49 protein-coding genes, 1 tRNA gene and 1 riboswitch (2 of these 51 cut by a window edge) are annotated in these 56,884 nt (G+C 59.0%); of the genes, 24 read left to right on the top strand and 26 right to left on the bottom strand.

The features are described from left to right. From flgK to mgtE, 3 genes are all read left to right on the top strand, one after another. On the top strand, positions 1-404 hold the 3' portion of the coding sequence (gene flgK / locus ACTG2S_RS09155) for a flagellar hook-associated protein FlgK (RefSeq protein ID WP_274161373.1). Its footprint begins 1,600 nt before the window's first position; 404 of the gene's 2,004 nt are visible here — the last part of the coding sequence; its start codon lies beyond the left edge, outside the window; the stop codon is at positions 402-404. 4 nt (positions 405-408) lie between these two features. Beyond that, entirely contained in the window at positions 409-1,617 is a 1,209-nt protein-coding gene (flgL, locus tag ACTG2S_RS09160) for a flagellar hook-associated protein FlgL (protein WP_274161374.1), read from the top strand. A 182-nt stretch (positions 1,618-1,799) separates the two neighbouring features. Beyond that, positions 1,800-1,969: riboswitch (M-box (ykoK) riboswitch) on the top strand. A 122-nt stretch (positions 1,970-2,091) separates the two neighbouring features. Further along, positions 2,092-3,435 carry a magnesium transporter gene (mgtE, locus tag ACTG2S_RS09165; protein WP_021231054.1) on the top strand — a complete coding sequence of 448 codons (1,344 nt, stop codon included), beginning with the start codon at positions 2,092-2,094 and terminating at the stop codon, positions 3,433-3,435. Positions 3,436-3,495: 60 nt separating this feature from the next. On the opposite strand, the gene ppx is transcribed toward mgtE, so the two are convergent. The 3 genes from ppx to ACTG2S_RS09180 form a co-directional block, all read right to left on the bottom strand. Then, positions 3,496-4,986 (bottom strand): exopolyphosphatase, encoded by a 1,491-nt coding sequence (gene ppx, locus ACTG2S_RS09170; protein ID WP_021231053.1) that lies wholly within the window; start codon positions 4,984-4,986, stop codon positions 3,496-3,498. Continuing rightward, complete coding sequence (ppk1, locus tag ACTG2S_RS09175) at positions 4,976-7,045, bottom strand: polyphosphate kinase 1 (protein WP_101529450.1); 2,070 nt, start codon at positions 7,043-7,045, stop codon at positions 4,976-4,978. Before ppk1 ends, ppx begins: the two co-directional genes overlap by 11 nt. 74 nt (positions 7,046-7,119) lie before the next feature. Then, a complete protein-coding gene (locus tag ACTG2S_RS09180; protein WP_274160368.1) occupies positions 7,120-7,635 on the bottom strand; it encodes a glycine cleavage system protein R in 516 nt (171 codons plus the stop codon). Between the two features lie 196 nt (positions 7,636-7,831). Here ACTG2S_RS09180 and ACTG2S_RS09185 point away from each other — a divergent pair, with 196 nt between their 5' ends. The 5 genes from ACTG2S_RS09185 (at position 7,832) to ACTG2S_RS09205 (ending at position 13,784) form a co-directional block, all read left to right on the top strand. Continuing rightward, on the top strand, positions 7,832-8,710 hold the full coding sequence (locus ACTG2S_RS09185; protein ID WP_064338287.1) for a DUF2726 domain-containing protein: 879 nt from the start codon (positions 7,832-7,834) through the stop codon (positions 8,708-8,710). Between the two features lie 268 nt (positions 8,711-8,978). Continuing rightward, the gene (locus ACTG2S_RS09190; protein WP_031227792.1) at positions 8,979-10,400 is read left to right on the top strand and encodes a sigma-54 dependent transcriptional regulator; all 1,422 of its coding nucleotides are present in this window, start codon (positions 8,979-8,981) and stop codon (positions 10,398-10,400) included. A 106-nt stretch (positions 10,401-10,506) separates the two neighbouring features. Further along, the gene (locus tag ACTG2S_RS09195; protein ID WP_005334126.1) at positions 10,507-11,541 is read left to right on the top strand and encodes a sensor histidine kinase; all 1,035 of its coding nucleotides are present in this window, start codon (positions 10,507-10,509) and stop codon (positions 11,539-11,541) included. Continuing rightward, positions 11,538-12,881, top strand: a complete 1,344-nt coding sequence (locus tag ACTG2S_RS09200; protein ID WP_110302912.1) for a sigma-54-dependent transcriptional regulator — start codon at positions 11,538-11,540, stop codon at positions 12,879-12,881. Before ACTG2S_RS09195 ends, ACTG2S_RS09200 begins: the two co-directional genes overlap by 4 nt. Positions 12,882-13,022: 141 nt before the next feature. Then, positions 13,023-13,784 (top strand): Nif3-like dinuclear metal center hexameric protein, encoded by a 762-nt coding sequence (locus tag ACTG2S_RS09205; RefSeq protein WP_368157549.1) that lies wholly within the window; start codon positions 13,023-13,025, stop codon positions 13,782-13,784. A gap of 222 nt (positions 13,785-14,006) precedes the next feature. On the opposite strand, the gene ACTG2S_RS09210 is transcribed toward ACTG2S_RS09205, so the two are convergent. The 3 genes from ACTG2S_RS09210 to purM form a co-directional block, all read right to left on the bottom strand. Next, positions 14,007-15,332 (bottom strand): IS4 family transposase, encoded by a 1,326-nt coding sequence (locus ACTG2S_RS09210; RefSeq protein WP_274160369.1) that lies wholly within the window; start codon positions 15,330-15,332, stop codon positions 14,007-14,009. 124 nt (positions 15,333-15,456) lie between these two features. Then, positions 15,457-16,095 carry a phosphoribosylglycinamide formyltransferase gene (gene purN / locus ACTG2S_RS09215; RefSeq protein WP_247822476.1) on the bottom strand — a complete coding sequence of 213 codons (639 nt, stop codon included), beginning with the start codon at positions 16,093-16,095 and terminating at the stop codon, positions 15,457-15,459. Further along, positions 16,092-17,129, bottom strand: coding sequence for a phosphoribosylformylglycinamidine cyclo-ligase (gene purM, locus ACTG2S_RS09220; RefSeq protein WP_216951164.1), 1,038 nt, complete (start codon positions 17,127-17,129; stop codon positions 16,092-16,094). The genes purN and purM overlap by 4 nt, the downstream gene beginning before the upstream one ends. Positions 17,130-17,305: 176 nt before the next feature. Here purM and upp point away from each other — a divergent pair, with 176 nt between their 5' ends. The 3 genes from upp to hda all read left to right on the top strand — a co-directional run bounded on the left by upp (position 17,306) and on the right by hda (position 19,906). Continuing rightward, on the top strand, positions 17,306-17,932 hold the full coding sequence (gene upp, locus ACTG2S_RS09225) for a uracil phosphoribosyltransferase (protein ID WP_005334115.1): 627 nt from the start codon (positions 17,306-17,308) through the stop codon (positions 17,930-17,932). A 150-nt stretch (positions 17,933-18,082) separates the two neighbouring features. Then, the gene (locus ACTG2S_RS09230; protein ID WP_274160370.1) at positions 18,083-19,102 is read left to right on the top strand and encodes a DUF2066 domain-containing protein; all 1,020 of its coding nucleotides are present in this window, start codon (positions 18,083-18,085) and stop codon (positions 19,100-19,102) included. A gap of 102 nt (positions 19,103-19,204) precedes the next feature. Next, positions 19,205-19,906 carry a DnaA inactivator Hda gene (hda, locus tag ACTG2S_RS09235; protein ID WP_021231044.1) on the top strand — a complete coding sequence of 234 codons (702 nt, stop codon included), beginning with the start codon at positions 19,205-19,207 and terminating at the stop codon, positions 19,904-19,906. Between the two features lie 105 nt (positions 19,907-20,011). On the opposite strand, the gene aceA is transcribed toward hda, so the two are convergent. The 4 genes from aceA to ACTG2S_RS09255 all read right to left on the bottom strand — a co-directional run bounded on the left by aceA (position 20,012) and on the right by ACTG2S_RS09255 (position 24,135). Next, a complete protein-coding gene (aceA, locus tag ACTG2S_RS09240) occupies positions 20,012-21,325 on the bottom strand; it encodes an isocitrate lyase (protein WP_088869417.1) in 1,314 nt (437 codons plus the stop codon). 73 nt (positions 21,326-21,398) lie between these two features. Continuing rightward, on the bottom strand, positions 21,399-23,006 hold the full coding sequence (aceB, locus tag ACTG2S_RS09245) for a malate synthase A (protein ID WP_274160371.1): 1,608 nt from the start codon (positions 23,004-23,006) through the stop codon (positions 21,399-21,401). 688 nt (positions 23,007-23,694) lie between these two features. After that, on the bottom strand, positions 23,695-23,835 hold the full coding sequence (locus ACTG2S_RS09250; protein WP_005334106.1) for a hypothetical protein: 141 nt from the start codon (positions 23,833-23,835) through the stop codon (positions 23,695-23,697). Between the two features lie 223 nt (positions 23,836-24,058). Continuing rightward, positions 24,059-24,135 (bottom strand) — tRNA-Pro (locus tag ACTG2S_RS09255). 249 nt (positions 24,136-24,384) lie between these two features. Here ACTG2S_RS09255 and tadA point away from each other — a divergent pair. The 9 genes from tadA to ACTG2S_RS09300 all read left to right on the top strand — a co-directional run bounded on the left by tadA (position 24,385) and on the right by ACTG2S_RS09300 (position 35,495). Continuing rightward, positions 24,385-24,930 carry a tRNA adenosine(34) deaminase TadA gene (gene tadA / locus ACTG2S_RS09260; RefSeq protein WP_050498476.1) on the top strand — a complete coding sequence of 182 codons (546 nt, stop codon included), beginning with the start codon at positions 24,385-24,387 and terminating at the stop codon, positions 24,928-24,930. Positions 24,931-25,134: 204 nt separating this feature from the next. After that, positions 25,135-27,372 (top strand): ABC transporter permease subunit, encoded by a 2,238-nt coding sequence (locus ACTG2S_RS09265; RefSeq protein ID WP_439982367.1) that lies wholly within the window; start codon positions 25,135-25,137, stop codon positions 27,370-27,372. Positions 27,373-27,404: 32 nt separating this feature from the next. Then, complete coding sequence (pstA, locus tag ACTG2S_RS09270; protein ID WP_005359546.1) at positions 27,405-29,054, top strand: phosphate ABC transporter permease PstA; 1,650 nt, start codon at positions 27,405-27,407, stop codon at positions 29,052-29,054. A gap of 133 nt (positions 29,055-29,187) precedes the next feature. Next, positions 29,188-30,006: a phosphate ABC transporter ATP-binding protein PstB gene (gene pstB, locus ACTG2S_RS09275; RefSeq protein ID WP_005334102.1), complete on the top strand. Its 819-nt coding sequence runs from the start codon at positions 29,188-29,190 to the stop codon at positions 30,004-30,006. An 85-nt stretch (positions 30,007-30,091) separates the two neighbouring features. Next, positions 30,092-30,802 carry a phosphate signaling complex protein PhoU gene (gene phoU / locus ACTG2S_RS09280; protein ID WP_005334097.1) on the top strand — a complete coding sequence of 237 codons (711 nt, stop codon included), beginning with the start codon at positions 30,092-30,094 and terminating at the stop codon, positions 30,800-30,802. A 190-nt stretch (positions 30,803-30,992) separates the two neighbouring features. Next, positions 30,993-32,312 carry a hemolysin family protein gene (locus tag ACTG2S_RS09285; RefSeq protein WP_005334094.1) on the top strand — a complete coding sequence of 440 codons (1,320 nt, stop codon included), beginning with the start codon at positions 30,993-30,995 and terminating at the stop codon, positions 32,310-32,312. 19 nt (positions 32,313-32,331) lie between these two features. Next, positions 32,332-32,874 carry a hypothetical protein gene (locus tag ACTG2S_RS09290; protein ID WP_439982368.1) on the top strand — a complete coding sequence of 181 codons (543 nt, stop codon included), beginning with the start codon at positions 32,332-32,334 and terminating at the stop codon, positions 32,872-32,874. 293 nt (positions 32,875-33,167) lie between these two features. Further along, positions 33,168-34,070, top strand: a complete 903-nt coding sequence (locus ACTG2S_RS09295) for a homocysteine S-methyltransferase family protein (protein WP_439982371.1) — start codon at positions 33,168-33,170, stop codon at positions 34,068-34,070. A gap of 9 nt (positions 34,071-34,079) precedes the next feature. Next, positions 34,080-35,495, top strand: a complete 1,416-nt coding sequence (locus tag ACTG2S_RS09300; protein ID WP_439982373.1) for a basic amino acid/polyamine antiporter — start codon at positions 34,080-34,082, stop codon at positions 35,493-35,495. 111 nt (positions 35,496-35,606) lie between these two features. Here the strand turns inward: ACTG2S_RS09300 and ACTG2S_RS09305 are convergent, their stop codons facing one another. Further along, a complete protein-coding gene (locus ACTG2S_RS09305; RefSeq protein WP_194496712.1) occupies positions 35,607-36,446 on the bottom strand; it encodes a sterol desaturase family protein in 840 nt (279 codons plus the stop codon). A gap of 168 nt (positions 36,447-36,614) precedes the next feature. Between ACTG2S_RS09305 and ACTG2S_RS09310 the strand changes: the two genes are divergently transcribed. After that, the gene (locus tag ACTG2S_RS09310) at positions 36,615-37,406 is read left to right on the top strand and encodes a substrate-binding periplasmic protein (RefSeq protein ID WP_274160374.1); all 792 of its coding nucleotides are present in this window, start codon (positions 36,615-36,617) and stop codon (positions 37,404-37,406) included. Between the two features lie 107 nt (positions 37,407-37,513). Here the strand turns inward: ACTG2S_RS09310 and ACTG2S_RS09315 are convergent, their stop codons facing one another. The 4 genes from ACTG2S_RS09315 to ACTG2S_RS09330 all read right to left on the bottom strand — a co-directional run bounded on the left by ACTG2S_RS09315 (position 37,514) and on the right by ACTG2S_RS09330 (position 40,206). Beyond that, positions 37,514-38,257, bottom strand: coding sequence for an amino acid ABC transporter ATP-binding protein (locus tag ACTG2S_RS09315; RefSeq protein WP_005350722.1), 744 nt, complete (start codon positions 38,255-38,257; stop codon positions 37,514-37,516). Beyond that, a complete protein-coding gene (locus ACTG2S_RS09320; RefSeq protein WP_265345369.1) occupies positions 38,241-38,363 on the bottom strand; it encodes a hypothetical protein in 123 nt (40 codons plus the stop codon). Before ACTG2S_RS09320 ends, ACTG2S_RS09315 begins: the two co-directional genes overlap by 17 nt. Continuing rightward, a complete protein-coding gene (locus tag ACTG2S_RS09325) occupies positions 38,347-39,306 on the bottom strand; it encodes an amino acid ABC transporter permease (RefSeq protein ID WP_274160375.1) in 960 nt (319 codons plus the stop codon). Before ACTG2S_RS09325 ends, ACTG2S_RS09320 begins: the two co-directional genes overlap by 17 nt. 99 nt (positions 39,307-39,405) lie before the next feature. Beyond that, complete coding sequence (locus tag ACTG2S_RS09330) at positions 39,406-40,206, bottom strand: transporter substrate-binding domain-containing protein (RefSeq protein WP_439982374.1); 801 nt, start codon at positions 40,204-40,206, stop codon at positions 39,406-39,408. A 520-nt stretch (positions 40,207-40,726) separates the two neighbouring features. Here ACTG2S_RS09330 and ACTG2S_RS09335 point away from each other — a divergent pair. Then, positions 40,727-41,860: a GGDEF domain-containing protein gene (locus tag ACTG2S_RS09335; RefSeq protein ID WP_439982375.1), complete on the top strand. Its 1,134-nt coding sequence runs from the start codon at positions 40,727-40,729 to the stop codon at positions 41,858-41,860. 92 nt (positions 41,861-41,952) lie between these two features. Here the strand turns inward: ACTG2S_RS09335 and ACTG2S_RS09340 are convergent, their stop codons facing one another. The 8 genes from ACTG2S_RS09340 to ACTG2S_RS09375 form a co-directional block, all read right to left on the bottom strand. Beyond that, the gene (locus tag ACTG2S_RS09340) at positions 41,953-43,287 is read right to left on the bottom strand and encodes an MFS transporter (RefSeq protein ID WP_439982376.1); all 1,335 of its coding nucleotides are present in this window, start codon (positions 43,285-43,287) and stop codon (positions 41,953-41,955) included. Positions 43,288-43,308: 21 nt separating this feature from the next. Then, on the bottom strand, positions 43,309-44,829 hold the full coding sequence (gene uhpB / locus ACTG2S_RS09345) for a signal transduction histidine-protein kinase/phosphatase UhpB (RefSeq protein WP_019445271.1): 1,521 nt from the start codon (positions 44,827-44,829) through the stop codon (positions 43,309-43,311). After that, complete coding sequence (gene uhpA, locus ACTG2S_RS09350) at positions 44,826-45,416, bottom strand: transcriptional regulator UhpA (RefSeq protein WP_005334071.1); 591 nt, start codon at positions 45,414-45,416, stop codon at positions 44,826-44,828. The genes uhpB and uhpA overlap by 4 nt, the downstream gene beginning before the upstream one ends. A 193-nt stretch (positions 45,417-45,609) precedes the next feature. Then, positions 45,610-46,005 (bottom strand): nucleoside diphosphate kinase regulator, encoded by a 396-nt coding sequence (rnk, locus tag ACTG2S_RS09355; protein WP_005334070.1) that lies wholly within the window; start codon positions 46,003-46,005, stop codon positions 45,610-45,612. A gap of 245 nt (positions 46,006-46,250) precedes the next feature. After that, positions 46,251-46,988, bottom strand: a complete 738-nt coding sequence (locus ACTG2S_RS09360) for a substrate-binding periplasmic protein (RefSeq protein WP_439983241.1) — start codon at positions 46,986-46,988, stop codon at positions 46,251-46,253. 82 nt (positions 46,989-47,070) lie between these two features. Continuing rightward, the gene (locus tag ACTG2S_RS09365) at positions 47,071-47,757 is read right to left on the bottom strand and encodes a hypothetical protein (protein WP_439983243.1); all 687 of its coding nucleotides are present in this window, start codon (positions 47,755-47,757) and stop codon (positions 47,071-47,073) included. Between the two features lie 78 nt (positions 47,758-47,835). Beyond that, a complete protein-coding gene (locus tag ACTG2S_RS09370; RefSeq protein WP_088869710.1) occupies positions 47,836-49,227 on the bottom strand; it encodes an alkaline phosphatase in 1,392 nt (463 codons plus the stop codon). 11 nt (positions 49,228-49,238) lie between these two features. Next, positions 49,239-50,636 (bottom strand): alkaline phosphatase, encoded by a 1,398-nt coding sequence (locus tag ACTG2S_RS09375; RefSeq protein ID WP_307895134.1) that lies wholly within the window; start codon positions 50,634-50,636, stop codon positions 49,239-49,241. 323 nt (positions 50,637-50,959) lie between these two features. Here ACTG2S_RS09375 and ylqF point away from each other — a divergent pair, with 323 nt between their 5' ends. Beyond that, positions 50,960-51,910 carry a ribosome biogenesis GTPase YlqF gene (gene ylqF / locus ACTG2S_RS09380; protein WP_274160377.1) on the top strand — a complete coding sequence of 317 codons (951 nt, stop codon included), beginning with the start codon at positions 50,960-50,962 and terminating at the stop codon, positions 51,908-51,910. 158 nt (positions 51,911-52,068) lie between these two features. Here ylqF and ACTG2S_RS09385 read toward each other — a convergent pair whose 3' ends face one another. The 3 genes from ACTG2S_RS09385 to dinG form a co-directional block, all read right to left on the bottom strand. Continuing rightward, on the bottom strand, positions 52,069-52,965 hold the full coding sequence (locus tag ACTG2S_RS09385) for a histone deacetylase family protein (protein ID WP_307895133.1): 897 nt from the start codon (positions 52,963-52,965) through the stop codon (positions 52,069-52,071). Between the two features lie 181 nt (positions 52,966-53,146). Beyond that, entirely contained in the window at positions 53,147-53,806 is a 660-nt protein-coding gene (locus ACTG2S_RS09390; RefSeq protein ID WP_279498082.1) for a YccT family protein, read from the bottom strand. A 142-nt stretch (positions 53,807-53,948) separates the two neighbouring features. Next, a complete protein-coding gene (dinG, locus tag ACTG2S_RS09395) occupies positions 53,949-56,021 on the bottom strand; it encodes an ATP-dependent DNA helicase DinG (RefSeq protein WP_307895132.1) in 2,073 nt (690 codons plus the stop codon). A 397-nt stretch (positions 56,022-56,418) separates the two neighbouring features. Here dinG and ACTG2S_RS09400 point away from each other — a divergent pair, with 397 nt between their 5' ends. After that, positions 56,419-56,884 carry the start of a porin gene (locus ACTG2S_RS09400; protein ID WP_201909033.1) on the top strand. It continues 680 nt past the right edge of the window, so 466 of the gene's 1,146 nt are visible here — the first part of the coding sequence; it begins with the start codon at positions 56,419-56,421; the stop codon falls past the right edge of the window.

A 56,884-nucleotide genomic window follows, 5' to 3' on the forward strand; every position in this document is an offset into this window, starting at 1 on the left:
GTATCACCGGCACGGTGGATGCTGCTGACAGCTTCAAGCTCAGTTACAACAGCAATGGCTTTGCCGATAACAGCAATGGCCTGGTTCTGGCCGAGCTGCAAAACAAGGATCTGGTGCGCAAGAGCACCAATGGTGGGACGACCAATGACAAGATGACCTTCAATCAGGCCTATTCCGGGTTGGTGATGGAAGTGGGTAACAATACCAGTCAGGCAAAAACGTTGCTCAAGGCCAATGAGTCCAAGCTTATCCAGAGCACCGGCATCTTTGAAAGTGTGTCAGGGGTCAATCTGGAGGAGGAGGCGGCCAATCTGATCCGCTTCCAGCAATCCTATGCGGCATCGGCGCAAATCGTCAGCACGGCCAAAACCATTTTCGATACACTGCTCTCTTCCGTGAGGTAACGTCATGCGCATCACCACCAACATGATCTACGACCGGAATATCTATTCCCTCAACAGTGCCAACGAGCGGTTGAATACTGCCTACCAACAGCTGCAAACCGGTAATAAATTTCAGACTGCCGGCGAAGATCCCGCGGGGATGAGCCAGAAGATGGCACTGACCAAGGAGATTGACCTGTTCAAGCAGTACAGTGTCAATGGCAGCTTGCTGGAAAACAGCCTGGGACATGAGGAGACGGTATTAACGTCGATTAATAATGCGATGCTTAGTGCCCAGACCCTGATCCAGAAGTCAAATAATGGCGCTATCAGCATGGATGATCGCAAGGCCATAGCCAGCGAGCTGGAAGGGTTGCAGCAACAAATGTTTGATCTGATGAATAGCAAAAACTCTTCGGGTGAATTTATATTTGGCGGCAATCAGAGCAAGACCCAGCCATATATCAAAGACGCCAACGGAAAGTATATCTATCAGGGGGACCCTGGTCAGCGAAATATTCAGGTCTCACCCACAGTACAAATTGCTGCCAATGATTCCGGGCAGGATCTGTTTGAAATTGTGGCGACCAGAAGAACTGCCAGTGCAACCACCGCAAATATCAAGGTCGGAGTCGGTGATCAGGGCAACTTTGATAATTTCTATAAGTCCAATTATAACTTTGCACTGCCCAGCAACACTTATACTGTATCAACCACCATAGGTCCGCCTGATACCTATGATATCAAGGATGCCGGTGGTACAACCCTGCAAACGGGTAACTACACTGCTGGCACCAAGATCCCCTTCAATGGTCTGGAGTTGACCCTTGATTTGCCTGCAGGTGGTGCGGCTCAGCAGTTTGACCTTAACCCACCGAAGAATGACAACGTGCTGAACGGGATGTCGGATTTTATTACCGCCTTGCGTGATCCCGCTATTACCGCTGACAACTTTGCGCTGGAAGTGGCAGATGCCACCGTTCATATGAAAAATGCCCGCCTGAATATCGATCATGGATTGGGGGAGTTGGGGGGCAGGATGAACAGTCTCGAGGCAGTCATGGATTCTAACGAGGGGTTGAGTACCCTCAACGCCGAGGCGAGAGCCAAGGTGTCGGAAGCGGATCTCTATGAAGTGATCTCCGCGCTGTCAAAAGAGGATGCGGCATTGAGTGCCTCGCAACTCTCTTTCAGCAAAATAAGCCGTCTGACGCTATTTGACTATATTCGCTAATTAAAGAAGGGCCCCTTTGGGGCCTTTTTTTTGTCCAGACTATGAAAATTGGTTCCGTGTCATCTCCTGCCAATTGTAACAAGCTGTTGCCGTTGCCCATTTAATGGTGGTTGCGGGGTTGACCTCTCTGCGGGATTGGATAATCATGCCGCCCGCACAACAGAGGGTTGTGCGTATTATTTGCAGCATCTCGTTAGGCGAGGCTCCTGTATAAACACAGGCCACTGATCTCACGACGTCCAGAGACGCCCAAGATCAGGACAGTTTTCATCGGATTAAGGTGTAAACCCAAGTGGCTTCCGGCATGCCGGATACGTTATACAGTGCTAAAGCTGGTACGTGGGGATGATGACACGCCGAACGGCGTCATTTCCTGCCTATTACTCGTCAATCAAATTGCTGTTTTCTTGTCGTTGCATCCGGCTATTTCCGGAGGCATTCAGGTTCGCCTGAAATCACATGAGGATATCTGTGATGAAGAAAACACATACCATTCTTAACCGTCACCAACTGCTCGATCTGGCCGCCCTGCAGGGTTGGCTGGAACATAATCTGGATCCGGTTCAGCGCGCCGATCAACTGCTGACCCTGCGTCCGGAAGAGCTCAACTGTATCTTTGATACCCTGCCAATTCCGCAAGGTGCCGAACTGCTTGGTTCACTCTCGGCCGAGAGTGCCGGGCGCCTGTTGCAGCGGCTCCATGGCAGCATCGTCAGCGTGTTGCAGGAGGCCATTCCCCGCCGCGAGATGGTCGCCATCCTGCGCAAACTGAGTCGTCAGGATCGCACCATGTTGCTGGCTCGCTTCCCGACCCAGGCGCAGGCCATGTATTACTCCCTGCTGGATTGGCCCACCGAGTCGGTGGGGGCCAACATGCGCCACGAATATCTGGCTGTGCGGGAGGAGGACACGGTCGGTCACGCCAAACAGCTGATCCACGATGCCTGGGATAATGCCCAGCTGTTTCGCCATATCTATGTGGTCAACGGGGATGGTCGTCTGCAAGGGAGCCTCTCCCTCAAGACCTTGCTGATCGCCGACCCGCTGGCCAACGTCGCGACACTGATGGATCGGGAGACGGTGCGGATCAACGCCCGTGCGGATCAGGAGTTGGCAGCGCGCCTGCTGATCGACCGCGACCTGTCGGTATTGCCTGTCGAGGATCAGGGGCGACTGGTCGGTATTTTCCACGTCGATGATGCGGCGGATATTCTGGAGCTCGAATCCACCGAGGATGCCGAGATGCAAGGGGGCTCATCACCGCTCGATACCCCTTACTTGCAGGCGACGCCCTGGCAGCTGTGGCGCAAACGGGTGGGCTGGCTGCTTATCCTGTTTGTGGCGGAAGCCTACACCGGCACCGTGCTGCGGGCATTTGAGGAGCAGCTGGAAGCGGCCATCGCGCTGGCCTTCTTTATCCCCTTGCTGATCGGTACTGGTGGTAACAGCGGCACCCAGATCACCACCACCATAGTACGAGCCATGGCGGTCGGGGAGGTGAGTCTGCGCAATCTCGGCACAGTGCTGAAAAAGGAGCTCTCCACCGGTTTGCTCATCTCGGGTGCCATTGCCATGGCGGCCTGGGTACGGGCATGGAGTCTCGGCGTCGGTCCCCAGATTGGCATGGTGGTGACCTTTACCATCATCGCCATCGTGCTCTGGAGTGCCACGGTCGCATCCATTATTCCCATGGTGCTGCGTCGTTTCCGCATCGATCCGGCGGTGGTCTCTGCGCCATTCATCGCGACGCTGGTGGATGGTACCGGCCTTATCATCTACTTCGAGATGGCCAAGTGGTTGTTGCCCGAGTTGCAGTAACCGGGAGATTGAGATGCAAAAGGCAGCCAGTGGGCTGCCTTTTTCATTTATCTTTCCGGTTTAGCCGAGCTGGAACAGCAGTGGCCAGCCCTGCTCCTGACAGTAGCGGTGCTCCTTCTCCAGATTCTGCATCAGGAGACGGTTCTCCTCGCACCAGTCGATCGGCAGGGTCACGACCAGCTGATCCCCTTGCACTGCGACTTTCCACTCGGGCAGCAGGTTGTCCTGGCGCTTGTGGTGAGCGGCGACTGCGAGGCGCAGGATGCGGATGCAGCGCAGCACCGTCTGCATGTCGTGGTTGGGCAGTGGCGGCAGTTCGGAGAGCTTGAGCCCCTTGCGCTGAAAGCGTACCAGCGCCGCTAGCAGAGCCTGATCGTCCTGGTTGAAGCCGGGCAGGTCGGTGTGTTGCAGGATATAGGCGGAGTGGCGATGAATGCCGCTGTAGTTGATGGCAAGGCCAATTTCGTGCAGCCGCGCCGCCCAGCCGAGGATGGCTCGATAGGGCTCTATCTCCATCTGCCAGGGCTCTTGCAAGGCATCAAACAGCGTCAGCACGCTCTGCTCCACCCGGGCTGCTTGTTTGCGGTCCATCCGGTAGTGGGTGCCTAGCGCTTGTGCGGTGCGCTCGCGAATATCGTGGTGCTGCAAGCGCTCCTCGAACTCATACAGCAATCCTTCGCGCAGAGCTCCATCGGAGTAGTCGAGCCGCTCGATGGGCAGCGAGGTAAACAGCCCGAGCAGGATGGCCACTGCGGCGGCAAACACCTCCTGACGCTCCTCGGTAAGCCCTGTCAGCTTGAGGTTATCGACTCGCTTGCGCTCAATCATCAGCGCCTTGAGCCGCTCCAGCCCCTCCAGCGTAATGCTGCCGTCAGTCAGCCCTTCGCCTTGCAGTACATCCCGTACCGTACGAATGGAGCCTGAGCTGCCAAGGCAGCTCTGCCAGCCCAGCTTGCGGTACTGGTTGACGATGGGGGCGAGCTGGTGCTGCGCCTCCAGCACGGCATTGGTGAAGTGCTTGTCGTTCAGCTTGCCGCTGGCAAAGAAGCTCTGGGTAAAGCTGACGCAGCCCATCTTGCGACTGGTAAGGGCCTTGTGTTCAAACCCTTCACCGATGATGAGCTCGGTGCTGCCGCCGCCGATATCGATCACCAGTACCTGGCCCTCGATATGCTGGGTATGGGCAACCCCCTGATAGATGAGCCGTGCTTCTTCCTGCCCGCTTATGATCTCAATGGGGTGGTTGAGCACCTTGGCTGCTTCACTCACAAATTCGCGGGCGTTGCTGGCGCGGCGCAGGGTATAGGTACCTGCGATGCGGATCTGATCCGGCTTGATGTTGGTGAGGCGCTCGGCAAACAGCGACAGGCAGGCGAGGCCGCGTTCCATCGCCTCCGGGCTCATCCGCTTCTGCTCATCCATCCCTTCCGCCAGCCGCACCCGCTCCTTGATGCGATCGACGATGCGAAAACGCCCTTCGCTCAGATGGGCGATCACCATGTGAAAACTGTTGGAGCCGAGATCCACGGCGGCATAGAGACTATTGTCCATTGTTTGACTCGATACGTTTGAGATAGTCGTAAATCGCCACCTGAGAGCGGATCTTGCGGCGGTTGCCCCGCTTCACATATTCGTTCTGCTGGTCGGCATCAATGACCCGCGCCTTGCAGGTATCACTCAGTTGTAGCTCGAGAATGTCCATGATGCGCTGCTTGAGGCGCTCATCATAAATGGGGGTGCCCACCTCAATACGGCCGTCGATATTGCGGCTCATCCAGTCGGCGCTGGAGATATAGAGCTGGGGGTTTCCCTTGTTGTGGAACACCATCACCCGCGGGTGCTCGAGGAAGCGGTCTATGATGCTGATCACCTTGATGTTGTCACTGAGGCCCGGTACGCCCGGGCGCAGGGCGCACATGCCACGGATGATCATCTGGATCGGTACTCCCGCCTGCCCGGCGGCATAGAGACGGTTGATGAGATCCTTGTCCACCAGATTGTTGATCTTGAGGATGATGCCGCTCGGCTGGCCCGCCTTGGCGTTGGAGAGCTCGTTGTCGATGAGACGATAGAGCTGACGGCGGCTGTTGATGGGGGAGACCAGCAGGTGGTTGAATTTGTAACGCTTATAGGGGTACTCGATGTATTCAAACACCCCTTCCACTTCGGCGGTGATATCCGGATTGCGGGTCAGCAGCGAGAAGTCGGTGTAGATCTTGGCGGTCTTCTCGTTGAAGTTCCCGGTGCCGATATGGGCGTAGCGCACCGGCTCGCCATTTTCGTGGCGGGTGATGAGGCAGAGCTTGGAGTGGATCTTGAGGCTCGGCACCCCGAACACCACCTTGACCCCGGCATCGGTAAGGATGTTGGCCCAGTCGATGTTGGCCGCCTCGTCGAAACGGGCGCGCAGCTCGACCACCACGGTCACCTTCTTGCCGTTGTTGGCGGCATCGATGAGGGAGTGGATGATCCGCGACTTCTTGGCCACCCGATAAATGTTGATGCGAATGGCGCTCACCGCTGGGTCGAACGCCGCCTGGCGCACCAGCTCGGTGAAGTGGTGGAACTTGTGATACGGGTAGTAGAGCAGGATATCCTGCTTGGTAATCGCATCGAAGGCGTTGACGAAGCCGTCAAAATCGCGGCAATCGAGGGCTGGCAGCTTGGGGTTTTCCAGATAGTCACGACCCACGTTGGGGAAGCCGATGAAATCCTTGAAGTTATGGTAACGCCCACCCGGCATGATGGCGTCGTAGGAGCTGATCTGCAGCTTGAGTTTCAGGAAGCTTATCATGGCAGCGGGCATCTCCCGCTCGTAGACGAAGCGCACCGGCATGGCGGTGAGGCGCTGCTTCAAGCCGTCACTCATCTTGTCCACCAGGCTCAAGTCCAGCTGGTCGGAGAGATCATATTCGGCATCCCGGGTCAGCTTCACCGCATAGGCGGCAATCTCGTCGTAGTCGAAGAAGCCTTTGAAGATCTCGTCGAGGCAGAAGCGGATGACGTTATCCAGAATGATGATCTGCTTCTTGCGGCGGGTCCCTTCAGGCGGCAGCTGGAAGAAGCGGGGCAGGTCGTCGGTCGGCACTTCCACCAGGGCGTACTGGATCACCTGACCGTTCTTCTTCATCTCGATGGCCAGATAGGTGTACTCATCCTTGAGGAATTTGACCGGATTGACCTCCTTGTTGAGCAGGATCGGGATGATGTGACGCAGCACCTTCTCCTTGAAGAAGACCCGCAGCCACTTCTGAATGGCATCGGAGAGCTGGTTCTCGTTGACCAGGAAGATGTTGTGGCGAGCGAGCGCAATCAACAGTTCCTTATAGGTGTTGTCGAACGCTTCACCGAGCGCCATCACCTTCTGCTGGATGGCGCGCAGCAGCACTTTCGCTTCATCGTCGCCACCATGTACTTCATTGATGAGGATGCGGCGCTTGACGTCCGATACCCGTACCTTGAAGAACTCATCCTGGTTGGAGGAGAAGATCCCCAGAAAACGAACCCGCTCGATGAGGGGCACCGTCTTGTCCATTGCCTCTTGCAACACCCGTTCATTGAATGAGAGCCAGCTCAGCTCTTTCTCTTCATACTGCTTGTCGGTGCTCATCTTGTGCCTCTGTTTCAGGTCGCGTCTGCGCGGCAGTTATGGCGTTAATATATGACAAATAAATGACAGTATTGTTACTGCTCGCTGAACGCTTCGTCGATGTCGACCACCAGATCGTCGGAGAGGGATTCCAGCGCGGTGATAAGCGTATCCATCGCGAGCTCGTCGGGCAGGGCTACCAGCGCATGGGCATAGAAGAGTGGGGCGCCGGAGTGGGGAGCCGGTTCACAGCCGGTGGTGAGATCGGCCACGTTGATCTCGAGCTGGCGCAGGATGCTGGCTACTTCATGGACGATGCCGGGGCGGTCGTTGCCGGTCACCGTCATCATGACTTGATGGGCTGGCTCGGCGGTCGGTGTCCCTTCGGCAAAGCTGATGGTCAGATCCGGTAGCAGGGCCAGTGCTTCGCACAGGCTGCGATAGTGCTCATCGGGGACAGAGACATGGAGGATACCGGCAAACTGGCCCGCCAGTTCGCTCATGGCGCTGCCCAGCCAGTTACCCTGCTCGCGGCTGATGACTGCAGCCAGACTCTCGACGATCCCGGGTTTGTCTGCACCGATCACGGTGACCACCAATTGTTTTTGCATCCTGCTCTCCTTGAAATGGGATTTCTTGCTCTATCCCTATTGTGCCTGCTGGGGCTGGTCATATGAACCCCCGCCTGCTGACAAATAGATAAAAAGACGGGACTTTTCACTTTCTATACACGGGTCTGCTGCCTTGCTCCGTGGCGGCTGTGGTAAAGTGATTCCCCTTTCGTGTCGTGAACTGGATCGTGCTCTCATGAATACCCTTGTCCTATCGGGATTGTTGTTGCTGGCGCTGCTTGTGCTGGCGATCTTCTGGAGCAGAGGCAGACAGCAAAAGCGCCTGCCCTATGATGTGCAGGAGACCCTGTTCAGTCCCGCTGAGCGCTCCTTCCTCGGGGTGCTGGATTTGGCGGTGGGTGACAAGGCCCGGGTCTTTGCCAAGGTGCGGGTGGCCGATGTGCTGACGCCGCAGGCCGGGATCGGTAAAAGCAAATGGCAGCAGCACTTCAACAAGATCAGTGCCAAGCATTTTGACTATCTGCTTTGCCACCCCGCGGATCTCTCCTTTATCTGCGCCATCGAACTCGATGACAGCTCCCATCGTCACCAGAAGCGCAAGGCGCGGGATCTCTTTCTGAAAACCGCCTGCGACAGCGCCGGTCTGCCGTTGCTGCAGATCCCGGCAAGTGCCAGCTATCTGGTGGAAGAGCTGCGCGAACAGATCCTGCCGCTGCTGGTCAAAACCAGCGAACCATTGATCGACGATTTGCCGCACGGGGCGCGCCGCGAGCCGACGTTCAACCCTCTGTTGCTGGACGGCGTGGATGTCGGTGCCGGGATGCGTGGCCGCACTCCCCATGCCGAGGCCATCTCGCCTGCGTCGCTCCGCGAGCCCACCATCCAGGCCAACGGGGCGGTGGAGGCGCCGCAGAGTGAGGGTGAACTGGTCGATGGTTTGTTCGCCGATGTAGAGGATGATGAAGAGCACGAGGTACACCACTGCCCTCGTTGTGATGCGCCGCTGGTGGAGCGGGAGGCGAAAAAAGGCCCCCACGCCGGTCGACTCTTTCTTGCTTGCAGCCGTTTTCCCGAGTGTCGTTACGCGGCGCCGCACCATCATAATCGCCACTGAATGCGCTTCACCGTGTCCCATGCTGCCCTCTGACGAGGGCAGTTTTCTTTCCGCTATTGGCGGCGTTTGTTAACGGCGCCAATGCAGAAAATTCCTCGGCAAAATTTATCTAATCTCCCGTTTCTGTCGATACACTTAGCCTGAATACGACAATTTTTGACAATGTGTCGGAATTTTGGCACTTTGTGTGCCTGCAAAAAGACAGTCAGTAGCTGTTTTATCATTAAATAAAACAATAAGTTAGTTCAGGACATCGCGAGGAATGGATATGGTGGAGATGGGCGTGTTGATTGTTGATGCCGATGCGCAGCGGCGCCAACAGTTGGGAACCGTGCTCTCGTTTATGGGGATCCCGTGGCAGGAGGTGGCACAAAGCGATCTGGATGTGGCCATCGAATCCTCCGGTCCGCTGCAAGGGGTGCTGGTGGGTGAGCTGACCGACCGTCCCTTGTCAGAGCTGCTGGCCGCCTTCCCCCGTACCCCCTTCCTCTCGCTGGTTGAGGCCGATCTGCCCAACAGCAACTTTATCGGGGTCGCGCTCTCGCCCTTTACCTATGAATCCCTTACCCGTCATTTGCACTTCTGTCAGGCGTTCGTCTCCTTGCATCCCCGTCAGCAGACCCATGACAAGGGGCAGGCCCTGCTGCGCTTGCTGGTGGGTAAAGGGAAGGGGATCCAGGAGGTACGCCGCCTCATCAGCCAAGTGGCCGAGACCGATGCCAACGTGCTGATCCTCGGGGAGTCTGGCACTGGTAAAGAGGTGGTGGCGCGCGCCATCCACGAACTCTCTTCCCGCAGCAGCGGCCCCTTCGTGCCCATCAACTGCGGCGCCATTCCGGCCGAATTGCTGGAGAGCGAACTGTTTGGCCACGAGAAGGGGGCGTTTACCGGCGCCATCGCGGCCCGTCGCGGTCGCTTCGAGCTGGCGCAGGGGGGCACCCTGTTTCTCGACGAGATCGGCGACATGCCGATGCCGATGCAGGTCAAACTGCTGCGGGTATTGCAGGAGCGGTTGTTCGACCGGGTCGGTGGCGGCAAGCCCATTCAGGCCGATGTGCGCATCATAGCGGCGACCCACCGGGATCTGGAGGCGATGATCCGCACTCAGGGTTTCCGCGAAGATCTCTACTACCGCCTCAACGTCTTCCCCATTGAGACGCCGCCGCTGCGGGATCGCATCGACGATATCCCGCTGCTGCTGCAGGAGCTGCTCAACCGTCATGCCGAGCAGCACCACGGCTTTATCCGGTTGACCCAGCGGGCGCTGGAGTCGCTGATGCAGTACCCCTGGCCTGGCAACGTGCGCGAGCTCTCCAACCTGCTGGAGCGATTGCTGATCCTCTACCCGCACCAGATCGTCGATGTGGCCGATCTGCCGAGCCGTTATCGCCTGCTGCCGAGCGAGCCGCGGGATGAGCGGCTGACCGAGATGGATGAACGGGATGCGCTGGCGGCGGTGTTCCAGGATCCACCCGAGCTGGATCACGCCCTCGCCTCGGCCCGTACCATGCAGCTGCCGGAGGAGGGGGTCAACCTCAAAGAGATGCTGGCCGACCTCGAAGTGGAGCTGATCCGTCAGGCGCTGGAGTCTCAGGACGGGGTGGTGGCCCGCGCCGCCGATCTGCTCGGCATGCGCCGTACCACCCTGGTGGAGAAGATGAAAAAGTACGGGATGAGCAAGGACGTCTGAGGGTCAAAGCCTTGACGCTAATGCGCAATTCATTGTTTTAATCCATATAATTTAGTGGCATGGAAATTGAATGACCTGACCCAATAGCCAGTTTGAGGTCAGGTTTATGACAATCCAGCAGCAGGACATGCCACTCCAGTCCCACGAAGTGAGCCAGCTCTATGCCATCTTCAAGGCGCTCCCCACCGGGGTGTTGCTACTTGACGGGGCAGGGGTGGTCACCCGCGCGAATCCGGCGGCCATCTCCCTGCTGGGGGAGCCACTGGAAGGGGAGCTCTGGCGCCACATCATTGCCCGCTGCTTCGAGCCGCGCGAGGATGATGGCCACGAGATCTCCCTGCGCGACGGGCGCCGGGTGCAGCTCTCGACCCAACCGCTGCCGGATCAGCCCGGCCAGCTGGTCTTTATCAATGACCTGACCGAAACCCGTAAACTGCAAGACCGCATCAACCACATGAAGCGGCTGTCGGCGCTGGGCAATATGGCGGCTTCGCTCGCCCACCAGATCCGCACACCGCTCTCCGCTGCCATGCTTTATGCCGCCAATCTGGCCAACCGCACCCTCAAGCCGGAATCTCGCACTCAGTTTCAGCAAAAGTTGATGGCCCGTTTGCAGGATCTGGAGAAGCAGATCAACGACATCTTGCTGTTTGCCCGCAACGGTGACAATCAGGTGGTCACCCCCATCTCGGTACAAGGGCTGCTGGCCGAAGTGCAGGCCGGTGCCGAGGCCTTCTGTCAGCAACAGGGCTGCGAGCTGCACATGGAGGCGCCAGAGCCCGATCTCTGTCTGCTGGCCAACAGCAGCGCGTTGGCGGGAGCCATCAACAACCTGATTGCCAATGCCCAGCAGGCGGGGGCCACGTCACTCTTGGTCAGCGCGGTGCGCAGCGGTGCCCGGGTGGAGATGCGGGTCATCGATAATGGCAAGGGGATCCCTTCCCATCAGCTCGGTCAGGTATTCGAACCCTTCTTTACCACTCGCTCCCAGGGCACTGGCCTCGGGCTGGCGGTGGTGCAATCTGTAGTGCGTGCCCATCAGGGGGAGGTCGGTGTGGCCTCGGTTCCCGGTGAAGGCACCTGCTTTACTCTGTCGTTCCCCCTGCACCAGCAACCGGTGCAGCTTGGAGGTGTAGCATGACACAGGCCAGGATCCTGGTAGTTGAAGATGACAATGGCCTGCGCGAAGCGCTGGTGGATACCCTTTTGCTCGGCGGTTATGAGTGCCGTGAAGCGGACAGCGGCGAGCGGGCTCTGCTGGCCCTCTCCCGTCAGCCGTTTGACATGGTGATCTCCGATATCCAGATGGGGGGGATGGACGGCCTCACCCTGCTGGCCACCATTCGCCAGCAATATCCGCAGATACCTGTGCTGCTGATGACCGCCTACGCCAACATCGACGGTGCGGTGCGCGCCATGCGTGAAGGGGCCATCGACTATCTGGCCAAGCCATTTTCGCCGGAGGTGCTGCTTAATCAGGTCAGCCGCTATGTGCCCGCCCAGAAGGTGGAGAAACGCGCCGTGGTCTACGGGGATCCGAAAACTGCCGAGCTGTTCCAGCTGGCGACTCGTGTTGCCAGAAGCGAAGCGACCGTGATGGTGACCGGCCCGAGCGGGACGGGTAAAGAGGTGCTGGCCCGTTACATTCATGACAACTCCAGCCGCGCCGAGCAGCCCTTTGTCGCCATCAACTGCGCCGCTATTCCGGAAAACATGCTGGAGGCGACCCTGTTTGGCTACGAGAAGGGGGCGTTTACCGGCGCGGTACAGGGGTGCCCGGGCAAGTTCGAACAGGCGCAGGGAGGCACCCTGCTGCTTGACGAGATCACCGAGATGGATCAGGGGCTGCAAGCCAAATTGCTGCGGGTGTTGCAGGAGAAAGAGGTGGAGCGGCTCGGCAGTCGCAAGATGATCCCGCTGGATGTGCGGGTCATCGCCACCAGCAACCGGGATTTGAAAAAAGCGGTGCAGGATGGCCTGTTCCGCGAAGATCTCTACTATCGCCTCAACGTCTTTCCGCTGCGCTGGTCTGCCCTGTGCGAGCGGCCCGGCGACATTCTGCCGCTGGCGGAGCACCTGCTGGCGCTTCATGCCAGTCAGCAGGGGCTACCGACACCACAGTTGACAGATGCCTCGCGGGATCGGCTGCTGGCCCACCCCTGGCCCGGCAATGTGCGGGAGCTGGACAACGTGGTACAGCGCGCCCTGATCCTCAGCCCGGACGGGGTCATTGATTGTGACCACCTCATTCTGGAGGAGCTGGATGAGCAGGAGATGGAGTTTGTCAGCGTGGAGCGCAGCTATGGTGGCGATCGCCTCGGCAGCGAGCTCAAGCAGCAGGAGCACCAGATTATCCTCGACACCCTGCAAGATTGTAACGGCAGCCGCAAGGCGGTGGCCGACCGACTCGGTATCAGCCCGCGCACCCTGCGCTACAAGCTGGCCCAGATGCGGGAGGCGGGGATCGACCTGCCAGCCTAAGGCATGTAGGGAAACCGCACTGTGTGGGGGCTGTCATGGTCTTGACGGCCCGGCTCGATTATCATGGGGCCCTTGGCGCTTTGAGCCTGGGCCCTGTTTTTATTGGTAAAGCAGGGGACCGAGCCTTAATAAGGGACCCCTATGATCTCTCATCGAAAACTCGAAACCGTACTGAATCATCTGCTCGAACCGCACGCCATCAAGGATTACTGCCCCAACGGCTTGCAAGTGGAGGGGCGCGAGCGCATTCGCAAGGTGGTGACCGGTGTCACCGCCAGTCAGGCGCTTATCGACGCGGCGGTGGCTGCCGAGGCCGATGCCATTCTGGTCCATCACGGCTACTTCTGGAGCGGTGAACCGGCCCAGATCACCGGTATGAAGCAGCGTCGGCTCAAGACCCTGTTGACCCACGATATCAACCTGTTTGCCTACCATTTGCCGCTGGATGTCCATCCCGAGGTGGGCAACAACGCCCAGCTCGCCAAGCTGTTCGATATCAAGGTGCGTCGCGGCCTGGAGCCGTGGAACAGCAAGAGCGTCGCCATGGTGGGCAAGCTGGAAGAGCCGATGAGCGGCCGCGATTTTGCCAAACTGATTGCCGAGCGTCTCGGTCGTGAGCCGCTCCACTGTGGCGACAGCGGCCCCGAGCTTATCCGTTCAGTGGCCTGGTGCACCGGCGGCGGTCAGAGCTACATCAATCTGGCGGCGGAGCAGGGCATCGATGCCTTTATCTCCGGTGAAGCCTCCGAGCAGACCATTCACACCGCCCGCGAGATGGGGATGCACTTCTACGCCGCGGGCCATCACGCCACCGAGCGTTACGGCGTCAAGGCGCTGGGGGAGTGGCTGGCAACTGTGCACGGGCTGGATGTGACCTTTATCGATATCGACAATCCGGTCTAAACCTGTCCACGATCTGGCTACGAAACCGTGATCAAGGCTCATGTGCTGCTCGCTTATGTATACAGCAAAGAGTGCTCACGTATGTCCATACGCTCCGGTTCCTGTGCTGCTCTTCACCTTGTTGACGGTTTCTCGCTGCAGGTCGTGAACAGGTTTAAGCCTGTGCCTGTGGTGGGAAAATTCAGGAAATAAAAAGGAGGCCATCGGCCTAATGCTAGTCAGTTAAGCCTGACTGGCATTGTTTTTATTGGCTTTTTGCACCGTATACTTTTGTTGTCTTGGCTTCACGCAGCGGGGGTAACTCCGCTCCCTTCGCTCCGGCAATACAAACTGCCCCGCCTGCTTATCCAGCTCCGCCACCCGCTTCGGAATACTCCCCGGTGACAGGTACGGCATGCAGCTCAGTTCATGGATGAGGTACACCGATGCCATGTGAAAACTCAGCTGACTTGCCGTGTATCCCTTCAGACTCGCTGCCATCTTTACCATCTGGCTACGCAGCAGGTTGTACGCCAGCAGCACGCCCCACAGCTCTTGCCGTATCCCTGCCGCCTTTTTGCTGCGCAGGAGCCAGTGTTGTTGCAGGCTGTGCTTCATCTCCCGATAGCCCAACTCGATTTCCCAGCGGTGGCTGTAGAGCTCAACGATGTCGGCCCCCGGGAAACGCATCGGGTCGACCATTGAGGTCAATACTTGGCGCGCCTTGCCATTGATGTGTCGGGTCAGCAAGCGGGCTTCCACCGTGTCAGGTAGGTGCGGCCACTTCTTCCTCGCCTGTGGACTGGTTTTGAGACGCACCAGCACATCCTGACGCCCCAGCTTGCGCACCACCTCGTATTGCGTGCCCTTTTTGAGTGGCAGCAGCCAGTGCCGCTCGCAGCCAGCGGTTTGCCAGGCGTGGAGCAGACCGAGAGAGTAAAACCCCTTGTCGAACAGGGTGAGCGAGTGGTCCGGCGTGCGTGCGACAAGCTGTTCGGCCAACACCATCTCGTTGACGGCGCAGCTCTCCATGACCGCCTGCACAAGTAGGTGACTGGTCAGCTCCATCTGACAGAGCATGCGCACCTGCGGATAGGCGGTTTCGCCCTGCAGGGTACCGGGCTTGGCAAAGGCGGCGGCATTGTCTGGGGTATCGGGGGTGCGCCACATCACGCCATCAACGGCGAGCAGTTGCAGCCCGGCCCAACCAGGGTGGTTGGCCTGCTGGTGCCAACGCGAGGCGGTCTCGTGAAACAGGCGTTCGATGCTCTTGTCCCCCAGTTTTTGGCGAGCTTGCAGGAAGGCGCTGGGGGCGACGAAGGGGCGATCGCCGGGCAACAGGATATCGAGCTGATTGACCAGCTGGGTCATGGGGACGTGGCGGAAGATGGCTATGCCGATGATGGCCCAGACCAGACGCTCCATGGGCATACGGCGGCGACGCAGGGTCACGACATCCTCTTCGGCGAGCAGAGTGGTGATGAACTCGTTGGGAATGAGGTCGGAGAGTGACTCAAACTGAGCGGCATTACTGGCGTGCAGGAAATCGAGAGCCTGGTCGATACGCATAAAAAATCCGAAACCAATCAACAGGTTTCGGATTTTTACACATCAGGAGGATCGGTCAATGGATCCTTAACTGATCGGCATTAGGCCATCGGCCTCCTTTTTCACATTTCGACAAGACGTCTGCTTACTCGCAGGCGTAACCAGCGGGGCCCAGCAGGGCGCCATCCAGTTGCACGGCGCCATCTACCATCTGCAGCCTGCCTTCGCAGAACCAGCGTACCACCAGCGGATAGATGCTGTGCTCCTGCGCCTGTACCCGTGCCGCTACCTCGTCCGCACTGTCCCCTTCAAAGATGGGCACGCGGGCCTGCAGGATCACCGGGCCCCCGTCCAGCTCTTCGGTGACGAAGTGGACGCTGGCGCCGTGTTCACTGTCACCGGCATCGATAGCGCGCTGGTGGGTGTGCAGTCCCTGATACTTGGGCAGCAGGGAGGGGTGGATATTGATCATTCGCCCGGCGAAATGGCGCACCAGATCGCCGCTCAATATCCGCATAAACCCGGCCAGCACCACCAGATCCGGCTGATAGTCTGCCATCAGCGCCAGCAGGGCGGCGTCATACTCCTCTCGGCTGGCAAACTGCTGCTGGGCCAGAATGGAGGTCGCCACGCCTGCTTCTTTGGCGCGAACCAAGCCATAGGCATCGGCCTTGTTGCTGATGACGCCGACCACTTCACCGGCAATCTTGCCGCTGGCGCAGTGGTCGAGGATCGCCTGCAGGTTGCTGCCGCTGCCAGAGATTAGGACGAGGATCCGCATCATTTGATGACGACCTGCTCCTCACCGTCTGCTGCCTTGGCGATATGACCGATGTGCCATGCGTTCTCGCCTTCTGCCTTGAGCAGGGTCAGCGCCTTCTCCAGCTGGTTGGCGGGCAGGGCGATGATCATGCCGACGCCGCAGTTGAAGGTGCGATACATCTCGTGACGGGTAACGTTGCCAGCCTGCTGCAGCCAGCTGAACACCGCCGGCCACTGCCAGCTCTGCTCGTCGATCACCGCTTGAGTATTGGCAGGCAATACGCGGGGGATGTTCTCCCAGAAGCCACCGCCGGTGATGTGGGAGAGGGCGTGGATCTCGCACTCCTTGATGAGCTTGAGCACAGGTTTCACATAGATGCGGGTCGGCTCCAGCAAGGCATCTGCGAGGGTACGGTCACCCAGCGGCTGATGCACGTCGGCTTTGGAGACTTCCAGAATTTTACGGATCAGGGAGAAGCCGTTGGAGTGAGGGCCGCTGGCGGCCAGGGCGATCAGGGCATCCCCTTCACCGACCTTGCTGCCGTCGATGATGTCGCTCTTCTCCACCACACCGACGCAGAAACCGGCGATGTCGTAGTCTTCCCCTTCATACATACCCGGCATCTCGGCGGTCTCGCCGCCCACCAGGGCACAGCCTGATTGCTCGCAACCGGCACCGATCCCGGTGACCACCGCGGCCGCGGTGTCCACGTCCAGCTTGCCGGTTGCATAGTAGTCGAGGAAGAACAGCGGCTCGGCGCCCTGTACGATCAGGTCATTGACGCACATGGCCACCAAATCGATGCCCACGGTGTCGTGCTTCTTCAGGTCGATGGCCAGCCGCAGCTTGGTGCCCACACCATCGGTACCGGAGACCAGTACCGGCTCCTTGTAGCCCGCAGGGATTTGACACAAGGCCCCAAAGCCGCCAAGACCACCAAGGACTTCAGGACGACGAGTGCGCTTTGACACGCCCTTGATACGTTCAACCAGTGCATTGCCGGCATCGATATCTACGCCAGCATCCTTGTAGCTCAGTGAGGTTTTGTCAGTCACGAGTATTCCCCGTCATGTAAAGAAGTGGAGGGTAAAATTCGGGGCGTATTCTAACAGTGGCGGTGAAAAACCAGAAAGGAAATCGTTTGCGCGTTTTTGCGCGGAAATGCTCTACAAGCGGTGGCTTTTGTTGTATGATTCCGCGATTTTTTTGCGGCAGGTTAGAGGAGATAATAATGAAAGTCGTTGAAGTCAAACACCCCCTGGTCAAACACAAGATCGGTCTGATGCGTGAAGGCGATATCAGCACCAAGCGTTTCCGTGAACTGGCCAAAGAAGTGGGCAGTTTGTTGACCTATGAAGCGACCTCTGACTTCGAAACCGAGAAGGTTATCATCGATGGCTGGAATGGGCCAGTAGAAGTTGACCAGATCAAGGGCAAGAAGGTAACCGTCGTACCCATCCTGCGTGCCGGCCTTGGCATGATGGATGGCGTGCTGGAGCACATGCCGAGTGCCCGCGTCAGCGTGGTCGGTATCTACCGTGATGAAGAGACCCTGCAACCGGTTCCCTATTTCGAAAAGATCGTCAGCAACATCGAAGAGCGTCTGGCGCTGGTCATCGATCCGATGCTGGCCACCGGTGGTTCCATGATCGCCACTATCGATCTGCTGAAGAAGAAAGGCTGCCAATCCATCAAGGTGCTGGTACTGGTTGCCGCGCCGGAAGGGATCAAGGCGCTGGAAGCCGCTCACCCTGACGTAGAGCTCTATTGCGCTTCTGTCGACCAGGGGCTGAACGAGAAAGGCTACATCGTGCCGGGTCTGGGCGATGCAGGCGACAAGATCTTCGGTACCAAATAAGTTAATGCCTTGACCCGCTTCCCATGTGGAAGGGGTGATCGGAGCCGGCGCATCGCCGGCTCTGCTGTTTGTGGCCGCTTGTGCCAGCCTTGCCGCAGGATGCGCCTTGCCGCTACCATAAGCACACTCTCCCATTTCGAGACTCTGTTCATGTTCAAACGTGTTGTGACCGCCCTCTGCTGCGGCTTGTCATTCATGGCCTCGGCCGCTCAGGTGACCGACCTCTATCAGGGCAAGGCCCCGACCAGTGGTGACATGGTGGCCGCTCAGGGGCAGGCACTGGGTCAGGTGCTGATCAAGGTGACCGGCAAGCGTGACATCCTCACCCAGCCGGTGGTGGTCAAGGCGCTGGCGGCCCCGGGCGACTATGTCAAAAGCTATGGTTATCAGGATCAGGACTCCGTCAAGTATCTGAAAGCCGAGTTCAAGAGTGACAAGGTCAACAGCCTGGTTTCCGAGAGCCAGTTTGCCCTGCTTGGCCCGGCTCGTCCCCAAATGGCCATCTGGCTGGTGGTGGATCAGGGTGAGCGTCGCTTGCTGGCGGATCAATCCAGCGATGGTTGGGCGCAAGCCTTGCGCGAGCAGGCCCAGATGCTGGGGCTGCCCATCAGCATTCCGCTGATGGATCTCGATGACAACATGGCGGTCAGTGCCACCGACGTCTGGGGACGCTTTGCCGACCCGATTTTGCAGGCAAGCCAGCGCTATGGCGCCGAGATGGTGGTGCTGGGCAAGCTGACACCGGAAGGTGACAAGTGGAGCATCGATTGGGGACTCTACGGCCCCAAAGCGGCCGGTGAAGTGACCGAGCTGACCCGTGGCAATAGCACCGGCACTCAGGCCGAAGTGGCGCAAGGGCTTGCCGATACCCTGGCGGCCTGGCTGGTGAAAAACTACGGTGCTCGCATTTCGGGTCCGGCAACCAGCCAGACCCTGGTGGTGGATGGCCTCTCCGAAGTGGACAGCATGATCGCCGTGCAGAAGATGCTGCAGGGGATGGCCAACGTCAGCAAGGTGGCGATCGGCAAGCTGGAGGGGGACCAGGTCACCTTCAACTTTACCCTGCAAGGGGATCAGGCCGAACTGGTGCGGGCGCTGCAACTTGAGAGTCGTTTGCGCAAGGTTGACGATAATGGCAGCGGTTTGTGTTACCAATGGTCGCAGCCCTGATTTTATAAGGCTTTTGTAGACCGCCCGGCCTGTCCGGGCGGTTCTCTATCTGCCTTTGCGATGATACACTTAGCCACAAATGTCACAGTCAAAGCCCAACGAGTGAAGCAACCGGCCCAACTGTCTTTAGCCGTACAACTACCGGATGATGAAACCTTCGTCAGTTTTTATCCCGGCACCAATGCTCATCTGATCACCGCCCTCAAGAATGCGGCCATCGGTCAGGGATCGCCTTTCCTCTATTTCTGGGGAGCCAAGGGATCCGGACGCTCTCATCTGCTCCACGCCACCTGTGCCGAGGTCAACGCCCGCGATGCGGCGGCGGCCTATCTTTCTCTCGATCAGTTTGAACAGCTCGACCCCAGCATGCTCGATGCCCTCGAAAGCCTGCCGCTGGTCTGTCTCGACAGCCTTGAGGCGATCGCCGGCAATGCCGTGTGGGAGCGGGCCCTGTTCGATTTCTACAACCGCTGGCAGGAGAAGGGCGAGGGGACGCTGGTGGTCACCGGCTGCAGCGCACCGCGCAAACTGGGACTGCAACTGCCGGATCTCGCTTCGCGCCTCGACTGGGGTGTCAGTTTCCATCTCGAAGAGCTGGATGATGAAGGCAAGCTCAGTGCCCTGCAGCTGCGTGCCGAGCTGCGGGGCTTCAAATTGCCCATCGATGTGGGCCGCTTCCTGCTCAACCGACTCTCCCGCGATATGCGCACCCTGCTCACCACCCTCAATCAGCTCGACAACGCCTCATTTCGCGCCAAGCGCAAGCTGACCATTCCCTTTGTCAAAGAGATCCTCGAGCTCTGATCCTCTCTGCGGTGTGCGGTTGTGGCCTGACTTTCGTTTGAATGGCAGATAAAAAGAAACCCCGGCTTCAGGCCGGGGTTTTGCTATTTCAAGGCAGCTCTCTTATTAGTGGAACTGATCTTCTTCGGTGGAGCCGGTCAGCGCGGTGACCGAGGATTGGCCACCCTGAATGACGGTGGTCACCTTGTCGAAGTAACCGGTACCGACCTCCTGCTGGTGGGCTACGAAGGTGTAGCCACGGCTGGCGGCGGCAAATTCCGGCTCCTGCACCATCTCGACGTAGTGCTTCATCCCTTCGCCACGGGCGTACTGGTAGGCCAGTTCGTACATGTGGAACCACATGTTGTGGATACCCGCGAGGGTGATGAACTGGTACTTGTAGCCCATGTCGGAGAGCGCCTGCTGGAAGCGGGCGATGGTGGCATCGTCCAGATTCTTCTTCCAGTTGAAGCTCGGGGAGCAGTTGTAGGCCAAGATGCGATCCGGGAACTTGGCCTTGATCGCTTCGGCAAATTTACGCGCTTCGTCCAGATCCGGCTTGGCGGTTTCACACCACACCATGTCAGCGTAGGGGGCGTAAGCCAGACCGCGAGCGATGGCCTGATCGATACCAGCACGCACCTTGTAGAACCCTTCAGCTGTGCGCTCGCCAGTCAGGAAGTCTGCATCGTACGGGTCTGCGTCGGTGGTCAACAGGTCAGCGGCGTTGGCGTCGGTACGGGCGATCACCAGGGTGGTGGTGCCGCACACATCAGCTGCCAGACGGGCAGCAACCAGCTTCTGCACCGCTTCCTGAGTCGGTACCAGCACCTTGCCACCCATATGGCCGCACTTCTTGACGGAAGCGAGCTGATCTTCGAAGTGCACGCCAGCGGCGCCCGCTTCAATCATTCCCTTCATCAGTTCGAAGGCGTTCAATACGCCACCGAAACCGGCTTCCGCATCGGCCACGATCGGCAGGAAGTAGTCGATAAAACCCTCATCCTGCGGCCCGACCTTGTTGGCCCACTGGATCTGGTCGGCACGGGCGAAGGAGTTGTTGATGCGCTCCACCACGGACGGTACGGAGTTGGCCGGGTAGAGGGACTGATCTGGATACATGGTGGAGGACAAGTTGTTGTCCGCCGCCACCTGCCAGCCGGAGAGGTAGATCGCCTCGATCCCCGCCTTGGCTTGCTGTACTGCCTGACCGCCGGTCAGGGCGCCGAGGCAGTTGACGTAGCCTTTCTTGGCGTCGCCGTGGATCAGGCCCCACAGCTTGTCGGCACCGCGCTGAGCCAGGGTGTGAACCGGCTGCAAGCTGCCGCGCAGGTTTACCACATCTTCGGCGCTGTAGCCGCGCTTGATCCCTTTCCAGCGGGGGTTTTCCGCCCAGTCTTTCTCGATAGCCTGGATCTGTTGCTCACGGGTCAGTGCCATATCAGTTCCCTCTTTCATTGATTTCACGTTTCCATTGACTTGTTATTGGCGAGCCCCGCTGGGGGCCCGTGATTCAGAGCCGCTCGTAACCGGGCAGCGTCAGAAAATCGATCAGGGTGTCGGCGCAGGTGATCTCTTCCATCAGCTCGCTCGCCTCGGCAAAGCGTCCTGCCTGCCAGCGTGCGGCGCCCACCTCGGCTTTGACCACCTCCAGCTCCTCGGCCAGCATCTGGCGGAACAGCTCTTTGGTCACCACCTTGCCATTCGACAGACTCTTGCCGTGGCGGATCCACTGCCAGATGGAGGTGCGGGAGATCTCGGCGGTGGCGGCATCTTCCATCAGACCGTAGATGGGCACGCAGCCGTTGCCGTTGATCCAGGCCTCCAGATATTGCAGGGCGACCCGGATATTGGTGCGCATCCCCGCCTCGGTGCGCTCGCCCTCACAGGGTGCCAGCAGGTCGGCGGCGGTGAGGGGGGCATCCTGCTCACGCAGTACGCCGATCTGGTTCTTGGCGCCAGCCGCAATGGTGGCGTTGAACACCGCCATGGCGGTATCAGCGAGGCCCGGGTGGGCGACCCAGGTACCATCGTGGCCGTTGTTGGCTTCGCGCTCCTTGTCGGCCTTGACCTTGGCGAAGACCTGCTCGTTGACGGCAGCGTCCTTGGCCGGAATAAAGGCGGCCATGCCACCCATCGCCAGCGCACCGCGCTTGTGACAGGTCTTGATCAGCAGCCGCGAGTAGGCGGAGAGGAACGGCTTGTCCATGGTTACCACCTGACGATCAGGCAGCACCCGATCCGGATGGTTCTTCAAGGTTTTGATATAGCTGAAGATGTAGTCCCAGCGGCCGCAGTTGAGGGCGACGATGTGATCCTTCATCTGATAGAGCAGCTCATCCATCTCGAACACGGCCGGCAGGGTTTCAATCAGCACGGTGGCCTTGATGGTGCCGCGGGGCAGGCCGAACTTGTCCTCGGTCCAGGCGAACACCTCGCTCCACCAACGCCCTTCCAGATGGCTCTGCAACTTGGGCACGTAGAAGTAGGGGCCGGAGCCTTTGGCCAGCAGCGCCTGATAGTTGTGCAGGAAGTAGAGGGCAAAATCGAAGAGGCCACCGGGGATGGGCTCGCCATCGAAGGTGACATGTTTTTCCGGCAGGTGCAGACCGCGCACCCGGCAGATGAGGACGGCCGGATCGGCGTTCAGGGTATAGGCCTTCCCTTCCGGACTGGTGTAGGAGATGGTGCCGTTGACCGCATCGCGCAGGTTGATTTGGCCCTCGATCACCTTGTTCCAGGCGGGGGCCAGTGAGTCCTCGAAGTCCGCCATGAACACCTTGACGTTGGCGTTGAGGGCGTTGATCACCATCTTGCGCTCGACCGGGCCGGTGATCTCCACACGGCGGTCTTGCAGGTCGGCGGGAATGCCGCGAATGGTCCAGTCACCTTCACGTATGTGGGCGGTTTCCGGCAGGAAGTCCGGCAGCTCGCCGCCGTCGATACGGGCCTGGCGTGCCACACGTTGTTTCAGCAATTCCCCTCTTTGGGGAGCAAAACGTTCCACCAGTTCGGAGACCAGAGCCACCGCGTCCGGCGTCAGAATTTGCGCGTATTCGGGTAGCATCTCGCCTTGGATGCGAAGGCGGGCGCTGCAGTGGGTCTGAGCCGGTGCCGACATAAGGTTCACTCCTTTGAGAATTACATTTTGAACTTACTAACTACGACTAAAGTCGAATCCCTGTTCCTGAAACGTTCCCGCAACAACGGGGTAACACGATTGATAAGGTGCGAAATATTGTTGAATACGTCAACAGTTTTTTTTAAACGCCTGTTTTTTCGATATGGTTAAGTTTATGTTTTTTATTGCTTTATTTGGTTGGTATAAAAGCTCTACGCAGATGGTTATGCTCCTGCTTTTTCCCATCGGACAACGGCTAATTTGGGCCGTTACCCTGAGCCTCGTTCTGTAACTTATTACGTAATAAAATTACAAATGCAAAAACAAATCCCGACCTAACTCCAGGCTTTGCCAAAACAGCCGTATAAAGTGCGTTTGAATGTGACAATGAATGTTTTGCTATTGCTAGACCTAGTTAGTGAACGTGCGTTTTAAACTTGGCTTGGTGATGCAGGCTCTGTTGGCACCAGCGGTTGCAACGATGGAAAGTGAAGCGCAATAACGTAGGTTTGTATCAATTGTCGGGGGGGATGCTGGAGAGGGAAGGGGGAGACGCATCAGTCAATAATACTGCCATCTTTGATAGAATTAGCAGTTTGTCGTTTTTTGCAGATTTCTCGCCAAGGGTGTGAAACTGAGTGTGTTGAACAGGCGATGCCCCAGTGATTGAGCGGCCATCTGGCCGGGCTCAATAGTCATCATCCGGTTCGGCAAGATCGATCACATCCAGCTGGATGACCTGTTCATTTTCGCTTTCGGTGTGGCAAGGGGTGTCGTGAGGAACGGAATAAAGCGTAATGGCGGGTGCGAAATCGGTGTTCTGGTTCATGCCTGGTCCTGTGTTGCACGCAAGCCGGACAGTGATCCCTTCACTCGTGTTTCCACCTCCCTGTGTTGTCTACCGGCGGAAAGTTGCGCATCTTAATGAGTTCGGCAAAAAGATTCAAGTGGTTCTGAGTGTTTTTTGTTCTTGGTAGGCTGGCGTTGTCAGGAGGATAAATCGGAGGCAAAAAAATAGCCCAGTCGTTCGACTGGGCTATTCTCGGGGAAAATGGTCGGTGTGAGAGGATTCGAACCTCCGACCCTCTACACCCCATGCAGATGCGCTACCTGGCTGCGCTACACACCGACGGAGTCAGACTCGGCTGACGGGGAGGAAGTCTAATAGCATGGCCAAACGGGTGCAACTCCTTTTTTATCATAGAGATGCCGATTGCTTCTTTATTGCTCAGTCGGGATGCGGCTTGGGTCTGACGTGCAGATTTGGCATAATCGCCGCCCTGTCACCGCGAGCTATCATGCCTGCTATCTATGGATTCATCTGACAGGTATGGATAGCTGGAATGCAAACAGCACAATTGAACAATATAAAGAGGGGATGGGCGTGAAACCATCAGAGGTCCCAGAAATACCGAGTCAGACCGAGCAGGACGAACAGTGGATGCGCCATGCCATGGCATTGGCCGCCCGGGCCGAAGGGATTGGCGAGATCCCGGTCGGTGCCGTACTGGTGCTGGATGGTCAGGTGGTGGGAGAGGGGTGGAACCGCTCCATCAGCGAACACGATGCCTGTGCCCATGCCGAGGTGATGGCAATCCGGGCGGCGGGCAAGCAGCTGGCGAACTACCGCCTGCTCGACACCACTCTTTATGTGACGCTGGAGCCCTGCTGTATGTGTGCCGGTGCGCTGATCCATAGCCGGGTCAAGCGGGTGGTTTACGGCGCCCGAGATCTCAAGACTGGCGCGGCGGGGTCGGTGTTCGAGATCTTGCAGGACCCGCGCCACAACCACAGTGTCGAGCTGACCGGCGGCGTGCTGGCCGATGCCTGCTCGGCCCAGTTGTCGGCCTTCTTCAAGCGCCGCCGCGCCGAGAAAAAGGCGGCCAAACTGGCGTTGCAACAATCAAACGATACCCTTTCCTGAATCATTCGGGGGCAGCGCAGGCTGCCCTCGCTGATTATCAGCATAAATATCCCTTTATAAACAATATATTACGCTCGCCCGCCTTCGAAGGGATCCCCGCCCATTTTTCCGCTAACAACCTCTGTTAAAGCGTTCTTGATGTAACAAAACTGTCATGCAACCGCCATATAATGCCGCGAAGCCTAGCTTACATTGAGGTCTTGCATGTCATCGGAATCGTTAAACCTGGTCATGGCGGGCAGTAGAAAACGCCGGATCAAGGATAAATTGGCCAAATATGGCGTCACCACAGGCGGAGCCCTGGTACTGGTGGCGCTGCTGCTTATCTTCTTTTATCTGCTCTATGTGGTGAAACCCATCTTCAATGGCGCCTCCATGGAGCCGACCGCCTCGTTTACCCTGCCTGCCGCAGGGAAGACCGCCTGGCTCGGCGTGGAAGAGCAGAACGAGATCGGCTATCGCTTCAGCGATAAAGGGCAGGTCAACTTCTTTGCGGTGCAGGGAGATGACAAGATCAAGGTCGGCCAGTCACTGGGTCAGGCTCAGGTTGCTGGTGACATCACCACGGTAGCGACCCCGGCACCGGGCCAGCGGCTGATCGCTTACGGCTTTGCCGATGGCAAGGCGCAGGTCGTCCAGCCAGCGTTCAAGGTTTCCTATCCCAACGATGTTCGGGTGATTGAACCCAGCCTGCAATATCCCTTCGGCGAAGAGCCTGTGGTGATCGACCCGCAAGGGAAGGCATTGCAACTGATGGTGTTCGAAGCCACCAAGGACAAGATGGCGACCGCCGCCGTGACCGAAGATGGTCGTGGCGTGATGACGGTGATGAACGGTGAGGAGAACTTCATCTCCGGGGAGATTGAGTGGAGCAGTGAAAACTACACGATTCCCTCCCTGCCGCGCCATGTGGATCAGATGTTGCTGACCCCCAATCTGCGGATCCTGTTCGTGCGCGAGGGTAATCGCCTCTCCGTCTATGACATTCATAACCTGAGCGAAATCTCCCTGCGCAACGTGTTGGAGATCAATGCCCCCAACGCCAATGTGACCCGGGTTCAGCTGCTCTCCGGCGCCTCTTCACTGCTGGTGGGTAATGACAACGGCGTGATTTCACAGTGGTTCGAAGTGGCGAAGGATGGCAAACGCCAGTTCACCCAAATTCGTGACTTCAAGGGCGATGGCGCGGTAGATCTGCTGACTCCCGAGCACTTTCGCAAAGGCTTCATCAGTGCCGACAAGGACGGCATCATCAGCTTCTTCCACGCCACCGGCGAGACCAAGCTGCTGACCGAGACGGTGGAAGGGGGCGAACTCTCTGCTCTGGCCATCTCCCCCCGTCACAACCTGTTGCTGATGCAGCAAGGGAACAGCTTCAAGCTCTTCTCGGTGGAGAACGAACACCCCGAAGTGACCTGGTCTGCCCTCTGGCAACAGGTGTGGTATGAAGGCTATCCGGAGCCCCAGTATGTGTGGCAATCCACCTCCGCCAGCAACGACTTTGAAGCCAAACTGAGTTTGGTGCCGCTGGTATTCGGTACGCTGAAAGCCTCTTTCTACGCCATGGTGTTTGCTGTGCCGCTCGGTGTGGCCGGTGCCATCTATACCGCCTACTTTATGTCGGCGGGGCTGCGCAAATACGTCAAGCCGACGGTCGAGATCATGGCGGCGCTGCCGACTGTTATCCTGGGCTTCCTGGCGGGTCTGTGGCTGGCGCCCATCATCGAGGGTGCGTTGCCCGGGGTGATCCTGCTGCTGATATTGCTGCCGATGGGGATGCTGCTGACTGCTCTGCTCTGGAACTATCTGCCGGAGCGCGGCAAGTCCTGGGTGCCTGAAGGGTGGCACGCCATCCTGCTGATCCCGGTGCTACTGCTGATTGGCTGGGGGGCCTTCGCCCTGAGCCCGCTCATCGAGAATGCTTTTATGCACGGCGATTCGCGCATCTGGCTGACTCACGAAATGGGCATCAAGTTTGACCAGCGCAATTCGCTGGTGGTCGGTATCGCCATGGGCTTTGCGGTCATCCCCACCATCTTCTCCATCGCTGAAGATGCGGTCTTCTCGGTGCCCAAGCACCTGACCCAGGGCTCGCTGGCGCTGGGGGCCACCCCGTGGCAGACCCTGAGCCGGGTGGTGATCCTCACTGCCAGCCCGGGCATCTTCTCGGCCGTGATGATGGGGCTTGGCCGCGCCGTGGGCGAGACCATGATCGTGCTGATGGCTACCGGCAACACCCCCATCATGGACTTCTCCATGTTCCAGGGGCTGCGCACACTCGCCGCCAACATCGCGGTGGAGATGCCGGAATCGGAAGTGGGCAGCTCCCACTATCGGGTACTGTTCCTCGCGGCCTTCGTCCTGTTTGTGTTCACCTTTTTGTTCAACACCCTGGCCGAGTTTGTCCGTCAGCGGTTGCGTGAAAAATACAGCTCGATGTAAGGGGCGACTCTGTAATGGACAAGGAATCGACAATGGGTAAGTGGTTTAAATCAGGGGCCCCCTGGATCTGGATGACCGGCGGTGCCGTCAGCCTGAGTCTGGTGGCGGTACTGGGTCTGCTGCTGCTGATCGGCTGGCGTGGTCTGGTCTACTTCTGGCCGCACCCCATCTATGAGTGGCAGCTTGAAGACGCAAGTGGCAACAAGAGCGTACTGATCGGCGAGATCAACGATCGCGAGCAGGTACCGGTGGAGCGACTGCGCGCTGCAGGTCTGGCGCTGGAAGGGGAAGAGCGCGAGCTGCTGACTCGCTATCTGGTCAAGACCGGCAACCGTGAGTTCGTTGACCTCGATTTTCGCTGGGTGCTGGAGACGGACATCAAGTCCCAGAGCCAGCCGGCTGAGCTGGCCATGGTTGAGCGTGCCACTAACGGCAACTTCTACGGCTATATCGTCGGGGTGAAAGAGGATGGCCGCGAGCTCACCTCTGATCTGCATCCTGCCCTGCAGCGGGTGCTGGCGCGAGCCAATGCCCTCTCCGAACAGGCCAACGATCTGCAAAAAGGGGACATCGGCAGCATCAACTATCAACTGGAGCGGCTGCGCCTGAAAGAGCGCAAGGCCGAGCTGGACGACAAACTGACCGATCAGCTCAAAGCCGAACTGGCCAGCGAGCGTCAGGCTCTCAACGATCGCTATCAGGTGCTGGAAAAAGAGCTCTTCTCACTGCGTAGCCAAGCGGACCGCGACGCCATCACCGTCAAGGATATGCGTGGCGAGTTGGTGACCATGCCGATGTCCAAGGTACTGGATGTGGTATGGCCCAACGACATGAGCCTGCTGGCCAAGGTGGGTCACTGGTTCCACCAGATCGGTAAGTTCGTCTCTGACGATCCCCGTGAAGCCAACACCGAGGGTGGGGTGTTCCCGGCCATCTTCGGCACCGTCTTCATGGTGTTCCTGATGGCGATCATCGTGACCCCGCTGGGGGTGGTAGCGGCAGTCTACCTGCACGAATATGCGGGCAAGAACAGCCTGACCAAGATCATCCGCATCGCGGTGATCAACCTGGCGGGCGTGCCCTCCATCGTCTACGGCGTGTTTGGTCTGGGCTTCTTCGTCTACACTCTCGGCGGTTCGTTAGACCAGCTGTTCTACCCGGAAGCGCTGCCGAGCCCGACCTTTGGTTCACCCGGCGTGATCTGGTCGGCGCTGACCCTGGCCATCCTGACCCTGCCGGTGGTGATTGTCTCCACCGAAGAGGGGTTGGCGCGGATCCCGAGCACCATCCGTCAGGGCTCGCTGGCACTGGGCGCGACCCAAGCCGAGACCCTGTGGCGCATCGTGCTGCCGATGGCGAGCCCGGCCATCATGACCGGCCTTATTCTGGCGATTGCCCGTGCAGCCGGTGAAGTGGCGCCGCTGATGCTGGTGGGGGTGGTAAAACTGGCACCGACCCTGCCGATGGATGGCAACTTCCCGTATCTGCATGTGGAGCGCAAGTTCATGCACCTGGGCTTCCACATCTATGACGTCGGCTTCCAGAGCCCCAACGTCGAGGCGGCCCGCCCGCTGGTCTACGCCACCTCCTTCCTGCTGGTGACGGTGATCGTGGGTCTGAACCTGACCGCTATCGGTATTCGTAACCACTTGCGCGAGAAATTCCGGTCGCTGGAGCATTAATCCGGCGCCGCTTGAGTGATACAAGAGTGAGTTAACAGAGGGGCGGCCGAGCGCGAGCCGCCATCTCTCTGCACCAATACGTGAGGGGCGCCGGCAGCTGTCCGGCCACTCCAGATAGATTTTGAGGTAACAGATGATCAACGTAACGACCACGTCTACCCAGCACACCGCGCTGGACCTGCTCAACCTGACCCCGGAGCAGACCGCGCTGGAGGTGAAGGATCTCAACCTGTACTACGGCAGCAAGCAGGCGTTGTTCAACGTCAACATGAAGATCCCCAAAGGGCAGGTGACCGCCTTTATCGGCCCGTCAGGCTGTGGCAAATCGACCCTGCTGCGCTGCATCAACCGGATGAACGATCTGGTGGAGATCTGCCGCATCGAGGGAGAAATCCAACTGCACGGCCACAACATCTATGACAAGAGCGTCGATGTTTCCGCCCTGCGCCGTCAGGTGGGCATGGTGTTCCAGCGCCCGAACCCGTTCCCCAAGTCCATCTACGAGAACGTGGTCTATGGTCTGCGCCTGCAGGGGATCAATGATCGCCGTACTCTGGATGAAGCGGCCGAGCGCTCCCTGCGCGGTGCGGCCCTGTGGGACGAAGTGAAGGATCGTCTGCATGACAACGCCTTCGGTCTCTCCGGTGGTCAGCAGCAGCGTCTGGTGATTGCCCGTGCCATCGCCATCGAGCCGGAAGTGTTGCTGCTCGATGAACCGACCTCGGCGCTCGACCCCATCTCCACCCTCACCATCGAGGAGCTGATCAACGAGCTCAAGAGCCAGTTCACCGTGGTGATCGTGACCCACAACATGCAACAGGCTGCGCGCGTGTCGGATCAGACCGCCTTCATGTATATGGGCGAGCTTATCGAGTACTCGGATACCAACACCATTTTCACCACCCCGGCCAAGAAAAAGACCGAAGATTACATTACCGGTCGTTACGGCTAAGGAGAGGAGAGGATGAATCTCAGCAAACAGATTGGCAGTCGGTTCAACGGCTAAGGCATAATCGGAGCAATCAAGGATTATTTGTATGGACAATATGAACCTCAATAAACACATCTCCGGTCAGTTCAATGCCGAGCTAGAGAGCGTGCGCAACCAGGTGCTGGTGATGGGCGGTCTGGTGGAGCAGCAGCTCACCGACGCCATCGCGGCGATCCACGATCAGGATCTCGATGCGGCGCGTAAAATCGTGGCTAACGACCACAAGGTCAACGCGATGGAAGTGGCGATCGACGAGGAGTGCACCCGCATCATCGCCAAGCGTCAGCCGACTGCCTCCGACCTGCGACTGGTGATGGCCATCATCAAGACCATCACCGATCTGGAGCGCATTGGCGACGTGGCTGACAAGATCGCCCGCATGCTGACCGACAACGCCAACAAGCCGCAGCCGCCGCTGGTGTCTCTGGAGAACATGGGCCGTCGCACCATCAAGATGCTGCACGATGTGCTCGACGCTTTCGCCCGCATGGATCTGGATGCGGCGCTGGCGGTCTACAAGGAAGATGACAAGGTAGACCGCGAGTACGAGTCCATCATCCGCGAGCTGATGACCTATATGATGGAAGATCCCCGCACCATCCCCCAGGTGCTCAACGTCCTGTGGGCGGCGCGAGCCATCGAGCGGGTTGGCGATCGCTGCCAGCACATCTGCGAGTACATCGTCTACTACGTGAAAGGCAAGGATGTGCGCCACACCAAGGCGGACGATCTGGGCACCTTGCTGGGCAAGGGCTAACCGGAAGTGAATAAAAAGGCGCGTGAAGCGCCTTTTTTGTTGCATAACTGGTCGGAGTAAGATAAAGCCCCCAACTGGCTGTTTTCTGATAGAATACTCCCCCTGTGTGAGTCCCGGATGGGCTCACGGTCCGGTCTCCCGGGCCCAGTTTGCCGTCTTGTGCTAAGGCGGGTGTAGCAATAGGTTAATCATGAGTTTTGCCGATAGTTTGTTCTTTTTAATGCTGCTGGTTGGCGGCAGTGTGTTCTTCTCCCTCTCCGAGATCTCTCTCGCCGCGTCTCGCAAAATCAAATTGCAGGTGATGGCGGATGAAGGTAATCGCCAGGCCGAAAAGGTGCTGGCCCTGCAGGCCCAGCCGGGCAACTTTTTCACCGTGGTGCAGATTGGCCTCAATACCGTCGCCATTCTGGGCGGTATCCTGGGTGAGTCTGCCCTCAACCCCGCCATCAAGGGGATTGTCTCCCAGTTCTACCAGGGCCCCTGGCTTGGCGAGATCAGCTCCGGTGCCTCCTTCGTGTTCGTCACCGGCATGTTTATCCTGATCGCCGATCTGATGCCCAAGCGTCTGGCAATGACCATGCCCGAGCAGATTGCCGTGGTGGTGGTGCGCCCCATGCTCTTCTTCGTCACCGTGCTGATGCCGCTGGTGTGGGTCTTTAACGGATTGGCCAACTCCCTGTTTCGTCTGATGCGCGTATCCACGGTGCGTAATGACGAGATCACCTCCGACGATATCTATGCGGTGATGGATGCCGGTGCCGAGGCGGGGGTTATCCAGCGCGAGGAGCATCAGCTCATCGAGAACGTGTTCGAGTTGCAGTCCCTTGGTGTCACCTCTGCCATGACGGCCCGCGAGAGCCTCATCTACTTCACCCTGCAAGAGAGTGAAGAGAGCATCAAGGCGAAGATCGCCGAACATCCCCACAACAAGTTTCTGGTCTGTGACCACAACCTCGACAGCATCAAGGGCTTTGTCGATGCCAAAGAGCTGCTGATCCGCGTTATCGGCGGCCAGAGCATCGACCTGATCGGTGGCAACCTGGTGCAGAACGTCATCATCATCCCCGATACCCTGAACCTCTATGAAGCGATGGAGTACTTCAAGAATCATCGTGGCGACTTTGCCGTGGTGATGAACGAGTACGCGCTGGTGGTGGGGATTGTCACCATGAACGACCTGATGAGTACCGTCATGGGCGAGTGGGCCACCCACGTGGTGGAAGAGCAGATCGTCCAGCGCGACGAGAACTCCTGGCTGGTGGACGGGGTCACCCCCATCTCCGACGTGATGCGCGCCTTCGATATCGAAGAGTTCCCCGAGAACCAGAACTACGAGACCATCGCCGGCTTTATCATGTATATGCTGCGCAAGATCCCCAAGCGCACTGACTCGGTCAAATACGCCGGTTACAAGTTCGAAGTGGTGGATATCGACAGTTACAAGATTGATCAACTGCTGGTTACCCGGGTCGAACCGGCTGTTGCCGAGAAGCCAGCTCAGGAATCGTAAAAGGAGCGACATAAGAGTCATGAAGATGCAGTCTCATTCCCGTGCGCTGGCCTGTGTCGCGCTCACCCTGGCACTGGGTGCCTGTAGTCAGAGTGCGCCGCGTAAAGCCACAGTGGTAGCCAAGCCGGTAACCCCCAAGCCTGCCGTGGTCGTGCCGCAGCCGGATCCCGATGCGGTGGTACAAAGTGGCATGGCCGAGCCGAGCCCGGTCTTTGATGAGCAGTACCACGGCCCGGATCAGGGATCGCTGGAGTCGGTGACCGCTCTGTTTGCCCGTGGTTATATCGAGTCCGCCATGCGCGAGACCATGCTAGCGGCGGTGCACAACGACTATCCGCTGCTCGGCATGCGGGATGTGCGGTTGACCGATCCGGTCTCCAAATTCCTCACCTCCGAGCATGCGGCCACCACGGCCCATGACTACCTCTATGCGGGTGTGCAGCGTCGCCTCGGTCGTCCGCTCAGCCCTGCCCAGTGGGAGCAGATCTGGCGCGGTTTGCCGCAGCAGGGTCGAGTCTCCGACTGGGTCAAACAGATCAAGCGAGTGCTGGCCGGGCGTTAAACTGCCAGCGGATCAAGATTGTGATGAGGCCACCTTTGGGTGGCCTCTTGCATTTCTGCGTTTGCCTCGCCGTTTGCACGCTGATTTCTGCTGATACTGATTGCCGCCCGTGACACTTTGTTTTATCTTGTTTTGGCCATCTAAACATCTATATGTTTTTATGGCTGCATAATAAGAGGGCTTCCCAGGATGAAGCAGGACGATCTGCAGCGATTCGATGCGAAACCGCAGATCAACAAAACAAACAGATAAATACGCAAATAAACAACGCACATAACAAAGAGACACGACAGATGGAAACCAGGGAATTGTGGGTGCTGGATGGGGGCATGGGGCGCGAGCTGGCACGGCGAGGGGCACCGTTTCGTCAACCCGAGTGGTCGGCGCTGGCCTTGATGGAGGCGCCAGAGACGGTGCGTGACGTGCATCAGGCCTATGTGGCTAGCGGTGCCCGGGTCATTACCACCAACAGCTATGCGCTGGTGCCGTTTCATATCGGCGATGAGCGTTTCTTTGCCGACGGGGAGGGGTTGGCAGCGCTGGCCGGTCAGCTGGCCCGTGAGGTGGCTGACGAGCAGAAGGGCGCCGTGCAGGTGGCGGGTTCTCTGCCACCGCTGTTTGGCTCCTACCGTGCCGACCTGTTCAAGGCGGACCGGGTGAGCGAGCTGGCGACGCCGCTTATCCGGGCGCTATCCCCTTATGTGGATATCTGGCTGGCCGAGACCATGAGCCTGATTGCCGAGCCACTGGCCCTGAAAGCGCTGCTGCCTGACGATGGCAAGCCGTTCTGGGTCTCCTTCACGCTGGAAGATGAGGCGCCGGGCAACGAGCCGCGACTGCGCTCCGGCGAACAGGTGGCTGATGCGGTTAGCGCGCTGGTGGCGGCCGGAGCCGATGCCATCCTGTTCAACTGCTGTCAGCCCGAGGTGATCGAGGGGGCGCTCGAGGTGGCCAGCGCCCGATTGCAGGCGCTGGGCCGCGCTGACATTCGCCTCGGTGCCTATGCCAACGCCTTCCCGCCGCAACCCAAGGAGGCCACCGCCAATGATGGGCTGGACGAGATCCGCGCCGATCTGGGGCCGCTGGATTACCTTGGCTGGGCCGAGCGCTGGCGCGCAGCCGGTGCGAACTTGATCGGCGGTTGCTGCGGCATCGGCCCCGAGCATATTCAGGCGCTGAGCAGCCGGTTGCGCTAAGGAGCTTCCATGAAAGAGAGCAAGATTGGGCTCTGGTCCCTCACCGCGCTGGTGTTCAGTTCCATGGTGGGGGCGGGGATTTTCAGCCTGCCCCAGAACATGGCCGAGGTGGCAGGCGCCCGCGCCGTGCTGATCGGCTGGGGCGTGACGGGGGTGGGCATCCTGGCGCTCGCCATGAGTTTTCTCTATCTGTCGCGGTTAAGGCCGGATCTCGACGGCGGTATCTACAGCTACGCCCGCGCCGGTTTTGGCGATCTGGTGGGCTTCTTCTCCGCCTGGGGCTACTGGCTCTGCGCCACCATCGGCGTGGTGGGTTATCTGGTCATCGCCTTTGCGGCGCTGGGCAGCTTTGTCGATACGCCGGAGCAGGTCTGGTTTGGTGACGGCAATACCCTGGCGGCCTTCATCGGCGAGTCTTGCATCCTCTGGGCGGTGCACCTGCTGGTGGCCCGTGGCGTGCAGCAGGCGGCGCTGTTCAATCTGGTGGCGACTCTGGCCAAGAGCCTGCCGCTGCTGCTGTTTATCCTGTTTGCCTGTTACTGGTTCGATCCGGTCACCTTCGCGGCGGATCAGCAGGGCAGCACCCTGGCGGTGCCGGTCTCCGAGCAGGTGCGCAACACCATGCTGATCACCCTCTGGGTCTTCACCGGTATCGAGGGGGCCGCGGTGTTGTCGGCCCGCGCCAGAAACCGGCGGGATGTGGGCACGGCCACCGTGCTTGGGGTGCTATTGGCGCTGCTGCTCTATGTGCTTATCTCGGTGCTGGCGCTCGGAATATTGAGTCGGCCCGAGCTGGCGGCGCTGCCCAACCCCTCCATGGCAGGGCTGATGGCTCAGATGACCGGATCCTGGGGCAAGCTGCTCATCAGCGTCGGCCTGATCGTCTCGGTGCTTGCCTCCTACGTGAGCTGGACCCTCTTCTCGGCGGAGGTGCCGTTCAGCGCGGCCCGCCACGGCGCGTTTCCCGCCATCTTCCGGCGCCAGAACCGCAACGGGACGCCTATCGCATCGCTCTGGCTCAGCAGCTTGACGGTGCAGACTTGCCTGCTGCTGGTGTGGCTGCTCGGCAAGGGCTACACCAGCCTGCTGCTTATCTCTACCTCGATGATTTTGGTGCCCTACCTGCTGATCGGCCTGTTCTTGCTCAAGCTTTCGTTCAGCAAGAAGGGGGATCGCGGGCAGGGCCGAGGCCTGATGCGGGCGGTGGCACTGGTGTCGAGCGGTTACGGCTTCTGGCTGCTCTATGCCGCCGGGGTGGAGTATCTGCTGCTGTCGTTGTTGCTCTACGGGCCGGGTCTGCTGCTGTTTCTCTACAGCCGCCGTCAGCTGGGCACAGATCTTTGCCTGAGTGGCCGCGAGCGGCTGTTGGCCGGAGTGACCTTGCTGAGCCTGATCCCCGCCGTCTGGTCGTTCGCCCATCTCTGATATCGAAGATTTGATTGACCATAAAAGAGAGCGCCACAGTGGCGCTCTCTTGTTATCAGGGACTGGTTATCAGGGGCTTGCTATCCGGGAGTTGCTATTCGATGCGAAGGCTCAGCGGCTGGCAGGTCCGGCCGGTTTGCCAAACAGCACTGCGAGCTTTTGTCGCCAGGGTAGGCCACGGGCGTCACGCAGCATGTCGCGCCACTCATGGAAGGTGAGAGTGAGGGGGTTGAAGCTGTGGATAGGCTTGGTGATGCCAAAGCGACACGGCTCGGCCGGGTCTTCTTCCACAAAGGTGCCGAACAGCCGATCCCAGATGATCAGCACCCCGGCGAAGTTGCGGTCTATGTATTTGGCGTTGCTGGCGTGGTGCACCCTGTGGTGGGAGGGGGTGTTGAAGAGCCACTCAAGCCAGCCGAGTTTGCCTACCACCTGGGTGTGGACGAAGAACTGGAAACCCAGGCTTAGCAGCACGGTGGCGACCACTGCCTCGGGCGGGAAGCCGATGACAATCATCGGGATCCAGAACAGCCACATGCCGGAGATGGGATACATCAGGCTCTGGCGAAAGGCGGTGGAGAGGTTGAGGCGCTCCGAGCTGTGATGCACCACGTGGGAGGCCCACAGCCAGCGCACATGGTGGCTGGTGAAGTGGAACAGCCAGTAACAGAGATCCTGCAACAGGAACAGCAGTAGTACGCTCCAGAAGGTGAGCTCGATATCGAACAGTCGCCAGCCCCAGAGGGTGTCATACAGATAAGCAATGGCGATGGCCGCCAGCGCATCGCCCCCTTGGTGCATCAGGGCCAGGGCTGCGTTGGCGAACAGATCCCGCCACTGGTAGGTGGCGGTTGGAAAGGCCGCGCCATGTTTGCGCAGGTAGAGCATCTCCCAGCCGATAAAGGCCAGAAAAATCGGGGAGAGGTAGAGCAAAAGCAGTTGCACATCCATATGCGGCCATCCATTCAGAGCAATTGCTCTCCAGCATAAAGGATGGGGTTAATAATTCATTAACATTTTTCTGCCAACGAAGAGATGGCATGAAATATGGCGCGGCAGCAGAGGAAGGCGCGCTGGATGGCTATGCTTGATGGAGGCTTTTTCAGGAGGTGCTGGCTTATGCGCGTCTGGTGTTGCTTGTTGCTGGGGTTGTGCATGATGGCGCACGCCAAGACCCGGGTCGATATCCTGGCGGATGCCGCCTATCCCCCCTACTCCTGGCAGGAGGGGGAGGAGGTCAGGGGGATCTATGCCGACATCATCCGAGAGGTAACCTCTGCCATGCCTGACTATGAGGTGGTGCTCAAGCCCATGCCGTGGCGGCGCGGTCTGAGCATGGTGGAACAGGGGACCGCCTTCGCTATTTTTCCACCCTACTACATGCCCGACACCCGCCCTTATATGTGGCCCTACTCCCAGCCGATGCTGGATGAGGAGCTGGTGGTGATGTGCGGCGCCAGTGTGGCAGCCAATACCCCGCAGTCCAGGTTTCCGCTCGACTATCACGGTTTGCGCTTTGGCATGAACGCCGGCTTTGCCGTTGGCGGCGATGCCTTCTGGCAGGCGGTGAAGGGGAAGCAGATCGACGTGGAGGAGGTGAAAAGCAATCGGGAGAACCTGCTCAAGATTGTCCGCGGCCGGGTCGATTGCACCATCAATGATCGCCTCTCCCTGCTCTATGAGTTACTCAACATGATAAAGGCCGATCAGCTGGCAGTGGCCGATATGTCCCTGCTCAAACAGGGTCCGGTACTCAGCAAGGAGCAGGGGTTTCTCGGATACAGCCGCAAGGGGGAGTACCCCTACAAACAGGACTTTATCGACCAGTTTGACAAGGAGCTCTATCAGCTCAAAAAACGTGACGGAGTGAAAGTGATCGTGGAGCGCTATCTGGGAAAGTCCCCGCGCTGAGCCGATGAGAGGGGCACTCGGGTTCAGCTGGGTTAAGCCTGCTCAGCGTGACACACAAGAAGAGGGACCTTGCGGTCCCTCTTCGTTTATCCAGCAGAGCATGTTGGCTACAGCACCTGACTGAGGAACTGGCGTAGACGCGGGGAGGGGGGATTGTCGAAGAAATCGGCCGGTTTTTCATCTACCAGCAGTTCGCCACTCTCCATAAAGAGCACCCGATCCGCCACCTCGCGGGCAAAGCCCATCTCGTGGGTCACCACCACCATGGTCATTCCTTCGCGGGCCAGCCCCTTCATCACATCCAGCACTTCCCCCACCATTTCGGGGTCGAGCGCACTGGTGGGCTCGTCAAACAGCATGATGCGTGGTTGCATGGCGAGCGCCCGGGCGATGGCCACCCGCTGTTGCTGACCGCCGGAGAGTTGGGAGGGATAGCTGGCCGCTTTCACCGACAGCCCCACTTTCAGCAGCAGCGCCTTGGCTCTGTCTTCGGCCTCACGGCGCGACAGGCCACGCACCTTCTGCGGAGCGAGGCAGATGTTATCCAGCACCGTCAGGTGGGGGAAGAGGTTGAAGGACTGGAACACCATGCCCACCTCTTCCCGCAGCTTGTTGACATCGCCCGGCTCGGTCAGGCAGATACCGTCGACCACGATATTGCCGTCGTTGATGGTCTCCAGCTGGTTGAGGGTGCGCAGGAAGGTGGACTTGCCCGAGCCGCTGGGGCCGACGATCACCACCACTTCCCCTTCGGCGACCTGGGTGCTGACATTTTTCAGGGCATGCACTTCGCTACCGTAGAACTTCTCTACGCCGGTCGCTTTGATGATGGGATCAGTTGCTGCGCGCATATTTCGCCTCCAGAAAACGAACCGGGAAGGCGAAGAGGGTGTCGGTGATGGCTGCACTTCTCGACGCCTGTTGCACCTTGATGATGGGGTCAGTTGCTGCGTGCATATTTCACCTCGAGACGGCGTACCAGGAAAGAGAGGGTGCCGGTCAGCACCAGATAGAGCAGGGCGACGGTAAACCATACCTCGAACGGACTGAAGGTGGAGCTCACCACCTCGCGCCCCGCCTTGGTCAGATCGGTGATGGAGATGACCGAGACCAGCGAGGAGTCCTTGATGAGGTTGATGAACTGGCCTGCCAGCGGTGGCAGTACCCGCTTGAATGCCTGCGGCAGGATGACATAGCGCATGGTCTGGGCCGAGGTCATACCCAGGCTGCGACCCGCCTCCATCTGCCCCTTGTGGATGGAGCTGATACCGGCGCGGACGATCTCCGCCACATAGGCCCCGGTAAAGACGGCCAGCGCGGCGACCCCGGCGGTGAAGCGGTCGAGGTTCAGCACGGTACCGATAAAGAAGTAGACGATGAAGATCTGCACCAGCAGCGGTGTACCGCGGATCAGTTCCACATAGGTGATGGCCAGATTGCGCAGGGCCGGATTGGGGGAGAGACGCGCCAGCCCGGCCAGGGTGCCGAGCAGGATGGCGAAGATGCCTGCTACCAGCGAGAGCTTGACGGTGACCCAGACGCCCCAGGCGATGGGGCCTGCGGTCCAGCTCAGTTGGGTGTCGAGGGTATCGCCACGAAAAACGGTATCCCCTTCGGCGACTTGTATGCCGGTGCTGGCGATGGCTTGCCGCACATTGGGGTCGAGATCGTCTTGCAGGAACAGCTTGCCCTTCTCGGCCTCGCTGGTACCTGCCATCACGGTACCGTCAAATTCGGCGACATTCTTCTGCTCCGCCTGATAGGCGATGTATTGGGGAATGCGTTCCCAGCGCCAGGTGTAATCCACTGACTGGACAGCCTTGTAGATGCCGAATACGGCAACCAGCAGCATCAGCAGGAAAACCCCATGCCAGAGTAGCTGATTGGGCTGTTTTTCCATCTGTCTTGTCGGTTTGGGTGTGTGCACAGTCACAACCTCTTCTCGTTATTGTGTGGGGAGCTGCGTGGTGCAGGGGCGGCATGTGCCGCCCCCAGGAGGTTATTTGAGCTGATTCAGCCAGGCGTTGGATTCGAACCACTTCTTGTAGAGGCGGTCGTAGCTGCCGTCGCCCTTGATCTGGCGCAGGTAGTTGTTGAACCAGTTGAGGGTGTCCTGATCCCCTTTGCGGATGGCCCAGGCCAGCGGTTCGAAGGTGAACGGCTTGTCGAGGTGCACCACGGCGCCCTGATTCTGGGAGGCGAAAATAGCGTTGTAGGGTAGGTCATAGACGAACGCATCGACCTTGCCGTTGATCACTTCCAGCTTGGCGTCATCCTGGGTTTCAAACTGCAGCAGGGTGGCTTTGGGGATCAGGCGCTTGACTGCCTGCTCGCCGGTGGTGCCGAGCTTGACCGCGATCTTGTATTTCGGGTCGTTGAGGTCGGTGAAGGATTTGATTTCGCCCGCCTTCTCTTTGCGCAGGACTATGGTCTGGCCGACCACGATGTAGGGATCGGCGAAGTTGACCCGCAGGTTGCGCTGGGGCGTGACGGTCATGCCGCCCATGATGACGTCGAACTTGTTGGTCAGCAGCGCCGGAATGATGCCATCCCAAGCGGTGTTGACGAATTCGACCTTCACGCCCATCTCTTTGGCGACCATCTTGGCGAGATCCACATCAAAGCCGATGTACTGGCCCTGCTTGTTGGTCATCTCGAAGGGTTGATAACCGGCGTCGAAGCCGACTCGCAGCACGCCGCGTTCGAGCACGGCATCCAGGGTGGAAGTAGGGGCTGGGGTCGGGGCCGCCGTGGCGATCCCGTAAAACAGCAGGGTAGAAAGAATCAGTTTTTTGATCATAAGTGACGTCTCTGTCGGTGGTGTGTTCGGCCTTGAACCTGATCCCGTGCGACTCCGTGGCACAAGAGACTGCTGCATCCGGCAACAGGCAAGACAGGATGAATGTCTTGAGCGGGACAAAAGCCCCATATGAGATGCTATGAATAGTGGTTGAGTGAAAAATGTACCAAAAACAGATTGTGTCAGAAGACTCAACAGGTTAGAGGCATTTATTGCTCATGGCTTCATTCATAAAATCACACGAAAACAACATATCTATCTAATGGGGTGGGTTCAAGCCCAAATTATCCCCAAGACATTTTGTTACAAAGCCAGGGTGCCGCTTGCGGCTCTTATTGTGCTATTGGGCTCCGTAAGAGGCTTTTTATGGGGCTGATACGAATACGCATTGGTGGGATATCACACGCATTGCTCTGTTTGTCAGCAAACGAACGGGCTTTATTGTGAAAACCATCAAGTCGCACTGGGTCTTGGCAAACGCTTCTCATATACTCAGTTACCCTCTCTGCATGGCTTTGGTATGGACGCCTCACTACTGCTTAAGCTGGATATTTTTACCTTGATGATCATGGCCTTGTGTGGCTATTGTCTCGGTTTCCTCACTCTCACCATCATTCGAGTTACCCACAACGATATTCCCGGCGTCGGGGTCTGGTGGTGGTCCAGTCTGTTTGCCATGCTGGGTCAGGCTGGATTTGCCAGTCTGCTGTTGACACCCACCCCCTATGGCTCCTGGGTAGGCAATGTCTTCCTGATTTTTCATGTGTCGTTATTGCTGGTCGCCCAACGCTGTTTCTTCCGTCAATCGCCGGGCTGGCCTGTCTGCTGGGGATTCATCCTGCTGTTTGCCGCCGTCATGACCTGGTCGGTCGCCATCGATGGCCGGATTGCGGTACGGGTGATGATAAGCAGCGCCACCTTCATCGTGCTCAGTACGCTCATCATCTGCCAGCTCTGGCGGCACGGTCGACCCGATTATCAGGTGGCGGTATGGGTACTGATTGGCCTCAATCTGGTGCTGATCGCCATGACCCTGATGCGGATGTTTACCGTGTGGGGCGAGGTGATCGAAAGCCCGTTCCAGCGTCAGCTGTTCAACGTGTTGCCCTATGTCTCCATGCTGGTGGGTAGCTCCATGCTCACCTTCGGGGTGCTGCTGCTCTGCAACCAGCACCGTGCGCTGGAGCTGCGCTATCAGGCCAGTCATGACCCGCTGACCGGCTTGTTCAATCGCCGTGGTTTTATGGAGTGTCTGGCCCGGGGACGCCCTGCACAGCAGGGGGCGCTGGTAGTGCTCGATCTGGATGACTTCAAGCAGATCAACGATCGGCATGGCCATGAGGTGGGCGATCGGGTGCTGGAGCGGGTCGGGTTGGCACTGCGCGAGCTGGAGGGCGTATTGGCCAGTCGATTTGGGGGCGAGGAGTTTGTGCTGCTGTTTCGCCATGCCACCGCAGAGGAGGCGATCGCCCGTTGCCAGTCACTGCGGGTTCAGCTTGCGGCCAGCGAGGTAGAGGGGATCCATATCACCGTCAGCATGGGTATTGCTCACTGGCAGGGGGAGTGGCACTTTGACAGCCTGTTCAGCCGTGCGGATGACGCTCTCTATCGGGCCAAGCGGGAAGGAAAAAACCGGGTCTGTCAGGCGGCCTGATGCAGGAATAGGTTCAGGAATAAAATCAGGGCGCGGTGATCCGCGCTCTGATTGTTTCTGTTTGCCGGATATAGCTTGTCAGCTGCCACCCGCTACTCTGCATTCGCTTGAGCTGCTCTCGGTGCCTGCGCCTTGAGGAAGGGGAGCAGCAGCAGGGCCGAGACGCCCGCGGCCACCGAGATCACCACGAAGAAGCCGTTCCAGTGCCAGATCTCCATCACCTTGGCCAGTGGATAGCCCGACAGTGCCGCCCCCATGTAGGCAAACAGGCCGACAAAGCCGGTGGCTGCCCCCGCCGAATTTTTGTGGGAGCACTCCGCCGCTGCCATGCCGATCAGCATCTGGGGGCCAAACACGAAAAAGCCGATGGTAAAGAAGCAGGCCGCCTGCATCACATAGCTGAAGAAGGGCATCAGCCAGAGCGACCCCACCGCCAGCAGGATCCCCACCGCAAAGATGAGGTTCATCGGGCCACGGTTGCCGTTGAACAGCTTGTCCGATCCCCAGCCCGCCACCAGGGCGCCGATAAAACCCCCCACCTCGAACATGGAGATGGCCGAGTTGGCGCTCATCAGATTGAAGCCGCGCTGCTCGGTCATGTAGAGGTTGCCCCAGTCATTGATGGCGGTGCGCACCACATAGACCAGCACGTAACAGCAGGCGAGCAGCCAGATATAGGGGTTGCCGAGCACATATTTGCGCAGGATCTGGCGGTGGGAGAGCCCAGCATCCTGGGTCTGCTGGGCCAACTCCATGGCGTCCTTGCGCCACTCACCCACTGTCGGTAGTCCCATGGCACTCGGGGTATCGCGCAGCCGCCAGCAGAGGAACAACCCCGCGATGATGGCGATAAGGCCGGGCACTATCATGCCGTAGCGCCAGCCATGTTGCAGAGCGATGGTGCTGACGATAAGAGGGATGAGCGCGCCGCCGACGTTGTGGGCGGTGTTCCAGGCCGACCACCAGACCCCGCGCTCGGTACGCGAATACCAGCTTGTGAGCAGCTTGGAGCAGGGGGGCCAGCCCCAGCCCTGGAAGAAGGCGTTGGCGACCCAGAGGACGGCAAACATCCAGAGTGCCGACGAGAGGCCGAACAGGATATTGATAACGCCGGTGGCCATCAGTCCGACACCCATGAAGTAGCGCGGGTTAGCGCGATCACTGATGATGCCGGAGAAGAACTTGGAGCAGCCGTAGGTGATGTAGAACAGGGTCCACAGCATGCCGATGTCGGACTTGTCCAGCATACCGCTCGCCAGCATGTCTGGCATGGCGAAGTTGAAGCTCTTGCGGGTGAAGTAGAAGACCGCGTAGCCCAGATACATGGTCAGCAGCAGGTGCAGCCGCCAGTGGCGATAGGTGGCATCGATCTCGGCCTGATCCCGGATAAGGGGCCGGGGCGGCGCGCTTCTCATAAAACTCAGCACAGGCAGGCCCTCTGGTGGTGATTAGCCATGACTCTCTTCCCGTCTGCGACTGGGCAGGTTGACCGTCAGCTGGGTGCCGTGGATGCAGGAGAGTTGCAGACTGCCCCCGAGGGCCTGTACCCGCTCGCGAATGCCGAGCAGGCCATAGCCCTGTTGCGGGCGGCTTTCCGGCAGACCGCGACCATCATCTTCCAGCACCAGTTGCAACTGCTCGCCGCTGGCCCGGGCGCGAATGGTGACCGAGTGGGCGTTGGCATGTTTGACCACGTTGTTGAGCCCCTCCTGACAGACCCGAAACAGGGTGACCCGCTGGGCATCCGAGAGATCCCCATCCGCCAGCTGCCACTCCAGCCGGGTGACGATGCCGTGACGCTCCAGCTCCAGTTCCCGCAGCAGTGCCCGTACCGCCTGTTCCAGAGTCATGTCGTCGAGCTGGCGCGGGCGCAGCCGCCCGAGCAGGCCGCGCACCGCGTCGTAGATCCCGAGCGACAGTGTGTCGATGAGGGCGCTGCTCTGGCCCACCCCGGCGTTGTCGGGGGCGAGGCGGCGCACGATCCCTGCCTGGGTACGAATGGCTGTGATGGTCTGGCCGATGTCGTCGTGCAGCTCGCGCGCCACCTCCTTGCGGATGCTCTCCTCGGTCTCCAGCAGCCGCTCGGTGAGCTGGCGATTGTGGGCGAGCTGGCGGGTCAGCGCCTGATTGAGTTCGCGTTGGCGCTGGATCCCGGCACCCAGCAGCAGGCCGGTGAGGCTCTGGGCCAGCAGGGAGAGCAGCAGATCCAGCGGGTGATCGTGCCAGGCCTGACTTGCCAGCAGGGCGATGGTGTTCATCAGGGTGGCGAGCAGCGCCCCCTGCCAGCCGTAGCGCCATGCCATGGCGATGATGGGGATGGCCAGACAAAACGGGGTAAAGCGTACCAGCGAGTTGGGCAATCCCAGTTGCAGCCAGAGGCTCAATACGAACAGCAGCAGATACCAGACCAGATGGCGAAAGCGCCACTCCACCGGTTGATCCACCAGCGCAGGTCCCAGCGGCACCCAGGTGGCGCGAGTGAGGTAGTGCCAGATCAGCATGCAGGTGGAGGTCAGCGTCAGCCCGCCGGTCAGACTGAGCAGCAGGGCCGAGAGGCCATCTTCTCCCGCCAGATGCCAGAGCAGGGCTTGCAGCAGCGCCGCCGCCGTGACGGTGGCGAGCAGCAGCAACAGTTGCTGCCAGTCGTTGCGCACCTGTTGGCGACGGGCAATCAGCAGCGGTAGCAGGGTCAGCAGACTGCCCGCGACCAGCCAAGGCCAGTGGGGCAGCCCTACCTCCAGATTGAGCCAGTAGAGCAGCAGGCCTTCGCACAGCAACAGCGGCGGCCAGTAGTGGCCGGGACTTTGCAGCAGCAAGCCGAGGCGCAGGCCGAAGGGGAACAGCAGCACCGCCAGCGCCGGGCCACCCGCCAGATGCAGGCTGATGCTCCAGAGGCAAAACCAGCCAGCGGCAAAGATGAAGCAGGCCGCCAGCGCGATGGCGACATAGCTGGCAAAACGGGAGATCACCAGCTATCCAGCATGCGGTGGGCCAGCTCGACGTTGTTGCTGACCTTGAGCTTGTCCATCAGGTTGGCGCGATGGACGTGAACCGTCTTGGGGGAGAGGCCAAGTTGCTCGGCGATGGCTTTCACCTCCAGCCCCTGTGCCAGCAACTGGGCAATCTCCCGCTCCCGATTGGTGAGGGGATCCCGGCTGCTGCTGGCCAGCTTCTGGGCGATGTCCGGCGTAAGATAACACCCCCCCTGGGCGGCGGTACGCACCGCGGCGATCAGCTCGTCCGGACTGCACCGCTTGGAGAGAAATCCCTTGGCACCGGTTTGCAGCGCCTGCTCGATGAGGGCGGGGCTGTCGTGAACCGAGAGCATCACTACAGCCAAGCCGGAGGGGAGCTGCTTGAGCAGATCCAGTCCCGACTGGTCGGGCATCGAGATGTCGCAGACGCAGACTCGCGCCCCGCTACCGGGCAGGCCGGCAAGGGCGTCGCTGGCGGAGCCGAATTCGGCGACCACCTGCAGGTCGGGCTCCAGATTGAGCAGTTGGGCAAAACCGGATCGGACGATCTGGTGATCGTCGATGAGGGCAATTTTTATCATGATGTCAGCCTGAAATTCGGTGCGTCATGACCATGACGCGGCCAACAAGATACCTGCCCCCCGAGTCAGGCTCAAGCAGCAGCAGGAAAAGGGGCTAAAAACCGGGGGGCAAGGTGCGCAAAGCTTGATCGGGATCAGCTGGCAAGGGCGAACAAGCGGGCTGATCAACAGGGGGATGACCAGCCCGGGGGACTCAGCGGTGCAGCTCGCCGGCGCGTTCGGGCTGATAGACCACTTCCAGAATTTCGACCTCGATGGTGCGACCGGCCGGGCCCGGCCAGGCGATGCTGTCGCCCACTTTCAGACCGAGCAAGGCGCTGCCCACCGGCGCCAGTACCGAGATGTTGCTCTCGTCGCCCTTGGCATCGCGCGGATAGACCAGGGTGAGGCAGAACTCGTTGCCGCTGCTCTGCATCTTGAAGCGCACCTTGCTGTTCATGGTGACTACGTCCGGCGGCATGTCGGCCGGTTCGCGGATCTCGGCGCGGTCCAGCTCCTCTTGCAGGGCCAGATGCTGCGGGTGGTTGCCAAGCAGTTGTTCGATACGGTCCAGATCAAGGCTGGAGATAACCAGATGAGGTTGTTTCATAAGATATTCCTTATCAATAGCGGATAGGCCCATACCGGCGGGTGCAGGTTGGCCATCACACTGGGTGTTACAAAAATGGATTCAACAGGTTCAATCGATTGAAAATGCCATGCCCCCAAGCGACTCGCGGCCGAAGGAGCGAGGCGGGGGCTCAGCAGGGTGTGAGCAAATGCGAGGAAATAGCGAGTATTTTCATAGGCCTACCATAACCATTCTGGCCGGCCTTGGCAACCGTGATTGAGTGACTACTCAGGAACCTGATAGTTGTACTGACGGATGATCCGCGTGAGCGAGCCATCACGGCGCATCTCGTCTATCACGGCTTGCCAGCGACGCCCTTCGGTGAAGGGGAACTCTTTGTGAGCGGCAATAAATAACTGGGTGCGCATCAGGGTTTCACCACGAACAAGTTGCCCAGTAGAAAATCCTTCTTGCTGTTGGTTGTAGAGAATAGCGTTCCAGGCTGCTACCCATGCATCGATACGCCCTCGTTGTAGTTTGTGCGCATTGAGTTCTTCGGTGGCGACAGTTTGACTGGTCAGATTGAGTCTTTGTTTGAGTAAATGTTGGCCGAAAGAGTGGCGCAGAGTACCGACCTTGAGGGTGGACAGCTCACCGGCTTTGATTGGAACAGGATGAAAGCGGCGATCGCTGACGATAACAAATTCCTCGTCGATTATTGGTGCTACCCAATAAAAGAGGTGCTCTCGTCGAGAGCTCCGCACTGGCGGGATCAGCAGTACATCCTTGCGGTGGGTCACTTCGATGAGGGCTCGGGCCAGCGGCATCAACTCGATAGTGAGCGGTTCTTTTAAGCGCCGGGCGGCCTCTTCCATGACCTCGATGGCCATGCCGCTTGGAGCCCCCTGCTGGGAACGTATGACATAGGGGGGCAACTCGGCCGCCACCAGCACAATAGCCTGGGCACCGGTGTGTACCAGCAATAACAGCAGGGCAAAAAAGGGCAGGCAGAGAGCGCGCATCAAGGTCGTGAGCCAGAGTCGAATATGCAGAGTGTAGCATTCCTGCCTGCGTTGTCATTGTGCCCGCAGAGGGGTTGGGATCTCAGTCGAAGAAATCCCGCAGATCGCGCACTTCGTAATCAGCGAGTTGCTGCCAGGGGAGCTGAGCAGGCAGCTTGCGCAGGGTCACCTCCATCCGGTAGCTGCGATAGCCGTCGAGACTGGCCGATTCGACTACCAGCGGGATCTGCCACTGACTCGACCAGAGAATGCGGGTTCGTTGCTGCCCTTCGCGCTTTTCATACCAGCGGGCCTGCTCGGGGGTGGCCTCATCCAGCGGAGTCATCCCCTCGATCAGCGCCGGGTTGACGAGATGGCGGATCCGCGGCCAGTCGGGCTTGAAGGCCACCTGGCCATACTCTTCCACCGGCACCTCAACCAGCTGGTTGTGCCAGCTGTCGGCATAACGCAGCTGCAGCTCACCCTCATCACTGCGGCTGACCCAGCGGCCCGCCATCTGGTGGGTAAAGTGCTTGTGGCCGGGCGTGGCGTCGTGAGTGGCGTGATAGGCACGGGCAAGGGGGAGGGGAATGAGCCGCTGGCTCCACACCTGATTGCCCACGCGCAGCCACTTCTCTTGCCAGACACTCTCTCTGGCGATGCCATCGCTGCCGGTATTCCGGTCGTGATAGCTGATCCGGGCGGCGAGATCCGGGGGCGTGTCGTCAGCATGCAGGGGGAAGGCGAGGGTGCTGCCAAGCAGCCATAACGAAAGCAAAAGTCGCATCATCATCTGTCGCTCGAAAGTGCCGGGGCCCGGGCCCGGGCCGCTGAGTCAATTGCTCAGATGCACCCGGGCCCCTGCTGCTTACAGGCCGAGCGCCTCCCGCAGTTTGCCAAACACCTTGGTGTTATCCAGCGTGCCTTTGAAGCGGTTGCTGCCGGCGCCATCGGCAAACAGCATAACATCGCCGCCGCCATGGGTTTCCGATGTCAGTTTGACGCCGGTCTCCTGCAGATAGTCATTGGCCATCACCTGATCGCTGGTGAGGACCGGGCGCACGGCCGCACGATTGGGGCCGTTACCGAACACCAGGGTGGTGAAGGGCTTGCCATCCACGTCGTTCTGGGTCGAGCCGTCGCCATTTTTCACCAGATCCAGCACCGGATTACCCTTGGCGGAGTAGCCGTTAATGGTCATGGTGTGGTCATGGTCGGCGGTGACCACGATCAGGGTATTGTTGAGATCCACTTTACCCAGCGCCGTCTTGACCGCCTCATCCAGTGCCACCGCGTCGGTGAGCGAGCGCTTGGCGTTGGTGCCGTGCAGGGCATGATCGATCCGGCCGCCTTCTACCATCAGGAAATAACCCTGACTGTTCTTGCTCAGCAGGTCGATCGCCTTAGCGGTCATTTCGGAGAGGGACGGCTGGGTATTGGCAGCCCCCTTGGCGACCCGATCAAGCTCGTAGTCCAAGTGGGATTTGCTGCTGAACAGACCGAGCACCTTGCCGCTGGTGACCTTGGCCAGTTCACTTTGGGTGGTGACATAGCTGTATCCCTGCGCCTTCATCTCGGCGGTCAGGTCGCGGTTGTCATTGCGACCGCCCTTGTTGCTGGCGCTGTAGGGGGTCCAGTGGTTGGCACCACCGCCCATCAGCACATCGACCCCATCCCCCAGCGCCTGGTTGAAACCAGTTCCTCCCGGAACAGCTTGTGCGGCGATGTCATAAGCGGCATCCCGATGGCAGATGTGGGCGTAGGTAGCCGCCGGGGTCGCGTGGGTCAGCTCGGTGGTGGTGACGGCCCCGACCGATTTGCCTGCCGCCTTGGCCAGCTCCAGGATGGTGGGCACCGGCTTGCCGTTATCGCTGCTGCAATTGTTGACGGTTTTGTTGCCATTGACGTCTTTGCCGGGGGCAACGGCTTTGGTGTCGCTGCTCATGGCGATCACCTCGTTGTTCATCTTGACCCCGGTGGTGTAGGCCGCCATGGAGGGGGCCGAGTCGGTGGTCTGGGCATCGTTGGAGAAGGTCTTGATGCGGGCACTGCGCGGCAGTTTCATCATCTCCAGATTGCCCTCTTCCCCCACCTTGAACAGGCGGGTGGCGGTGAGCACGGTGGGGCCCATGCCATCACCGATAAAGAGAATGACGTTTTTGGCATCACCGGCCTGTGCCTGGGAGGTTGCGCCCAGCGCACTGAACAGGGCGGCGCAGACCAGCGTGTGCTTGATAGATGTGTTCATCTGTTTGCTCATGAAAATGCTCCTTACAGCTTGGCCGCAGCCTTGATCTTGCCGAACACGGCGGTGTTATCGAGAGAGCCATGGAAGCTGTCAGCCCCCTTGCCGATGGCGCCGAGGAAGACATCGGTGCCGCCGTGGGTCTCGTTGCCGATCTCGCCTACCTTGACCACCACTTCCTGGTGGTAGTCATTGGCGGAGACGGTGGCATCGTCGAGCGGGGCGACGCTGCTGCGCGGGCCATCCACCCGGTTGTAGCCGTTGCCAAAACCTATGATGGTGTAGGGCATGCCCTCGATATCCTTGCTTGGCTCGCCAGTCTCGTAGTTCTTCACCAGCCCGAGTACGCCGGGGTTGTCGGCGGTGGTCTTGCCGGTGCGCTTGGCATAGCCGTTGAGCACTAGCGTGTGGTCGTGGTCGGCGGTGACCACGATCAGGGTGTTTTTCAGCTCGGGGTCGCTCTTTTTCACCTCGTCGATGGCGGCCTTGATGGCGTTGTCGAAGGCGATGGTGTCCTGCAGCGCCCGCTTGGCGTTGGTGTCGTGCAGGGCGTGGTCGATGCGACCCCCTTCTACCATCAGGAAGTAACCCTTCTCCTTACCCTTGAGCTGCTTGATAGCGGCCAGGGTCATCTGGGCCAGTGACGGCTCGCTGGCAGGGCGGTCCAGGTCATATTTCATGTGACTGGAACCAAACAGTCCCAGCAGCGGCTTGCCCGCATCGGCCTTGTTCAGCTCATCCAGATTGCTGGCAAACTGGTAGCCCTTGGCCTGCATTTCGCTGATGAGGTTGCGGCCATCCTCCCGCTTGCCCTTGTCGGCTTTGGGCAGGAAGAAACTGCTGCCGCCACCGAGCACCACATCCAGCCCCTCCTTGAGGGCGCTGTTGTAGCCTTTGCCGCCCGGTACCAGCTGGACGGCGATATCGGCTTCCAGATCCCGGTTGCAGATATGGGCATAGGTAGCCGCCGGGGTGGCGTGGGTCACCCGGGTACTGGTTACCACGCCGGTACCGCGGCCATCGGCTTTGGCCAGCTCCAGCAGGGTGGTCACCGGCTTGCCGGCGCTCTTGCTGCAGTCGCTCTCATAGGTGGCGTCGCCGTCCATGCTGATAACGCCGTTGTTGCTCTTGACCCCGGTCATGTAGGCCGCCATGGAGGGGGCCGAGTCAGTGACCTGGGCATCGTGGGAGAAGGTCTTGATAAAGGCCGTCTCTGGCAGGGTATCGATGGTGAGATCACCCTCTTCGCCGACACCGTAGATGCGGGCGGCCGTCAGGGTGTTGAGGCCCATGCCGTCACCGAGGAAGAAGATGACGTTGGTGGGTTGGGCTGCGGGCTTGGTCGCCACCGTGTCATTGTCTGATTTGCAGCCGGCAGCCAGGGCGGCGCCGATCATCACTGCAAGTCCTGCCATTTTTCTCATTGGGGTTCGCTCCTTGTAAAACCTGAGCGCAGCCTAGAGGGGGCAGATGACACTTTTACTGACTATCGGTGACGGTTGTGTGAAAAAGTGATAAAAATGTTACACTATATCAATATGTTATCTATCAATTGAGCCAGTTGGTCCGGTCGTTTCCGGCAAGGTCGCTCCGCCTCGGCGGTTTGCTGATTTGATGAGGTGATGGTTAGAATGACCTGTCAAAAGAGGCCCGCAGCAGGTAAAATGCGCCCCCTTCGTTCGATGCCCGCGGCAGAGCGCCTGTTGTTTCATGCGCGCGCCAGCAGCCCCCACAGAGAGTAACGGATATGTCCATCAACTGGTTCCCCGGTCACATGCACAAGGCCCGCAAAGAGATTGCCGAGGTCATGCCCCAGGTCGATGTGATCATCGAGATGCTCGATGCCCGCATCCCCTTCTCCAGCGAAAACCCGCTGGTGCCCGAGCTGCGTGGTGATACCCCGGTGATCAAGGTGCTGAACAAGGCGGACCTGGCCGATCCGGCGATCACCGCTCTGTGGGTGGCGCACATGGAAAAAGAGAAGGGGATCAAGGCGCTGCCGCTGACGCAACAAGAGCCGGAGAAGATCAAGCAACTGCTGACCCTCTGCCACGAAATGCTGCCGGAGCGCAATTTTGAGCTGCGCGGCGTGCGGGCGATGATCATGGGGATCCCCAACGTGGGCAAATCCACCCTGATCAATACCCTGGCGGGGCGCATCATCGCCCGTACCGGCAACGAGGCGGGGGTGACCAAGTCCCAGCAGCGGATCAAGCTGGATAACAACGTCATCCTGACCGATACCCCGGGTTTTCTCTGGCCCAAGCTCAACCCGCCCTCCTGTGGTTATCGTCTGGCCATCACTGCGGCCATCAAGGACACAGTGTTCGACTATGCCGATATCGCCATGTTCGCCGCTGACTACTTCATCAAGGCCTATCCGGAGCGGATCAAAGCGCGCTACCAGATTGACGAGTTGCCCGAGACCGAGATCGAGCTGCTGGAGATGATCGCCCGCCAGCGGGCGTTTATGCGCAAAGGGGGGCTGGCCGACCTTCACAAGGCGTCCGAGATCCTGATCAACGAGTTCCGCTCCGGCTTGCTTGGCCGCATCTCGCTGGAGACGCCGGAGATGGTGAGCGTCGAGATTGTCGAAGCCGCCGCAGAAGCCGAGCAAAAAGCCAAAGAGAAGGCCGAGCGGGAAGAGGAGCGTCAGGCCCGCGCCCGTCGCAAGTACGCCCGCAAGCGTCAGAAATAGTTATCCTCAGGCGTCCCGAGCTTGCCTGACAACGAGCGAGCTTGTGTGAGCGAGATGACGAAACACGAAGAGGCGACCCCAAGGGTCGCCTCTTCTGTCTTATCTGGTGAAGTGCCTGCCCACTTCTGACGGCGTGTCCGCGCTATCAAGCCATGCCATCAGCCAAAACGGTGGCGAGCCGTCTCAAACAGCGACATATGAAGCGGGATCAGCTGTTGCCAGTCGCGGCGATAGCCGCCACCGGGCACAGCGGCGACAGGCAACCCATGCTTGATTGCACAGTCAAATACCATGGCATCGCGCAGGCGAACCCCTTCGTCGCTCAGGGAGAGATAGCCAAGCTCGTCAGCATGATGCACATCGACGCCCGCCTGATAGAGGATGAGATCCGGCGAATAGAGGCGCAGTGCCAGTGAGAGCGCCTGTTGCAGTGTGGTGAGATAGGCATCGTCCGTCATGCCGCTTGGCAGCGGAAAGTCGAGGTGAGAGGCGGCTTTGTGATGGGGAAAGTTGTGCTCCCCATGGAGGGAGAGGGTGATGATATCGCGCCTTCCGGCGCACAGGGCCGCACTGCCATCTCCCTGATGCACATCGAGATCGACGATCAGCACCTGTTCACAGCGCCCCTCGTCGAGGCAAGTCTGGGCGGCAATCACCAGATCGTTGAACAGACAAAAACCGCTGCCGTGATCCCGATGGGCGTGGTGGTAGCCACCGGAGATCTGCAAGCCGCAGCCCTGCTCAAGTGCATAGCGGCTGGCGGCAACGGTGGCACCCACCGAGCGCAAGGTGCGCTCTATCAGCATGGGTGACCAAGGAAAACCGATCTTGCGGATGGCGCGATCTTCCAGCTGGCCGCTCAGGGCCGCCGCGACATAATCGGCATCGTGAATGCGACAGATTTGCTCCCGGGTAGCGGCGGGCGCTTCGCCAAGGGGGTAACCCTGCACCTGCAGGCGTTCAAACAGCCCTTGATACTTGGCCAGCGGGAAGCGATGGCGCTCGGGTAGCGTCAGGGAGGAGTAGAGGGGGTGATAGAAAATGCGCAACGACATGGTGCCATTCTCCCTGGCGAGGTGGCGCTTTCTATATATGAAATCAGCAGATGAATCCATATATGTACTCCCTATATAAAGGGGAAGTGGCAGCGCATAAATAAAGATGCGTCGTGAGTGAGACCGCAGGATATGGAAAAGGGGAGCTTGGCTCCCCTTTCAGTCAATCTCTCAGCCCGGCTTATTGCTGCTGGATAACCCAGATCTGGAAGGCTTTGCGGGTTTCAGCATCGGCCTTGTTGTACCAGTTTTGCAACTGGGTCAGCGCTTCCGGATTGCTTTGAGCCTTGCTGGGGGCAACCTGAACCGGTGCGCTGGCGGCAGCCATTACGGCAGCAGAAGAGACTGCCACTGCTTTGGGCTGGTTGAAGGCTTTACCCATGTTGATCAGCTCTTGCTGATAGTCACGGGTCAGCTGGAAGCCCTCTACTTTCGGCATCACGAACTGTTCGCTGCTCACCTGCTGTCCTGTGACCTTGTCTTTCAGCACCACTTTCTGATCTTTCAGGAACTGTTTGGCTTCTGCTTCATTGCGGGGCTTTTTATAGTCCAGCACCAGCTGCTGATTGTCGGTGGCGGTGAAGTTCAGCACCAGCGGCTCGGCGGTGACCAGCTTGATTTCGTCTCGATTAGAATAATTGCCTTCAAATGCAACCACGAGCTGATGTTTACCAACGCTAAGTGGAAACTTTTTGGTGTTATCGAGTAATGAGGGATTGATTGCTTGACCATCGATCAGCTGGACGACATACGGGGTGGTCACTTCCAATTGGGCATCAGCAAGGGCGCTACCGGCCCACAACAGACCAGCCAGCGCCGGTACCAGAACAGTCAGTTTCATTTCATCTCCTTGAACAGTCAGGCGATTGCCCACTGAAAACAGGGGCTCATTTTTACAGGTTTGGCCTACTGCGGCAATGGCTCTTTCTTGCGGTCAACGTTCGCGCTGCTGTCAGTTTGTTTATCAATAGCGACCGGCTTATTTATTCGATCCGCCGTGTAAACGGGGGGAGGGCATCAAGCAACCCCTTGCCATAACGCTTGGTCAGCAGACGCCGGTCCAGAATTGTGACTCGCCCCCGATCGGCCTCCTTGCGGATGAGGCGGCCACAGGCCTGGATCAGTTTGCGCGATGCCTCCGGCACTGTCAGTTGCAGGAAGGGGTTGCCGCCTCGTTGCTCCACCCACTCGGCGGTGGCCTCCTCGACCGGCGAGTTGGGCACCGCAAAGGGGAGTTTGGTGATCACCAGATTGGTGAGGTAGTGACCCGGCAGATCCAGTCCCTCCGAGAAGCTGCCGGTACCAAACAGGATGCTGGCCTGACCTCCATCGCACTTTTGTTTGTGCAGGGTGAGCAAGGCATTACGGGAGGCTTCCCCCTGCACCAGCAGTGACAGTCCCTTGGCTCGCAACCCAACAGCCACCTCATTCATCTGGCGGTAGGAGGAGAAGAGCACCAGACTCGCCTCCTTGCCCGCCAAAATGCGTGGCAGCACGCTGATGAGTTCGTTGGTAAAGGCCGGCGAGTTGGGTTCGTGCTCCATCTTGGGCAGATAGAGCTCGGCTTTCTGATAATCAAAGGGGGAGCGCAGGCGTAGATAGCGGGTGCCGTCGTGCTCCTTGAGCCCCACCTGATGGCGAAAATAGCTAAAAGAAGAGAGGGCGGTAAGGGTCGCGGAGACCAGCACGGCCCCCAAACATTTCGACCAGAGCCACTCTTCCAGCAAATAGCCTACCTCAATCGGTGAGGCGTGCAGCCAGATATCGCCGTCATCGCTCTTGGCCATCCAGCGGGCGAGCGGGGTTTTGCCGGTCGGCACATGGCGCCCCAGCATCTCCCAGAGGGCGCAGAAACTCTCCAGCCGCTGCAGATGAAAACCGCTCTCGGCCAGCAGGGGCTCGGCCTCCTTGCGGCGGATCTCGCCATCTTTCAGCGCTTCACCGATGGCTCCTTGCATCCGATCCAGCGCCCGCAGCGCCTTCTTGCTCGACTCCTTGAGATTCTCTGCCAGCATGGGCAGGGGATCCGGCAATACCCCTTCGACGAAGCGGTAGTGGGGTTCCGTGCCAAACAGCCGATCGTTGGCGCTGAGCCACTGCTCGACCGCCTTCAGATCGGGCTGGATGGAGGCCAGCGCATCCTGCAGTTTGAGTTGGGGGTCGAGCAGGCTCTCCTTATTAAGCGTCCGCGCCAGCTTGCCTGCACTTTGTACCAGCTTCTCCAGCCAGCGACGCGAGCCTTTGACGCTGGCCGACGCCGCGCCGTGATCCCGGGCGATGGTGGGCAGGTGATGAGCCTCATCCAGCACATAGATGCACTCATCGGGGGGCGGCAGAATGATGCCGCCGCCCATGGTGAGATCGGAGAGCAGTAGCGCATGGTTCACCACCAGCACATCGGCGCTCTCCATGTCGTTGCGGGCGCGATGAAAGGGGCATTGCTGGTGATGGCTCAGCGCCTTGTTGCAGGTGTGGCGGTCGGCGGCGATGCGATCCCAGCAAGTGTCGGGAATGGGCTCCGGCCAGTTGTCCCGATCCCCGTCCCACTTGCCATTGGTGTAGGCCTGCCACAGAGCCTGGTAGCGATCTTTGTCGCTGTCAGATGGTTTGGATTTGCTCAGACTGCCAAAGTCGAGCTCAAAGTTGGCCATCTCGGCACCACTGGCTGCCTGCTCCAGCAGATGTTCGCAACAGTAGCGCTGACGCCCCTTGACCAGCATAAAGCGAAACGGCAGCTCGCTGTGGCGGTGGTAAAAAGGAAGGTCTTTGTGGATCAGCTGCTCTTGCAGGGCCACGGTGGCAGTGGAGATCACCAGCTTTTTCTGGGTCAATCGGGCCACCGGGATGGCGCCCTGAGCATAGGAGATAGATTTGCCGATACCGGTTCCCGCTTCGGCCACCAGAATCCGGCGCTGTTTGTCGTACTCGCCGGTCAGGGTTTTGGCTATCTCGGCCACCAGAAAGTTCTGCTCTTTGCGCGGCACAAAACCGGGTAATCCATCCGCAATCTGGCGATAGGTTTGACGAATGGTAGCTTTGAGGCGAGTGGAGAGCATAAAGATAAGGCCAGCTTGAGAGTTAATTGAAGGACAAGGATACCCGCAACCCCTTGGTGAGGTCGAGGCAACAGCCATTATCACGGCAGTTTTACGCTGATCAGACTACTTTGGTTGTTTATCAGGTAGTTAGCGTCATTTGCATGTAAAACAAACTATTTGAGTCCAAATAATCAGCAGGATAGGTTGTAAACGTTTTCCCATTTGCAGGGCCCCAAGTGAGATTTTGATCACAGTTTCATCTTGGCGACCATGATTTCCATAAAAAGTTCCAAGTTTTTTCATTGCGGTTCAAAAAATCCGGTGCTAGTCTCGGCGGCATAGTGATGCAAAGAACATCGCTAACACAGGGAATAACAACGACTTAGTGTTTAACTTACAGTAGGCATTGGAAACTATGAAAAAGACAATTCTGGCAATCGCTATCCCGGCTCTGTTCGCTTCCGCAGCCAACGCAGCTACCGTGTATGACAAAGATGGTACCAAGTTTGATGTGACTGGGCGTGTGCACGCGGCTTATCAGGGCAAAGCCAACACGGATGAGCTGGCGGTTAATGCCAACGATGATCTGTACTACAAGCGACTCGATACCACCGAGAAAGGTGAAGTTTACACCTATGCGCGTTTTGGTATGCAGGGCAAAGTTGCGCTGAACAATACTTGGTCTGCCGTTGCTATGGGTGAGTGGGAGGTTCAAGGCGAAGAATCTGATGGTGATGATCAGTTTAAATCTCGCCATATTCTGACCGGTTTTGATGGTTCTCAGTACGGTAAATTCCTGTTCGGTCAGACTGATACTGCCTCCAAATGGGGTGTACAGGATCGTGCCGATATCTTTGAAGAACTGGGCAACGTCGGTAACC

Source organism: Aeromonas sp. 82P, from assembly GCF_051919365.1.
In the GTDB taxonomy this organism is placed as follows: Bacteria; Pseudomonadota; Gammaproteobacteria; order Enterobacterales; family Aeromonadaceae; genus Aeromonas; species Aeromonas veronii.

Excerpts from the sequence above, each read along its gene's own strand:
- ACTG2S_RS09190 (WP_031227792.1), top strand. The coding sequence starts at position 8,979 with ATGGTGGAGATGGGCGTGTTGATTGTTGATGCCGATGCGCAGCGGCGC.
- mgtE (WP_021231054.1), top strand. The coding sequence starts at position 2,092 with ATGAAGAAAACACATACCATTCTTAACCGTCACCAACTGCTCGATCTG.
- ACTG2S_RS09320 (WP_265345369.1), bottom strand. The coding sequence starts at position 38,363 with ATGCACGCAGCAACTGACCCCATCATCAAGGTGCAACAGGCGTCGAGA.
- ppx (WP_021231053.1), bottom strand. The coding sequence starts at position 4,986 with ATGGACAATAGTCTCTATGCCGCCGTGGATCTCGGCTCCAACAGTTTT.
- ACTG2S_RS09370 (WP_088869710.1), bottom strand. The coding sequence starts at position 49,227 with ATGAGCAAACAGATGAACACATCTATCAAGCACACGCTGGTCTGCGCC.
- ACTG2S_RS09210 (WP_274160369.1), bottom strand. The coding sequence starts at position 15,332 with ATGCGTATCGACCAGGCTCTCGATTTCCTGCACGCCAGTAATGCCGCT.
- ACTG2S_RS09295 (WP_439982371.1), top strand. The coding sequence starts at position 33,168 with ATGGAAACCAGGGAATTGTGGGTGCTGGATGGGGGCATGGGGCGCGAG.
- aceA (WP_088869417.1), bottom strand. The coding sequence starts at position 21,325 with ATGGCACTGACCCGTGAGCAACAGATCCAGGCTATCGAGAAAGACTGG.
- ACTG2S_RS09310 (WP_274160374.1), top strand. The coding sequence starts at position 36,615 with ATGCGCGTCTGGTGTTGCTTGTTGCTGGGGTTGTGCATGATGGCGCAC.
- ACTG2S_RS09290 (WP_439982368.1), top strand. The coding sequence starts at position 32,332 with ATGAAGATGCAGTCTCATTCCCGTGCGCTGGCCTGTGTCGCGCTCACC.
- ACTG2S_RS09335 (WP_439982375.1), top strand. The coding sequence starts at position 40,727 with ATGGACGCCTCACTACTGCTTAAGCTGGATATTTTTACCTTGATGATC.
- ACTG2S_RS09200 (WP_110302912.1), top strand. The coding sequence starts at position 11,538 with ATGACACAGGCCAGGATCCTGGTAGTTGAAGATGACAATGGCCTGCGC.
- ACTG2S_RS09330 (WP_439982374.1), bottom strand. The coding sequence starts at position 40,206 with ATGATCAAAAAACTGATTCTTTCTACCCTGCTGTTTTACGGGATCGCC.
- purN (WP_247822476.1), bottom strand. The coding sequence starts at position 16,095 with ATGATGCGGATCCTCGTCCTAATCTCTGGCAGCGGCAGCAACCTGCAG.
- ACTG2S_RS09250 (WP_005334106.1), bottom strand. The coding sequence starts at position 23,835 with ATGAACCAGAACACCGATTTCGCACCCGCCATTACGCTTTATTCCGTT.
- ACTG2S_RS09185 (WP_064338287.1), top strand. The coding sequence starts at position 7,832 with ATGAATACCCTTGTCCTATCGGGATTGTTGTTGCTGGCGCTGCTTGTG.
- flgL (WP_274161374.1), top strand. The coding sequence starts at position 409 with ATGCGCATCACCACCAACATGATCTACGACCGGAATATCTATTCCCTC.
- ACTG2S_RS09195 (WP_005334126.1), top strand. The coding sequence starts at position 10,507 with ATGACAATCCAGCAGCAGGACATGCCACTCCAGTCCCACGAAGTGAGC.
- pstB (WP_005334102.1), top strand. The coding sequence starts at position 29,188 with ATGATCAACGTAACGACCACGTCTACCCAGCACACCGCGCTGGACCTG.
- ACTG2S_RS09285 (WP_005334094.1), top strand. The coding sequence starts at position 30,993 with ATGAGTTTTGCCGATAGTTTGTTCTTTTTAATGCTGCTGGTTGGCGGC.
- ACTG2S_RS09265 (WP_439982367.1), top strand. The coding sequence starts at position 25,135 with ATGTCATCGGAATCGTTAAACCTGGTCATGGCGGGCAGTAGAAAACGC.
- pstA (WP_005359546.1), top strand. The coding sequence starts at position 27,405 with ATGGGTAAGTGGTTTAAATCAGGGGCCCCCTGGATCTGGATGACCGGC.
- ACTG2S_RS09205 (WP_368157549.1), top strand. The coding sequence starts at position 13,023 with ATGATCTCTCATCGAAAACTCGAAACCGTACTGAATCATCTGCTCGAA.
- uhpA (WP_005334071.1), bottom strand. The coding sequence starts at position 45,416 with ATGATAAAAATTGCCCTCATCGACGATCACCAGATCGTCCGATCCGGT.
- rnk (WP_005334070.1), bottom strand. The coding sequence starts at position 46,005 with ATGAAACAACCTCATCTGGTTATCTCCAGCCTTGATCTGGACCGTATC.
- ACTG2S_RS09315 (WP_005350722.1), bottom strand. The coding sequence starts at position 38,257 with ATGCGCGCAGCAACTGATCCCATCATCAAAGCGACCGGCGTAGAGAAG.
- ACTG2S_RS09325 (WP_274160375.1), bottom strand. The coding sequence starts at position 39,306 with ATGGAAAAACAGCCCAATCAGCTACTCTGGCATGGGGTTTTCCTGCTG.
- tadA (WP_050498476.1), top strand. The coding sequence starts at position 24,385 with ATGGGCGTGAAACCATCAGAGGTCCCAGAAATACCGAGTCAGACCGAG.
- ylqF (WP_274160377.1), top strand. The coding sequence starts at position 50,960 with ATGTCCATCAACTGGTTCCCCGGTCACATGCACAAGGCCCGCAAAGAG.
- ACTG2S_RS09305 (WP_194496712.1), bottom strand. The coding sequence starts at position 36,446 with ATGGATGTGCAACTGCTTTTGCTCTACCTCTCCCCGATTTTTCTGGCC.
- ACTG2S_RS09360 (WP_439983241.1), bottom strand. The coding sequence starts at position 46,988 with ATGCGCGCTCTCTGCCTGCCCTTTTTTGCCCTGCTGTTATTGCTGGTA.
- ACTG2S_RS09385 (WP_307895133.1), bottom strand. The coding sequence starts at position 52,965 with ATGTCGTTGCGCATTTTCTATCACCCCCTCTACTCCTCCCTGACGCTA.
- ACTG2S_RS09390 (WP_279498082.1), bottom strand. The coding sequence starts at position 53,806 with ATGAAACTGACTGTTCTGGTACCGGCGCTGGCTGGTCTGTTGTGGGCC.
- ppk1 (WP_101529450.1), bottom strand. The coding sequence starts at position 7,045 with ATGAGCACCGACAAGCAGTATGAAGAGAAAGAGCTGAGCTGGCTCTCA.
- ACTG2S_RS09180 (WP_274160368.1), bottom strand. The coding sequence starts at position 7,635 with ATGCAAAAACAATTGGTGGTCACCGTGATCGGTGCAGACAAACCCGGG.
- phoU (WP_005334097.1), top strand. The coding sequence starts at position 30,092 with ATGGACAATATGAACCTCAATAAACACATCTCCGGTCAGTTCAATGCC.
- aceB (WP_274160371.1), bottom strand. The coding sequence starts at position 23,006 with ATGTCGGCACCGGCTCAGACCCACTGCAGCGCCCGCCTTCGCATCCAA.
- ACTG2S_RS09230 (WP_274160370.1), top strand. The coding sequence starts at position 18,083 with ATGTTCAAACGTGTTGTGACCGCCCTCTGCTGCGGCTTGTCATTCATG.
- ACTG2S_RS09300 (WP_439982373.1), top strand. The coding sequence starts at position 34,080 with ATGAAAGAGAGCAAGATTGGGCTCTGGTCCCTCACCGCGCTGGTGTTC.
- ACTG2S_RS09365 (WP_439983243.1), bottom strand. The coding sequence starts at position 47,757 with ATGATGCGACTTTTGCTTTCGTTATGGCTGCTTGGCAGCACCCTCGCC.
- upp (WP_005334115.1), top strand. The coding sequence starts at position 17,306 with ATGAAAGTCGTTGAAGTCAAACACCCCCTGGTCAAACACAAGATCGGT.
- ACTG2S_RS09375 (WP_307895134.1), bottom strand. The coding sequence starts at position 50,636 with ATGAGAAAAATGGCAGGACTTGCAGTGATGATCGGCGCCGCCCTGGCT.
- dinG (WP_307895132.1), bottom strand. The coding sequence starts at position 56,021 with ATGCTCTCCACTCGCCTCAAAGCTACCATTCGTCAAACCTATCGCCAG.